Genomic DNA, 57,671 nt, shown 5'->3' with positions numbered 1-57,671 from the left:
CCGCCCGCCGCCACGAAAACGCCCGGCGCCTGCGGAATCGCTCCGACCAGGGGCAGCTGGTCGGCGGTGATCGCCGTGATCCCGGTCCAGCTGCGGATCAGGTTCAGCTCGGCGACGCGCGGGAACACCCGCGCCGCCACGGCCAGATTGCCCCTCAGCGACGAGGCCAGCATCTCCGCGGGCCGGTCGAGATCGAAGCGGCCGGCGGCGTCGAGCCGCATCCGCGACGGCCAGCCGCCGCCGATCAGCACATTCCCCGCATGCGCCTGCTTCATGGACAGCCGCTGCCCGACATGCTGGATCAGCGGATCGAGCAGCGGAGCCGTCCGCTCGGTCGCGCTCATCAGCAGCGCGACGGGGTAGAGCGGCAGGTGCAGGTTGAACAATTCGCCGATCCGCGCGCTCCACGCGCCCGCCGCGATCAGTATCTTCGGCGCCGTAAGATCCTCCGGACCGTCGGGCGTTTCGACGGTGAGCCGATAGCCGCCCCGCACCGGCCGCGCCGCGACGACGCGGCACCGCCGGCGCAGCCGGACGCCCCGCGCGGCGGCGGCGGCGGCGAACGCCAGCGTCAGCGCCTTGGGGTCGGCGTGCCCCTCCGCCTCCAGGTGGCTGGCGGCCACGACCGTTTCCGACAGGCCGGGCGCCAGCGCGCGCGCCGCGTCGCCGTCGATCATCCGCGACGCGAGGCCGCCCTGAACCTCCCGCGCCACCTTGCGTTCGAGAATGGCGACCTCGTCCGCGGTTTCGGCCACCATCAGGCCGCCGCGCATATGGACGCGGATGTCGGGGCCCAGCTCGTCGGCCAGCCCGCGCCATTCCTCGATCGCCAGCAGGTTGAGGCCCAGGATCGAGGCCGCCTGATCGGCGAGCGCCTCGCCATTTTCGAGAAAGCGGCGCTCGAGCTGGAAATGCAGCGAACCGGCGTTGGCGCCCGAGGCGCCGGCGTTGGGACGCGCCGCTTCGAGGATTTCGACCCGCGCCCCCGCCTGGACCAGCCGACAGGCGGCGGCACATCCCACCAGCCCAGCGCCGATCACCAGGACATCGACGCCGTCCATTTCGGCTAGACGCGTCCCAATGCGGTCAAGGTGGCGCGGATGCGATCGAGGTCGGGGGCGGACACGTCGAGCAGCGGACGGCGCACATGACCGCCGGGCAGCCCCTGGATGTTCAGCGCGGCCTTCAGAATCGCGGGCCCCGAACCGAAGCGCCCGACCAGATCCTTGGTATACCATTCGTCCATGATGACCCGGTCCTGCCGTCCGCATGCGCGGGCCGCCTCGAAATCGCCGGCCCACACATGATTGTAGAAGTCGGGTTGCGCGCGGCCAAGCACGCCGCCCGCCCCCATGGTGCCATCGCCGCCCGCGCCCTTCAACAGGGCGAGGCCGCAATCGTCCATGCTGTGGCCGAAGACGTGCACCCGATCGCTGAGCCCGAAATAGGTCTGCACGAAACGGCGCAGGTCGCCGGTCGACTGCTTGATGGCGACGACATTCTCGATATCGGCGAGGCGTTCCAGCAGCGGGATCGACATGTCCACCCCGGTGCCCGGAGGCCAGTTGTAGACGCAGATCGGCAGCGGACTGGCATCCGACACCATCTTGTAAAAGGCATGAATCTCGTCATCCGAAGGACGGATGTAGGGCGGCGGGGTCACGAGAATCCCCTCGAAGCCCGAAACCGCCGCCTCGGCGGCGAATTCCAGCACCTCGGCCGCCGTGAAGGCCGTGCATCCGGCGATCAGCGGCAGCTTGCCCGCCATCTGCGCGCCGACCGCGGCGATCAGCGCCTTGCGTTCCCGGGGGCTGAGGCTGGTCCATTCGCCGGTCGTGCCCGCCACCACCAGCCCATGCATCCCCTCTGCATGAAGCCATTCCACCAACAGGCCGAGACCGCGCGGGTCCATGTCACCCTGGGCATCGAAAGGGGTGGTGATCGCCGGGATATAGCCGCGCCACCCGACGCGCGTTCTCTTGGTTGCCACAAGCACCTCGAAATTAGGCATAGTCGTAAATGGCGCCCCCTGTCCTGCATTTTTCCCTGTCCCGCAAGGCGGGATGATTGGCCGAAATCATTGCGTTCAACGCAAGGATCGATAATGTGGCCGCCATGCACGGAAACGCTCTCTATTATTTTTACGAAGCCGCCAGCCTGGGTTCGATGCGACTGGCCAGCGACAAGATCGGCGTGGCGGTTTCATCGATCAGCCGCCAGATCGCGCAGCTGGAGAAAACGATGGGCGTGGCGCTGATCGAACGCGGCCGGCGCGCCATCCGCATGACCGAGGCCGGGCGCCTGGCCTATGAATATTATCAGGGCTGCATCGCCAACGAAGAAGCCTTCATGAACCGCCTGCACGAGCATCGGCAGTTGAAGGCGGGCAAGGTCAGCATCGCCATCGGCGAGGGATTCCTGGGCGGATTCTTTTCCAAGGTGCTGGAGGATTTCCAGGGTCAGCATCCCGGCATCGCCGTGACCGCGTCGGTCCTGCCGACATCCGAGATCGTGCATGCGGTTCTGGAGGACGACGCCCATTTCGGCCTGATCTTCAACGATTGCACCGAGCCCAAGATCCGGGTCCGCGCGACGGTCGCCCAGCCGCTGATGGTCATCTGTGCGCCCGATCACCCGGCGGCGAAGCGCAAGTCGCTGTCGCTGGAGGACCTGAGCACCTATGACCTGTGCCTGCCCGACGCCAACCTGCGGCTGCACCAGATATTGCGCGAGGCGGAGCGCCGCGAGCAGGTCTGGCTGGAACCGGTGCTCACTACCAGTTCGATCTATGTGATGCGCGAAGCCGCGCGCGCCGGGCGGATGGTGACCATCCTTCCGCGCATCGCCGCAGCCGCCGAACTGGAAGACGGCCGGCTCGTCGCCCGGCCCATCTACGAGGCCGACCTCGAACATACCTCGGTCAGCCTGATCCACCGGCTGGGACGCCAGCTGGACGGCGCCCCGGCCCGCCTGATGGCGGCCTTCGAGGCGCGGCTCAAGGGATGGAGCGAAAGCGACGGTCCCGCCGCGGCGTGATCGCCGTCACGCGGCCGCGGCGACGGCCGGAGAGGCGCGCGTGGTGAGCAGGATCGCGATCACCGCGACGATGAAGTTGACCCCCATCGCCACGAGGCCGATGTCCCAATCCGGCAGGGCCACGGCCCACATGTCCCGCGCCGCCGGCAGCAGCAGGGCCAGATAGCCCGCGCCGATGCCCGTGGCGACGCCGAGCGCATTGGCGCGGGGCCACAGGAAGGCGAGGAACACCCCCGGCGTCAGCATGCCGATCGCCGCATAGGCCGACAGGCCGATCTCCACCAGCGAGGCCGTGGCGCCGAGCGTCAGCCATACCGCGATCACCGCGAAGGCCACCATCGACAGCCGGGACAGCAGCAGGGTCGCGCGGTCGCTCAGGTCCGGTTTCAACGGCATGACGACGTTGCGGCTGAAGATCGAGCCGGCCGTGAGCAGCAGCACCGAGCCGGGCACGAGCGCGAGGAGGCAGGCGGTTCCGGCCAGCAGCCCGATCATCCAGCCCGGATAGGAATCCGACACGAATTGCAGCAGCGCGGCGTTGATGTCGTTGTCCGGCGGGGACACGCCCGCCAGCAGGGCGCCGAAGCCGAGCAGGATGATGAAGAAGAAGGACAGCGAATAGAGCGGCTGCCAGACGGCGTTACGGCGGATCGCCTTGCGGCTGCCGGCCGCGTAGCAGAGCTGGAACATGTGCGGGAATATCCACGTGCCCAGCGCCACGTTCACCGCGGCGGTCATCATCCAGGTGACCGACAGGCCTGCCTCCGGAACCAGCCCCGGAAAGACGCCGATCCCCGGATATTGATCCTGCACGCGGTCGAACACGTCGAGGATCGACGACGCCCCGACCTTGCCGGCGACGGTCGCACTGAGGCCCACCACCAGCACGATCATCAATATGTCCTTCACCCCCGCCGCAAAGGCGGCCGACCGCAGGCCGGCCACATAGACGAAGGCCAGCATGATGACGGCGGCGAGGACCGCCGACATGGTCGGCGACACGCCGGTGCCCAGCGTGAGGCGAAGGATCAGGCTGAGCGCCGTGATCTGGATCTGCACATAGACCACGATGGCCGCGATCCCGGCCAGTCCCACCAGGCAACCGAGCCAGGTCGCATCATAGCGGGCGGCGAAGAAATCCGCCTGCGTGATGAATCCCCCTTCGCGCCCGGCCTGCCAGATGCGCGGCATCAGCCAATAGCCGAGCGTCGCGGCCAGCGACACCGAGGTGAAGGCCAGATAGGCGGGCGCGCCATAGGCCCAGGCATAGCCCGAAATCCCGAGAACGGCGAAGGTCGTGTATATCTCGCCCGCGTTCAGGAACCAGAAGATCAGGGTGCCGAACCGGCGCCCCCCGACCGCCCATTCGGCGACCGTCCGGGCGCGGGTCTTGCGATAGCCGTAGAACAGCGCCCCCAGCATGGTGCCGAGAACGATGGCGATGGTCAGGCCGAGGATCACGAGGGCTTCGCCTCGTCGGAAGGTTCGGGGAAGGAATCCGGCTCGTCATTCGCCTCGATGCGCTCGTCGCGCACGAAGACGAAGCCGATGGTGGCGCTCGCCACCAGAATCCCGCACATCTGCCACAGCATCGGCAGCGGCAGCGAAAAGACGCGAACGGCGGCGGTGTTGACCAGCGGGGTCCCGCCGACCTGCCAGATGAAGGGAATCAGCAGGAGCCAGCGGTGCGCGTAGCGCCGGTGGGTCGGCGACAGCAGGGATCGGAGCGTCATGGAGTCACGCCGCCCGGATCACCGGACCTGGCCCGAAAGGCCATGGTCGTCGCGCACGACCTGTCCGCCCTTCATGACGAAGGCGATCGAGCGCAAGGCGCGGATATCGCGGGTCGGGTCGGCATCGACGAGCACGATGTCGGCATATTTGCCCACGGCGATGCTGCCGATGTCGGTGTCGCGGCGCATCATGCGGGCCGGCTGGATCGTCGCCGCCTGCAGCGCCTGGAGCGGGGTCATCCCCGCGTCGACGTAAAGCTCCGCCTCGCGCACGGTGGCGGTCGTGCCCTCATTGTCCTCGAAGGGAAACTGGTCGGTGCCCAGCGCGATCGGCACGCCGAGGCGGATCGCGGACTGCAGCATCGCCCAATGGTCGCGGCCGACGCTGTCCACCCGCTGCAGATACCAGTCCGGCGACCCGATGCGCTGATAGAAGGTGCGCGCGCCCGGCTGGCTGACCACGATCGTCGGCACCAGCCACACCTTGTCCTTCGCCATGCGGCGCAGCACCGGCTCGGTCAGGTGATAGCCGTGCTCGAAACCGTCGATGCCGTAGGTCAAGGCCTGCATCGCCGCCTCGGGCGAACCGTTGTGCGCGGTGACGCGCACGCCGTTGCGGTGGGCCACGTCGATGAGGACCGACAATTCATCGTTGGTCATCGGGGCGGCGGCGATGGCGCCGTGCGTGTCGGAGATGCCGCCCGAAATGGCGATCTTGATCCACGAGGCACCCTGGCTGATCTGCCGGCGCGCCGCCTGCGCGAAGGCGTAGGGACCGTCGACCTCAAGGAAGCCGTGCCCGCCGGTGGGCACGATCAGTTCGCCGGCCGTTTCGATGCGCGGCCCGACGGCCTCGCCCCGGTCGATGGCGCGGCGAAGCGCGAAATCATTGCCGTGGATCTCGGACACCAGACGAACCGAGGTGACGCCGGCGCGCAGCGACAGGCGCGCGTTGTGCGCCATGCGCAGCGCCTGTTGCGCGTCGGTCTCGTTCTGCAACTCGGCCCCGGCGGTGCCGGGAAGCTTCAGGCCGAAATGCACGTGCATGTTCATGAGGCCGGGGATCAGCCAGCGCCCGTCGACGGGGACGATGCGCGCGCCCGGCGGGGGCTGGAGGCGGCCGCGTGGGCCGAGCTGAACGATCCGCTCGCCCTCGATGACGACGACGGCGTCCTCGATGACGCGGCCGTTTTCGACGTCGACCACCGCGCCGCCGACCAGCGCGACGACATCGGGCGCCGGCGACTGGGCGACGGCGGGAGCCGTGACGAGGACGGCGGCTGCAAGACCGGTCAGATACCGGGCGATACGGCGAAGGGTGTCGATAGGCATAGGGATTCCGCGATCCGTCCGGAACCGCCCGGAACCAGCGAAGTCTAGGGCCTGTCGCGGCCAAGACAATGCCAAGGGCTGATGCATGATGTTGCGCTGAATGCAACGATCCTGATGCAGGCCGCCTTTCGGATCAACAATCGCGACGCCTGCGCGGGCGAACGACGGCGATGCGGCGAAAGCGGTGTTCTAGAGAATCGTGCGTTAAATCTGCATCACCCTTTCTGCCGTTCGTGCTGAGCTTGTCGAAGCACCGTCCTTCTTCTTGCGGCGCCGAAAGAAAGAACGGCCCCCTTCGACTGCCTTGCAGGCGCTCAGGACAGGCTTCGACAAGCTCAGAGCCTGCCCCCGCGAAAGCGGGGGGCAAACGGTTCAGATTTAATGCTCGATGCTCTAAGCCGGGGCGCGGCCGGAGCCGCGGCCGCTTATCCCAGCGCCTTCTTCAGCAGTTCGTTCACCACCTGCGGGTTCGCCTTGCCCTGCATCGCCTTCATCGTCTGGCCGACGAAGAAGCCGAACAGCGCTTCCTTGCCGCCGCGATATTGTTCGAGCTGGTTCGGGTTCTTCGCCAGCACCTCGGCGATCACCGCCTCGATCGCGCCGGTGTCGCTGGTCTGCCGAAGGCCCTTGTCCTCGACGATCTTCGCCGCATCGTCGCCGGTTTCGAGCATGATCTCGAACACCTGCTTGGCGATGCTGCCCGAGATGGTGCCGTCGGCGACGAGGCCGAGCAGTTCCGCCGCCTGCGCCGGGCCGACCGGCGAATCGGCGATCTCCCTGCCCAGCCGGTTGAGCGCGCCGAACAGCTCGCTGGTCATCCAGTTGGCGGCCGCCTTCGGCTCCGCGCCCGCGTCGAGCAGCGCGTCGAACCAGCGCGCGCTCTCGACCTCGGCGGTCAGCACGCCGGCGTTATAGGCCGAAATCCCCGCCGCCTCGTAGCGCGCGCGCTTGGCGTCGGGCAGTTCGGGCAGGCTCGCCCGGCATTCGTCGAGGAACGCATCGTCGAGTTCGAGCGGCAGCAGGTCGGGGTCGGGGAAATAGCGGTAATCATGCGCATCCTCCTTCGACCGCATCGTCCGCGTCGTGCCGCTGTCGGGGTTGAACAGGCGCGTTTCCTGATCGACCGTGCCGCCCGATTCGAGCACCTCGACCTGGCGCTTCGCCTCATATTCGATCGCCTGCATGACGAAGCGGACCGAATTGACGTTCTTCGTCTCGGTGCGCGTGCCCAGCGCTTCGCCGGGCTTGCGGACGCTGACGTTGACGTCGGCGCGCATCGAGCCTTCTTCCATATTGCCGTCGCACGAGCCGACGTAGCGCAGGATCGCGCGCAGCTTGCGCAGATAGGCGCCGGCCTCGGCGGGCGAGCGCATGTCGGGCTTCGACACGATCTCCATCAGCGCGACGCCCGAGCGGTTGAGGTCGACGAACGACATCGTCGGATGCTGGTCGTGCATCAGCTTGCCGGCGTCCTGCTCGACATGGATGCGTTCGATCGCGATGCGCTTCGCTTCCTTGATCCCCGCCTTCTCATCCGCCTCGATCGTCAGCGAACCTTCGCCGACAAGCGGATGATAAAGCTGCGAAATCTGATAGCCCTGCGGCAGGTCGGCATAGAAATAATTCTTGCGGTCGAAGCGCGACCATTTGTTGATCTGCGCGTCGATCGCCATGCCGGTGCGCACCGCCTGCCGGATGCATTCGCGGTTCGGCACCGGCAGCATGCCGGGCATCGCGGCATCGACCAGCGACACCTGCGTGTTCGGCTCGGCCCCGAACGCCGTCGCGGCGCCCGAGAAGAGCTTGGCGTTGGAAGTGACCTGCGCATGGACCTCGAGGCCGATCACGACCTCCCACTCGCCGGTTTCGCCCTTGATGCGATAGTCCGTCATCTTACCACCACCTCTCGGCGCGAGCGGTGAAGCCCGCGCGTTCCTCGATCGCCAGCCCGGCGTTGAGCACGCCCTGCTCGTCGAAGGCCTTGCCGATGATCTGCAGGCCCAGCGGCAGGCCTTCGCGGTTGAGCGCCGCGGGGACCGACATCGCGGGCAGCCCCGCGAGGCTGGCCGGCACGGCGAACACGTCGTTCAGATACATCGACAGCGGGTCGGCGGTCTTTTCGCCGAGCCCGAACGCCGCCGACGGTGCGGTCGGGGCGAGGATCACGTCGCACGTCTCGAACGCCGCCGAAAAATCGCGCGAAATCAGCGTCCGCACCTTCTGCGCCTGCGTGTAATAGGCGTCGTAGAAGCCCGCCGACAGCACATAGGTGCCGATCATGATGCGGCGCTTGACCTCCGGCCCGAAGCCTTCGGCGCGCGTCGCGGCATACATGTCCTGCAACCCCGCACCCTGCGGCAGATCGCGCAGCCCGTAGCGCACCCCGTCGTAGCGCGCGAGGTTCGATGAGGCTTCGGCGGGGGCGATGATATAATAGGCCGGCAGCGCATATTTGGTGTGCGGCAGGCTGATCTCGACGACCTCGGCCCCGGCATCCTTGAGCATCGCGATGCCGGCATCCCACATCGCATCGATGTCGGGATCGATGCCCTCCAGTCGATATTCCCTGGGAATACCGACTTTCTTGCCCTTGAAATCGCTCGACAAAGCGGCTTCCCAATTCGGCACGGGCAGGTCGAGGCTGGTCGCGTCCTTGGGGTCGAAGCCCGCCATATTCTGAAGCATGATCGCGCAGTCGCGCACGTCGCGCGCCATCGGCCCCGCCTGGTCGAGCGAGCTGGCGAAGGCGACGATGCCCCAGCGCGAGCAGCGGCCGTAGGTCGGCTTGATCCCCGAAATGCCCACGAACGCCGCGGGCTGGCGGATCGAGCCGCCGGTGTCGGTGCCCGTCGCCGCGGGGCAGAGCCGCGCCGCGATCGCCGCCGAACTGCCGCCCGACGAGCCGCCGGGCGCCAGCGCCGCGTTCCCGCCGTCGTTCCGCTTCCACGGCGAGATGACGTTGCCGAAAAAGCTCGTCTCGTTCGACGAGCCCATCGCGAACTGGTCGAGGTTGAGCTTGCCGAGCATCCCCGCGCCCGCGTCCCACAATTTCTGCGACACGGTCGATTCGTAGCGCGGCACGAAGCCTTCGAGCATGTGGCTCGCGGCGGTGGTCTGGACGCCTTTGGTCGCGAACAGGTCCTTCATGCCGATCGGCACGCCCGACAGCGGCTTGAGCGTTCCCGCGGCCCGGTCGGCATCGGCCTGCTTCGCCGCGCCGAGCGCCTGTTCGGGCGTCTCGACGATGAAGGCGTTGAGCGCTTTCGCGCCCGCGACATTGGCGTTGAACGCCTCCGCGACCTCGACGGCGCTGAAATCGCCCGCGCGGTGGCCGTCGCGAATCTGCGCGACGGTGAGATTGGTCAAATCAGTCATCATCAAAACCCGTTCGTGCTGAGCTTGTCGAAGCACCGTTCTTTCCCGGCCGCGTCGAAGAAGGACGGTCCTTCGACAAGCTCAGGACAAACGGCTGGAACCATAGCGTCAGTCATCACTCGATCACCTTGGGCACGCCGAAGAAGCCGTGCTGCGGCTCGGGCGCGTTCGCCAGCACGTCGTCGCGGCGGTTGCCGCCGGTCAGCGGGTCGGCGTCGACGATATCGTCGCGCAGCCGCAGCGTGTTCGGGATCACCGCCGTCATCGGCTCGACCCCGCTCACGTCGACCTCGCCGAGTTGCTCGACCCAGCCGAGGATATTGTTGAGTTCGCCTTCCATCGCGGCGGCCTCCGCATCGCTGATCGCGATGCGCGCCAGCGACGCGATCTTCTTCACCGTTGCCTGATCGATTGCCATAGCTTCCTGCCTCGTGCGGGGGACGCCGCGCCGCTAGCACCCTCCCCCCTGCGCATCAAGCGGCGCCTAATCGAAAGGGCCGGTTTCGGGCACGCCGTCGACCGTGATGCGCCGCTGGCGAACCGTTTCGACCTCAACCCGCGCCTTCGACAGGTCGAGCCCCGGCCGCGCCGGACGCGGGCTCGTCGCGTCGCCCTGGACCCACTGGCCCTCGGCATTGCGCGTCACATGGTCGAATTGCAGCGCCTCGCCCGCTTCCTGCTGCCCCAGCACGCCGATCCGGTCGTCGGAAAGCCATATCGCGACGCAGGCTTTGGCGCGGGCGCACATATAGCTCGCCTCGATCCGCGCGAGCGCTTCGGCGGGGAGCGCGCGGTCCGCCGGGACGATGCGCAGCCGCTCCGTGAAGGGTTTCAGCAGCGTCGGCCCACGCGGCCCGGCGAGGTCCCAGCGATTCTTTGCCGCGAGCGCGGCCCTTGCGGCGTCGGCACGCGCCTTCTGCGGCGACCGGGTCATGTCGCGCAGCGCGTTCCGCCCCGCCGGGCCGAAATCGAACGCCATCGCCGCCCAGTCGAACTTTGCCGCCGGGGTCGCGCCGCTGTTCAGCCGCGCCAGCTGGTCGCGCGCCGAAATCGCCCCGAAATCGAGGATCGGCAGCGCCAGAAACAGCGCGAGCAGCATCAATCCGATCGCGAGCTTCTGCTGCAAGGGGCGCAGCCAGTCGTCGAAATCGCGCCGTCCGCGGACCACCGCCCACACCCCGGCGACGCCATAGGCGAGCGCGACCGCCGCCGCGATCACGCCCCACAGGCGTTCGGGGGTCCAGCCATATTGGCCGATGCGCAGACCCATCGAATAACAGGCGATGCCCGCGAGCGGCAGCACCGCGACCGCCAGCACCGGCGCGGCCCAGCGCAGCAGCGGATTGGTCGCGCGGTCCTCGCGCCCGTCGCCGATCACCGCATTGGCGAGCAGCACCGCGAAAGCCGCCGCCGCCATCATCAGCGCGGCGGTCGAAAAGCCCGAATCCCACAGCTTCTGCAATCCGGTTCCGAGCAGAGAGACGAGGAAGAGGACCAGCGCGACCGCGAGCACCGGCGCCAGCACCGCGAGCACGATCATCACCAGCCGCTGGAGCGTCGCGACCAGCCGGTCGCGCTCGCGCAACAGCCCCACCGCGCCGCCGAAGGCCGCCCCCGCGAGCATCCAGCCGAACCATTCGTCATTGAGCAGCCGTTCGATGACGTCGATCCCGATCAGCTTGAACATCTGTCCGATCAGCACGACGAGCAGGAAGGTGACGCCGACGAAGGCAAGGCCGGCCGCGCCGATCACGGCGTCGGTCCACGCATGGCCGTGCAGCCGGTCGTAGGGCATCCGCCACAGCCGCCAGAAGCGGGCATCGGGCGCGACGTCGCGCCGCGTCTGGAACAGGGGCGTCGCGACGAGCACCGCGAGCATCCCCGACCAGAACGGCCATTCGACCGGCGATCCGTGGATATTGTAGCCCGCCGACTGCCAGACGATCAGCCCCATCACCGCGCCCCACAGCAGCGCGAAGCCCAGCGCCCAGTGCCAGCGGCGAAGCTCGACCCCCAGAACGAAGGTGATCGTCCCCACCGCGACCGCGGCGGCGAGCGCGCTGCGCCAGGCGGCGAGCGGGTCCTCGTACAAATGGTCGACGAGCAGGTGAAAGGCGAGCCCCGCGACCGAGCAGACCGCCGCCATGATCCACGGCCGCAGCGGCCACGGCGGATCGCTGCCGTCCAGACGGTGCGACTCGGAGGCGGACGGGCGGGCGGGCGCATCGGTCATGCGCGACATCTGGGCTTGTTTCGGGTACGCGCGCAAGCCAGATAGCATGGCGCCCGTCGACGGGATTTTCTTTTCCCGTTCGCATCGAGCGAAGTCGAGATGCCCATCGGGGCAGCGCCAAACCGATGGGTGTCTCGACTTCGCTCGACACGAACGGGTAAGGATGTTCGCCTCTTCTCTCCCATGGAGCCCGCATTTGGCCCGCAAATTCCTCTATCTGATCGCCGCGATCATCCTGCTGATCCTTGCCGCCGGCGTCGTCTATCAGCTTTTCCCCGGCTGGGTCGCGCGGGTCGCGTTCGTCCCCAGCGCCGAATTCAAGCCGCAGGTCGTTGCCGCGCCCAACGCCTATGACGATCCCGAGATGTGGTTCGCGCGGCCGGGGATGGAGGACGATCCGTCGAAATGGCGCCCCGACCTTGCCGACGATGCGTCGGGGGGCGAAGCCTCCGGCGACGACGAGGCGCAGGCGCGCGGCCAGATCGTGCCGCCCGCCCGCGCCGCCGCGCCGTCCGCCGCATCCGCCGCCGCTGTTCGAGGCGACGCGGAGATCTTCTTCGTCCATCCGACAAGCTATTACAGCAAGTCGAGCTGGAACGCCCCGCTCTCCGACCGCGACGCCGACCACCGCGCCAACCTGTTCGTGCGCGGCATGGCGAGCGCCTTTTCCGACGCGGGCGAGGTGTGGGCGCCGCGCTATCGCCAGGCGACGCTGGGGGCTTTCCTCGCCACCGACCGCGTCACCGCGGGCAAGGCGATCGACGCCGCCTATCGCGATGTCGAGCAGGCGTTCGACGCCTTTCTGGCCGCGATCCCGAAAAACCGGCCGATCATCCTCGCAGGGCACAGCCAGGGCGCGCTGCACCTCGAAACGCTGCTGAAGAACCGCGTCGCCGGCACCCCGCTCGCGAAGCGCGTCGTCGCCGCCTATATCGTCGGCTGGCCGATCTCGGTCGAAACCGACCTGCCCGCGCTCGGCCTTCCGGCCTGCACGACCCCCGACCAGAAGGGCTGCATCCTGTCGTGGGCGAGCTTCGCCGAGCCCGCCGATCCGGCGATGGTGACCGAAGCCTATGACGGCACCATCGGCTTCGACGGCCGCCCGCGCGCCGAAACGCGGATGCTGTGCACCAATCCGATCACCGGGATTCCGGACACCGATGCGCCGGCAGAGGCCAATCTGGGCACGCTGAAACCCGAGGCGAAGTTCACCGAGGGGCGCCTGATCCCCGGCAAGGTCGGCGCGACGTGCGACGATGCGCGCGGCTTCCTGATGATCGGGCAGGCCGACGTCGTGAAGGATTATGTCGTTCCGGGCTATGTGCTGCCGGGCAACAATTATCACGTCTACGACATCACCCTGTTCTGGGCGAACGTCCGCGCCGACGTGCTGCGCCGGCTCGCGGCGTTCGAGGGGAAGCCTTCGCCGGTTCCGCCTGCCGTGGCGCCAGCGGCTGCCGCAACACCCGCATCCGCTCCCTCGTCACCCCGCACTTGATCGGCAATCTTCCCGTTCCCCGGCGAAAGCCCGGGTCCAGACGGCATCGCGCCGCTCCGCGTGGACCCCGGCTTTCGCCGGGGAACGGGTCCTCGATCGGGGGCTATTCGGCGCCCCATTTCGGGCGAGGCGCCGAATGGATGCCGAATCAAGTTCAGCATGACGGAATCCGGCGATAAGGACCGATCGATGATTTCCACCCTCGCCCCCGATTTTGCCGCCGCGCTTCCCGACGGCGGGCGCCTCGCCGGGCTCGATGTCGGGACGAAGACGATCGGGGTCGCGCTGTGCGACGCGGGGTGGAGCTTCGCGACCCCCGACCGGACGATCCGCCGCGGCAAGTTCGCCGCCGATCTCGATGCCCTGCGCGGGCTCGTCGCCGCCCAGTCGGTCGTCGGCCTCGTCGTCGGGCTGCCGCTCAACATGGACGGCAGCGACAGTCCGCGCACCCAGTCGGTGCGCGCCTTCGCGCGCAACCTCGCGCCGCTGGGCCTGCCCGTGCTGCTGTGGGACGAACGCTGGTCGACCGCGGCGGTCGAGCGCGCGATGATCGCCGCCGACGTCAGCCGCGCGAAACGCGCCGAGCGCATCGACAGCGCCGCCGCCGCCTTCATCCTGCAAGGCGCGATCGACGCGCTGGTGCGGGCGTGAGCGCCTGACCCGATCGGCGGATCGCCGTGGACGGGATCAGGCGCCGTCCGACATCTTCGCCAATTCGCGGGCAAAGGCGCGAAAACCCACGGTCAGGATGATCGCCGCCAGCGGCATGGCGACGCCGGTCACCAGCGCTATCGAATAGCGCAGCGCCGCATCGTCGCCGAACAGATGGTCGGTGAGCAGCGCCATCAGCATCGGACCGAAACCCAGCCCGGTCAGGTTGACGATGAAGAAATAGAGCGCGGTCACGCGGGCGCGATATTCGTTCGGGGTGATGAGCTGCAACGCCACCGTTCCGACGCCGTGCATCGTCAGCATCGGAAAGGCGAGCGCCAGCATCGCGAACGCCAGCACCGCATCGGGCATCAGCGCCGCGGCGAGCAGCGGCGGGCCGCCCAGCAGGATCGACAGCCGCATCACGCGCAGATGCGCGTCGGCGACGCCCTTGCCGAACATCCGGTCGGCCAGCGTGCCGCCGAGCACCAGCCCCGCCGCGCCGCCGATCGCCATGATGACGCCGAACCACAGCCCGGCCCGCGACACCTCCATGCCATAGGTGCGGAAGAAGAAGGTCGGAACCCAGGCGATCACGCCGTACATGACGAGCCCGATCAGCGCCATGCCGACGAACAGCGCGCCGAGCGCCGCGCGCTGGCGGACGAGGTGGGCGAGAAAGCCGGGCGCCGGCGGCTCGTCGGCGTGGGCGGCGGCCTGCCGGCGTCCCTGGCGCAGCGGTTCGCGCACCGTGAGGAGCAGCAGGCAGACCAGCAATCCCGGCGCCGCGACCCAGAGGAAGATCGTCCGCCACGCCTCGACCGGGCCGACGAACGGCAGATCGACCATCGGCGCGGCGAGCACGGCCTGGACGACGAAGGCGCCGAGGATCATCGCCACGCCCGAGCCGAGCGGCACCCCGATCGAATAGACCGCCAGCGCGCGCGCCAGGCGGTCGCGCGGAAAGGTGTCGCTGAGCATCGAATAGGCGGCGGGGGACAGCGCCGCCTCTCCCACCCCGACGCCCATGCGCGCGAGGAACAGCGTGGCATAGCTTCCCGCGAAGCCGCAGCCCGCGGTCATCACGCTCCACAGCGCGACGCCGACGAGGATCAGGTTGCGGCGGTTCCAGCGGTCGGCGATCCACGCCAGCGGCAGGCCCAGCAGCGTGTAGAAAAGCGCGAAGGCCAGCCCGATCAGCAGGCTGACCTCGGTATCCGAGATGTCGAGCGCGGCGCGGATCGGCGCGACGAGCAGGCTCAGGATCATCCGGTCGACGAAGGACAATGTATAGGCGAGCAGGAGGACGCCGACGACGTACCAGCCATAGACCGGACGCGGCCATTGCGGGGATTCGGCGCCCGCGTCGGGCGATGGTTCCTGCCGCGATCGAGTCGTTGCGCCGTCGTTCGCCATCATCCCGTCCCTTCGCGCACGGCGCGCCCTTGCGCGCTCGATCATGCTGTTATATATGAAATATTACTTAGAACGCTAAGTAAAAATAAGGCTGAGTCAAGCGGATATGAACCGCGGGCCGGCGGGTCGGGAGATGAGAGATGGCTAGAACGGAAATCAGGATAAGCACGCTGCTGCTCGCGGGCACCGCGGCGATAGCCGTGCCCGCCGCGGCGCAGGACAGCGCGCCGCGCGACAGCGACGACATCATCGTCACCGCGCAGCGCCAGGAACAGCGGCTGCAGGACGTGCCCGTTTCGGTCACCGCCTTCGGCGCCGACCAGCTCCGCGACAACAGCATCGAGACGGTGCAGGACATCGCGATCCGCACCCCCGGCCTGGCGATCAGCGCGGTCGACCCGGTCAACACCAACTTTTCGATGCGCGGCATCGGCAGCGCGCCGGGCATCAGCCAGAATGCCGGCGGCGACCCGTCGGTGGTCGTCTTCGTCGACGGCGTCTATGCCGGGCGCGGCGGCACGCCCGACCTCGACGCGCTCGACCTCGAACGGGTCGAGGTGCTGCGCGGACCGCAAGGGACGTTGTTCGGCAAGAATGCGATCGGCGGCCTCGTCCAGTTCGTCAGCCGCAAGCCGACCGACGAGGAAAGCTTTCATTTCGAGGGCACCTACGGCAATTACGACCGCATCGGCGTGACCGCCCGCGGCAACATGGCGCTGACCGACACCATCTATTTTTCGGCCGGCGTTTCGCACAAGCAGCGCGACGGCTTCGAATATAACGAGACGACGGGCCACCGCGTCAACGACCTGAACCTGACGACGGGCCGCGCGGCGCTGCGCTTCGTCCCGAACGACACGCTCGACATCATCCTGCGCGCCGACATCTCGCACCAGGACCAGAAGGGCAATCCGCGCCACAACAATTGCGACAGCAGCTTTCAGGACGGCATCCACTGCGTCGGCATCAATCCCGACCCGCGCGTCGTGAACGCCTATATCGACGGCGAGATCAAGCGGACGATCCAGACCTATTCGGGCGAGGTCAACATCGACCTGCCGTTCGGGACGCTGACCTCGCTCACCGCGCTGCGCAAGGTCAAGTTCAACTTCGTCACGCCCTTCTTCAGCAACCCCATCAACCCGCCGGCGCAGATCGAATCGACCAGTTTCGGCGAGGAGAACAACAGCCAGTTCAGCCAGGAACTGCGCCTGGCCTTCGACGCGTGGGACGGCCGCCTGAAAGGCCAGACCGGCGTCTATTTCCTCAAGGAGAACAACGACCGCATCGAAGGGCAGATTCAGGATTTCCCGACCCCCGAAGGATCGGGGACCGGCATCTATCCGCAGTCGGTCAACGCGCGCAGCTTCGCGATCTTCGGCCAGGTCGACGTCGAGATCGTCCCGGCGCTGACCGCGACGGTCGGCGCGCGCATGACGTGGGAGCGCAAGAGCGGCCGCTTCGCGGGATACAAGGCCGACGACGGCCCGGGCCTGCCGCCGCCGCTCGGGTCGCTCGACGGCTACGACGTCACGGGCAAGAAGAGCTGGAAGGCCTTCACGCCCCGGTTCGCGCTCAACTGGAAGGCGACCGACGACGTCCTGCTCTATGCCTCGGTCGCGCGCGGCTACAAGAGCGGCGGGTTCCAGGGGCTGTCGGGCACCGCGGCGGGCGCCTCCACCCCCTACGACCCCGAATTCGCCTGGGGCTATGAAATCGGCGCCAAGACCGACTGGCTCGACCGCCGGCTGCGCCTGAACGTCGCGGCCTTCCGGACCGATTATTCGGACCTGCAGATTTCGCAGCTCGTCCCGCTTTGCTGCGTTGTCGTCAGCAATGCCGCCAAGGCGCGGATCAAGGGGATCGAGGTCGAAGCCGTCGTGCGCCCGGTCGACGGGCTCCAGATCGACGGCAGCTATTCGTGGCTCGATACCAAGTTCATCGAATATGCGATCCCCGGCACCGACTATACGGGCAACCAGCTGCCGCGCTCGCCGCGCAACAAATTCAACATCGGCGGCCAGTTCGAGCGCCCGATCGGCGACCTGACGGCAAAGCTGCGGGTCGATTACAGCTGGGTCGACGACGCCTATTTCGAGGCGTCGAACATTCCGCAGCAGCTTTGGCCCGCGCACGAGAATGTCGACGCGCGCCTGTCGCTGTCGAACCCCGACGATGGCTGGGAGCTGTCGCTGTGGGGCAAGAATCTGACGAACGAGCTGACGCCGACCTATGTCACCTGGTTCTCCGCCTATCGCCAGCTTCTGACCCCCTATGCGCCGCCGCGCACCTATGGGGCGACGGTCGCGTTCAGCTTCTGACGCGGCGGGCGGCTCCGCCCGACGGAGCCGCCCTCCCCCTTTTTCGCTTCCCGCTTCTTTTCCGAAAGGATGACCGATGGACGAACCCCGCTTCCGCTACCTCTGTTCCTATCGCGCCGCTTTCACCGAACCCCAGCAGATGATCGGCAAGGCGCATTTCGGACGCCGGATGATCGCGGCGCTGACCGGCGGCGAGGTCGAAGGCGAGCGACTGCGCGGCCGGGTGATGCCGAGCGGCGGCGACTGGGCGACGATCGACGACAACGACACGCTGCGGCTCGACGCCCGCATTACGATGGAAACGCATGACGGCGCCCTGATCTACGTCTCCTATCGCGGCGTGCTGCGGCCGCTTTCGGCCGCGCACAAGCATGCGCGGAACGGCGGCCCGAAGACTCCCGAAGACAAGGCCGAAGTCTATTTTCGCACCACGCCGATGTTCGAAACGGGCGACGAGCGCTATCGCTGGCTGAACGACATCGTCGCGGTCGGCCTTGGCGCCAGCGTCGGCGGCGCGGTCCGTTACGACGTGTTCGAACTGCTGTAGCGCGGGCGGGATCGATCGCCCGATCGGTCACGGCCCCTTTTCGCCAGCCAACCGTTCCCCGGCGAACGCCGGGGCCCATGCCGCGCGGCACCATGGCATCTGGACCCCGGCTTTCGCCCGGGAACGGGCCCTTGCATGTCTGAAGTCCATATATGCCCGCCCGATCCCGGCCGGCGCGGCGCGGGATCGGGGTTGGCAACGCCGTGCATCTGGTCCATCGCCGCCCCCGATGAGCAACAGGACGCAGGAAACGGGCCCGCCCATGACGCAAGCATCCCATCACCCGATGACGATGATCCACCTGTTGCGGGCGGTCTATTGGTATGACGAGGCGCTCCAGTCGAACCTGCGCCGCGACGGCTGGCCGACCCCGACGCGGACCCAGTCGATGCTGTTCGCGAACATCGCCATGGGCGAATCGCGCCCCGCCCGCCTCGCCGCCAACCTGGGGATCACGCGCCAGTCGATGAGCGAGATGATCGCGACGCTGGTCGAACAGAATATCCTGGTGGTCCGGCCCGACCCGCAGGACAGGCGCGCGCACAAGATCAGCTTCCATCCCGATTCATCGCCGCTCCGGCACGCCGCCGAAGCGGTGATGAACGCCTTGCACCAGCATCTGGGCGCCCGCCTGGGGAAGGATCGCCTCGACGCCCTCGACGACGCGATCTCGGCGGACTGGGGTCCCATTCCCGATTTGAGCGCGCCCGAAAGAAAATAGTTAGTATACTATTGACTTTGTCAGGCAGCCTGACAAACTCCCTCCAAAGACATGAGGGAGAGAATGGCCGTGGCCGACATGGAATTACCGCCGACCGTCCAACCCGCGATTCCGGTCGGGGATGATTTCCTGACGCGCGAGCAACTGGCCCAGCTCACGCCCGAAGACCTGGTCCGCCGCACCACCGCGCTCAAGCCGCTGTTGCAACGGCACGCCGCGGCGTGCGAGCGCGAACGGCGCCCGATCGTCGAGGTGTGGAACGCCATCCGCGCGACCGGCTGTTTCTATCACTTCATGCCGCGCAAATATGGCGGGCTGGAATTCGACGTCGACAGCTTCCTCGACGCGATGCTGCCGCTGGCCGAAGGGTGCGCGTCGACCGGCTGGGTCACCGCTTTCTGCGTCGAGCATGTCTGGATGCTGTCGCAATTTCCCGAGCCGTTCCAGGACGAGATTTTCGGCGGCGGCGGAGACCATGTCCCCTATGTGATCGCGCCCGGCGTGACCGCGCCCCCGGGCAAGGCGATTCCGGTCGACGGCGGCTATCGCATCTCGGGCCGCTGGAAATGGGGCACCGGGATCATGAATTCCAACTGGGCGATGGTGGCATGCGCGATCCCCGACGATCCCGAGCGCCGCGCCCTGTTCTGCGCCCTGCCGACGAACGAGGTCAAGGTGCTCGACACCTGGAATATCGACGGGATGGAGGGAACGGGCAGCCACGACCTGCTGATCGAGGACGCCTTCATCCCCGAATATCGCACGATGAACATGAACGACATGCGGGCCGGAACCGGCCACGGCGCGCGCCTGTACGACAATCCGATCTATCGCCAGCCGATGACCCCCTTCCTGGGCGTCACCGCGGCGATCGGCGGCGTCGGGGTCGGGCGCGCGGCGGTCGCCGCCTTTGCCGAACAGCTTCAGCAACGCGTCATCCCGGGAAGCACGACCCGGCAATCGGACAAGCCCGCGGCGCAGATGCGTCTGGCCCATGCCGACGTGCAGATCGCGACCGCGGAGATGTTGCTGCGCGCGGCGGTCAATCGCAACGTCGAACTCGCGGCGGGACCGGTGCCCGCCACCTTCGGGCAGCGCAGCTTCATGCGCCTGCAGATCGCGCACGCGATGGAAATCTGCCGCGAGGCGATCCGCACGCTGGTCGAGGCGGCGGGCGCGGGCGCCCACATGCGGGGCAATCCGCTGCAGCGGCATCTGCGCGACATCAACGTCATGTCGAACCACGTCATCTACGACATCGACGCGGCATCCGAACTGCGCGGCCGCGCCATGCTGGGGATGGAACCCAATTCGATGATCTACTGATCGCTTGCGGCGGGCGAAAGGCGCGCGCCCGCGGCGAAAGGACCGGCGCCGACAACAAATGGGGCCCGCGAAACCCGTCATGGCGACGGGGCGGAGCGCCCGAAAATGGGAGGGAAAAATGAACCGGATTACGCTGTTCCGTTCGATGCTGCTTGCCAGCCTTGCCGTTCCGACATCCGCCTATGCCCAGACCGACGGCGCGTCGGCCGCCCGCGATTCCGAAATCGTCGTCACCGCGACCAAGCGCGAGCAGACGCTGCTCGACGTGCCGCTGTCGGTCGCGGCGGTCAGCGGCGAGGGCATGGAAGCGATGGGCATCCGCCAGTTCAACGACCTCCAGTCGAGCGTCCCCAATCTGCAGATCGACCAGACCAACGGCAATTTCGTCGTGTCGATGCGCGGGCTCGGTTCGGGCGGCGGCAACCTGGCCTTCGAACAGTCGGTCGGCTTCTTCATCGACGGCGTCTATTCGGGCCGGTCGCGGTCGATGCAGACCGCGATGATGGACGTCGCGCGGGTCGAGGTCGTGCGCGGTCCGCAAGGCGCGCTGTTCGGCAAGAACACCAACGCCGGCGCGATCAGCGTGATCAGCCGCGCGCCCACCCGGCAGTTCGAAGCGCAACTGCGCGGCCGCTACGAGTTCGAGAATGACGGCTATGGCGGCGGCGGCTTCGTGTCGGGTCCGTTGACCGACAGCCTCAGCGCCCGGATCAGCTTTCAGGCCGGGCACGAGGGCGGTTACATGTACAACCGCGTCACCCGACGCGACGACAACAGCAACAACAATATGGGTATCCGCGGCCAGTTGCTGTTCGAACCCGCCGGCGGGGGCGGATCGATCCTGTTCAAGGCCGAATATGCCGAGAACAACTACAAGGGCGGCAACCTGACCTACAACGGTCTGGGCAACTGCGTCTTCTGCGACCAGATCCGCGCCGCGTCGGCCGCCGTCGGCGGCCCGCCCGAACGCCCCTCGTTCGAGCGCGCGCAAAGTTCGGCCTATCCCGAATTCTCGCGCACCAACAACCTCAACCTCACCGTCACCGCCAAGCTCGACCTCGGCGGGGGGTTCGAGCTTTCGTCGATCTCGGGCTATCAGCGGCTGCGCGCCCGGACGCAGAACGATATCGACATCAGCCCCATCGCCTTTTCGGATTCGATCCATACCGAAAACAGCTCGCAGCTTTCGCAGGAAATCCGGGTCGCGGGCGCCGTCGGGCCGGTCGACCTGATCGTCGGCGGCTCCTATTTCTATGCGCGGTCGGACATCCTGCAGGAAATCTACTGGAACGGCGCCGACAAGGTGCTGACCCCGCCGATCGGCCCCTTGCTGCAAGGGACGGCGCGGCTGCCGTTCCACCAGACGAGCGAGGCGCTGTCGCCCTTCGCCGCGATCGACTGGCATCTGACCGATGCGCTGACCTTCAGCGGCAGCCTGCGCTACAACCACGAATCGAAGCAGGCGCGCGTCGCCGGGGAAATGAGCGTGCTCGCCTATCCCAGCTACGTCTTCATCCGCTCGCGCAGCGAGGCGCTGTGGGATTATTCGGCGAAGCTCAGCTACAAGTTCGGCCCGTCGGCGCAGGTCTACCTCAGCTATGCGACCGGATCGAAGGGCGGCGGCTATGTGTCGAACGACAGCCGCCTCGGCCTGACCGGGCGCGTCGAGTTCGAGCCCGAGCGGGCGCGGTCGTGGGAGGCCGGCGCCAAGCTGCGCCTGCTCGACAACCGGCTGCACCTGAACATGGCCGCCTTCACGACCGATTTCACGAACCTTCAGGTCTCCTCCTTCACCGGATCGTCCTTCACCACCGGCAACGCCGCCGAAGCGCGGTCGCGCGGGATCGAGGGCGACGCGGCGTTGCGGATCGGCGACATGCTGACGATCGGCGGTTCGCTGGCCTATCTCGACGCCTATTACACCGATTATCCGGGGGCGGCCTGCACCTATGACGCGCCCGCGGGCTGCACGACGATGAACCTCGCCGGCTACCGGCTGACGCGCGCGCCGAAGTGGAAATGGAACAGCTATGCCGAGGTTCGGGTGCCGGTGGCGTCGGACTGGGCGCTGACCGGCCGCGTCGCGGCGGACTATACCGGCGCCTCCATCTATCAGGACGACCGCCATCCCAACAATATCATGCCCGGCTATACCAAGCTCGACGCGCGGCTCGCGCTCGCGTCCGAGGCGAACGACCTCGAGGTCGCGCTGATCGGCCGCAACCTGACCAACAAGGTGTCGTTCAGCCAGTCGTTCGGCGTGCCGCTGGTGGCGGGAAGCTGGGCGGTGTTCGTCAATCCGTCGCGAACCATCGCGCTGGAGGTCACCAAGGGCTTTTGACCCGGCATTGCAGAGGGGCCTGCCATGCGGAACGCTCTGCGGGAAAACGGACCGGATGTGCAAGACGGCGGCGCCGGCGACGGCGGACAGCTGCACGATCTTGCACGTCTGGTCTTCCAGTCCTTCCAGCGGCTGCTGGAGCACCGGACCATGGTGCACGACGTGTCGGCGAGCCAGTGGAGCTTCCTGCGGCAGCTGTGGCGCACCGACGGCATCTGCCAGCGCGAGCTGGCCAACCGGTTGGGAATTTCCGAAGCCACGGCTACCATCGCACTTCGCAGGCTGGAGGAAAAGGGTTTCGTCAGCCGCCGGCGCAATGCCGGCAACCGCCGCGAGATGCTGGTCTTCCCGACCCGGCGCACGCAGGCGCTGGAGGCGGTGCTGATCCCCCTCGCCCGCGACGTCCATGTCCTGGCGACGCAGGATTTCACGGCGGCGGAGGTCGCGACGCTCGAACGGCTGCTGCGCAGCGTGATCGCCAATCTCGCCGCAGCCTGAGGAGACGCACGAGGTGAAGATATTGCATATCGCGGGCAGCCCCAAGGGCGAGCGGTCGGCTTCGCGAAAACTGGCGGACGTCTTCCTGCGCCGCTATCGCGCCCTGCATCCCGACCATGAGATCGGCGACATCGACGTGTTCGACGCCGCAGCGAATCCCGATTTCGGTGCGGTCCACGCCATCCACAAGCTGGCGCCGCTGTTCGGCGAGGAACGGAGCGAAGCGGGGACGGTCGCGTGGGTCGATACCGAGCGGCTGATCGCGGATTTCGACCGCGCCGACAAGATATTGCTGTCGTGCCCGATGTGGAACTATTCGGTGCCGTGGGCGGTGAAGCGCTATCTCGATCACCTGATGCAGCCCGGCCGGACATTCGGGTTCGACCCCGCGACCCGGCAGCACTTCGGCCTGCTCCGCGACCGCCCCGTCCAGTTCATCCTCACCCGTTCCTCGACGGGCGACGACGATCCGGGGGATTTCCAGCTGCCCTATCTGCTGCACATATTCCGGCAGATGGGCCTGCACGATATTCGCGTGATCAACGCCTGCAAGACCACGAAAGCCACCGCGCCGGAGCGGCTCGCCTATCTCGATTCCTTCACCCCGGAGCTGGAGGCGGCCGCCGCCCGTTTTTGAACGCCCTGCCCTCGATACGGCATCACCCTGCTTCTTCGCTTGCGGGATCGGCCCGCGCGTCCTAGACGCTGCGCTTTAATGACAAGCGCAACCACCCGACCCGCCAGCGACTACCCGCCCGGTGGCGATGCCTTTCGCCATCGCGACCTGACCGGCATCGCCCAGCTCGCCCCATGGGAAATTTCCTATATCCTCGACGCCGCCGAACAGTGGGTCGAGCTGAACCGTTCGGGCGCGGCGAAGCATGACGATGCGCTGAAGGGCCTCACCATCATCAACGCCTTCTTCGAGAATTCGACGCGCACCCTGCTGTCGTTCGAAATCGCGGGCAAGCGGCTCGGCGCCGACGTCGTCAACATGCACGCGGCGCAGTCGAGCGTGAAGAAGGGCGAGACGCTGATCGACACCGCGATGACGCTGAACGCGATGCGCGCCGACGCGATCGTCATCCGCCATTCGGCATCGGGCGCGGTGCAACTGATCGCAGACAAGGTCGACTGCCCGGTGCTGAACGCCGGCGACGGGCGGCACGAGCATCCGACGCAGGCGCTGCTCGACGCGCTGACCATCCGCCGCCGCAAGGGCAAGGTCGAGGGGCTGACCGTCGCGATCTGCGGCGACGTGCTGCACAGCCGCGTCGCGCGATCGAACATCCTCGCGCTGACGCTGCTCGGCAACGAGGTGCGCGTCGTCGCGCCGCCGACGCTGATCCCGCCCGCGCTCGACCGCATGCACGCCGTCCCCTTCACCGACATGGACGAGGGGTTGAAGGGCGCCGACGTCGTGATGATGCTGCGCCTCCAGAACGAGCGCATGGACGGCGCCTACCTGCCCAGCGCGCGCGAGTATCACGCGCTCTATGCGCTGACGCCGCAGCGGCTGGAGAAGGCGAAGCCCGACGCGATCGTCATGCATCCCGGCCCGATGAACCGCGGGGTCGAGATCGACAGCAGCATCGCCGACGACCCGGTGCGATCGACGATCACCGAGCAGGTCGAAATGGGGGTCGCGGTGCGCATGGCGTGCCTCGACATATTGACCCGCCGCAAGCGGGGGGTGCCCGGATGGAACTGAAGCCGCTGCTCATCGCCAACGCCCGCCTGCTCGGCGGCAACGTCGGCAGCCTGCTCGCGGTCGGCGGCCGCATCGCCGCGATCGACCCCGCCGAGCGTCCCGAGGGCATCGAGACGGTCGATGCGAAGGGCCAGTGGCTCGCCCCCGGCATCATCGACCTCGGCGTCTTCGCGACCGACAAGCCGGCCTTTCATTTCGGCGGCATCACGCGCGCCGCGCTGATGCCCGACAGCGGCCCGCTCGACGGCGCGGGGCTCGTCGAGCGCGCGGCGAAGGGCGGCAAGCCCGACCTGTGGGTTCATCCGCTCGCCGCCGCGACCAAGGGGCTCACCGGCAGGGAACTGGCGGAAATCGGGCTGATGAAGGGCGCGGGCGCGCGCGCGGTGGCGACGGGCCGGGACCGGATCGCAGACGCCGGCGTGATGCGCCGCGTCCTCTCCTACGCCGCGTCGCTCGGCCTCACCGTCATCGCGCATGCCGAGGACGAAGGGCTGACGCACTGCGCGGTCGCGACCGATGGCGAGATGGCGACGCGCCTCGGCCTCGCCTCCGCGCCCGCGATCGCCGAGGCGATGGCGATCGCGCGCGACCTGCTGCTGGTCGAGGAAACGGAAGCGCCGCTGCATATCCGCCAGGTCACGACGCGGCGCGGGCTCGACCTGATCCGCGCCGCGAAGGCGGCGGGACTGCCCGTCACCTGCGGCATCACGCCCGCGCACCTGTTCCTGTCCGACACCGCGATGGGCGATTTCCGCACCTTCGCGCGCCTGTCGCCGCCGCTGCGGTCGGAGGACGACCGCCGCGCCTGCCTCGCCGCCATCGCCGACGGCACGATCGACGTGCTCGCTTCGGGCCACGACCCGCGCGGGCCCGAGGACAAGCGCCTGCCCTTTGCCGAGGCGCTGCCCGGCATGGCGGGCGCCGAGACGCTGCTCGCGATGGGGCTGCAACTCGTCCGCGACGGCCATGCGACCCCGGCGCGCCTGTTCGACCTGCTCGCCGCAAACCCGGCAAAGCTGCTCGGCCTTAATGCCGGAACGCTGGCGGTCGGCGCCGAGGCCGACCTGATCCTGATCGACGACGGCACGCCGTGGCAGGTCGATGCGAAGAAGATGGCGGCGTGGGCGGGCAACACCCCCTTCGACGGCATGCCGATGCAGGGCCGCGCCACGATGCTGTGGAAAGGCGGCGTGCGGATACGCTGAGGCGCGATGGCTTTGGATTGCCGCGTGGCTTTGTCGCTCGCGGATGACGAGTCCATTCCATGTCATCGGGCCGTAGCGCGTCAAATCCGAACCGTCCGCCCCCCGCTTTCGCGGGGGCAGGCGCTGAGCTTGTCGAAGCCTGTCCTGAGCACCTGCAAGGCCGTCGAAGGGCCGTTCTTTCTTTTGACGCCGCAGGAAGAAAGGCGGTGCTTCGACAGGCTCGGCACGAACGACAGAAAGAGTGATGCAGATTTAATGCACGATTCTCTAAGGTCTGTGGGGATTCAGAGTCTATCGCCGCGATATTGTATAAAGCCGTGTTCCCCCGCCCTTCGACTGCCCGCAGGGCGGGCGCTCAGGATAAACTTCCGCCATAGGCGGAAGGCGGGGGTCCATCTTCGGCCGGTTCCATCTCGAAACCACCGCAGATGGGTCCCCGCCTTCGCGGGGACACACGATAAAGGACAGTCGCAAGATGAACCCCCACACGCCTTAAAATGGTGCCCATCCGAGGCATGGCTCCCTAGCCTGATCATCTTCGGATGAATCGTGCCGTGTCCCCGCGCAGGCGGGGACCCAGAGCGATAGACGCCGACATGGCTCCATCCGCTCTGGGCTCCCGCCTTCGCGGGAGCACTCGGCTTTATAGCCCAAACGATTGTTCTCCGGGGCAGCGCGGAACCAGGATGGTTCCTCGCAATGATAATCCCGCCGAGCAGTCCGGTCCGATACCCGTTTTCCAACCGCGCCCTACCGCCCCCCGGCGGCCAGCCGCGCGCGCAGGTTTTGCAGGTCGCGCTGCGACAGCGGCGCCAGCGCGGCGGCGGGCTTGCCCTTGCGAAGGCGCTCGCGGTCCTTTTCCGACGGTTCGACGCGCCGTACGCGCACCGGGGCGTGGCCCTGCGCCTTCATCCCGAGTTGTTCGGCCGCGCCGCGCGACAGGTCGATGATGCGTCCGCCGCCCGCAAAGGGGCCGCGATCGTTGACGCGCACGACGATCCGCCGCCCGGTGTCGAGCGCCGTCACCTCGACATAGGTCGGCAGCGGCAGCGTCGTGTGCGCGGCCGTGACCCATCCGGGGCGGAATTTCTCGCCATTGGCGGTGCGGTTGCCCGATTCGCTGCCGTACCAGCTCGCATAGCCCACCACGTCATAGGCGGGGGCGGCGGCGGGCACATAGGTCGTGCCGCGGACCGCATAGGGCTTGCCGATCCGCACCGGCGAATCGCTGACCGGACGGAAATTCCCGCCCGCGCAGGCCGAAAGCATCAGGATCGCCGCCGCGGCCCCGGCCAACCGGACGGGGCGGCAATCGGGACGGCCCCGCATCCCTACCCCAGCACCCAGCTTCGCCGCGGATAGCCCTGCGCCCACAGCAGCGCGGTCAGGTCGTGATGGCGGATCGCGGCGTCGGCGGCGTCGGCGGCCGCGGGGTGCGGGTGATAGCCGATGCCCAGCCCGGCCGCGGTGATCATCGGAATATCGTTGGCGCCGTCGCCGATCGCCAGCGTCTCGGCCAGCGGCAGCCCGCGCGCCGCGGCCTCGGACTGGAGCATCGCGAGCTTGGCGCCCGAATCGACGATCGGCTCGCGCACCTGCCCGGTCAGCCGGCCGCCCACGATCTCCAGTTCATTCGCGACCACCTTGTCGAAGCCGACCGCTTCCGCGACCGGCCCGGCGAAGGGCATGAAACCGCCCGACACCAGCACCGACCAGGCGCCGTGCGCCTTCATCGTCTGGACCAGCGTGCGCGCCCCGCGCGTCAGCCGGACCCGCTCCATCCGGCATTCGGCCAGCGTCGTTTCCGCCATGCCGCCCAGCAGCCCGACGCGTTCCGCCAGCGCGCCGCGAAAGTCGATCTCGCCGCGCATCGCCTTTTCGGTGATCGCCGCGATCTGCGCCTTCAGCCCCGCATAGTCGGCGAGTTCGTCAATGCACTCGACGGTGATCATCGTCGAATCCATGTCGGCGATCAGCAGCTTCTTCGTCCGGTCGCCGAGCGGCTGGACCACGATGTCGAGCGCGCCATGGTCCATCTTCGCAAGCTCGCTGCGCGCGCTGACCAGACTGCCCTGAAAGACGATGTCGGCCGCGTCGCCTTCGTCGAGCCAGTGCGGCGCGCCCACGTCGTGCCCGGTCGCGGCGAGGCGGTCGATCGCCTCGCGCACCACCTCGCCCGTCAGCGCTCCGGCTGCTATCAGCGTCGCAACGAACATGGCATCTCCTTCTTCATCCTCGAGCCAGCGGCTTCCTGTGGCGCTTATCGCCGGGCCGACCGCCAGCGGCAAGAGCGCCCTTGCCGTCGCCTTGGCGCAGGCGGTGGGGCGTGCGCAAGTCATCAATGCCGATGCCAGCCAGGTCTATCGCGACCTGACCATCCTGTCGGCGCGCCCGACCGCGGCGGAGATGCAGGGCGTCCCGCACCATCTGTTCGGTCATGTCGACGGGGCGGACGGCGCCTATCACGCGGCGCGCTGGGCCGCCGAAGCGCGCCGTGCGCTGGCCCGCGCGTGGGAGGACGACGATATCCCGATCCTGGTCGGCGGGACCGGTCTCTATCTGCGCACGCTGCTCGACGGCATCGCGCCGGTGCCCGCGATCGCCCCCGATATTCGCGCCGAAGTGCGCGCGATGGCGGTGGCCGACGCCCACGCCGCGCTGACGAAGGCCGATCCCGCCGCGGCGGCGCGCCTGCATCCCGCCGACACGACGCGCGTCGCCCGCGCGCTCGAAGTGGTGCGCGCCACGGGCCGGCCGCTCGCCGACTGGCAGCGCGCGCGCGAGGGCGGCATCGCCGACTCCGTCGCGCTCGTCCCGCTGGTCCTGCTGCCGCCGCGCGACGAACTGCGCGCGCGCTGCGACGCGCGGCTCGCCGAAATGTTCGAGCGTGGCGCGATCGACGAGGTCGCGGCGCTGATCGCCCGCGATCTCGACCCCGACCTTCCCGTCATGCGCGCGATCGGCGTGCCGCAGATCGCCGCCCTGCTGCGCGGCACCCTGTCGCGCGCCGAGGCGCTCGACCGGGCGCAGGCCGCGACCCGCCAATATGCGAAACGCCAGTTCACCTGGCTGCGCCATCAGCCGCCGGCCGGATGGCCCCGACACGAAGCGTCATTATCCGTCGATTCCATAAAGGAAATAGCAATAAAATTACAACATGCACTGTTGACAGGATAGAATCATATACCTATTGCCCGCAGCCTTGTTGCGTCGCACAAGCGCGGGCCTTGCGCGCGGGCGAAATGGAGAAAAGGAGCAGTGTCGTGACGGAAATGAGCGGTGCCGACATGGTGGTTCAGGCGCTGGTCGACCTTGGGGTCGATACAGTGTTCGGCTATCCGGGCGGCGCGGTCCTTCCGATCTATGACGCGCTGTTCAACCACCCGACGATCCGGCACATTCTGGTCCGCCACGAACAGGCGGCGACCCACGCGGCGGAGGGCTATGCCCGCGCCACCGGCAAGCCCGGCGTCGTGCTCGTCACCTCGGGCCCGGGCGCGACCAACGCCGTGACGGGCATCACCGACGCGCTGCTCGATTCGATCCCGATGGTCGTGCTGACCGGGCAGGTGCCGACGACCCTGATCGGAACCGACGCATTCCAGGAATGCGACACGGTCGGCATCACGCGCCACTGCACCAAGCACAATTATCTGGTGATGGACCCCGACCGGCTGGGCCCGATCATCCACGAGGCGTTCCATATCGCGACGCATGGCCGGCCCGGTCCGGTGGTGATCGACATCCCGAAGAATGTGCAGGTGGCGACCGGCACCTACAGCATGCCCGAACTGATCGAGCACCAGAGCTATCGCCCGCAGGTCGAACCCGACGCCGATGCGATCGCCGATGCGATCGCGCTGATCGCGGCGGCCGAGCGCCCGATCTTCTACACCGGCGGCGGCGTCATCAACGCGGGCCCGGACGCGAGCGCGGCGCTGCGCCAGCTCGTCGGGCTGACCGGCGCGCCGATCACCTCGACGCTGATGGGGCTCGGCGCCTTTCCGTCGGACGATCCGAAATGGCTCGGCATGCTCGGCATGCACGGCACCTATGAATCGAACATGGCGATGAATCGCGCCGACCTGATCATCGCGGTCGGCGCGCGCTTCGACGACCGCGTCACGGGCCGCCTCGACGCCTTCGCGCCGCATGCGAAGAAGATCCACATCGATATCGACCGGTCGTCGATCAACAAGATCGTTCCCGTCGACGTCGCGGTGCTCGGCGACGCGGGGCGCGCGCTCGACGCGCTGATCGGCGCGTGGCAGGACAAGGGGCACAAGGCGCGCGACCTCGGCGAATGGTGGCGCCGCATCGACGGCTGGCGCGCGACGCGCTGCCTCGACTTCCCGGAGAAGAAGGACAGCGGGGCGGAGATCATGCCGCAGCGCGCGGTCAAGGCGCTGTTCGAGGCGACGCGCGGCCGCGACCCGATCATCACCACCGAGGTCGGGCAGCACCAGATGTGGGCGGCGCAGCATTTCGGCTTTTCCGCCCCCAATCGCTGGCTGACGTCGGGCGGTCTCGGCACGATGGGCTATGGCTTTCCCGCCGCGGTCGGCGCGCAGGTCGCGCGGCCCGACCGCCTCGTCATCTGCATCGCGGGTGAGGCCTCGCTCCAGATGAACATCCAGGAAATGGGCACGGTCAGCCAGCACCGCCTGCCGGTGAAGATCTTCATCCTCAATAATGAATGGATGGGGATGGTCCGCCAGTGGCAGGAACTGACCTATGAAAGCCGCTATTCGAACAGCTATTCGGACAGCCTGCCCGATTTCGTGAAGCTGGCGGAGGCCTATGGCTGGACGGGGCTGCGCATCGACACGCTGGGCGAACTGGAGGACGGCATCCGCACCATGATCGATACGCCCGGCCCGGTGATCGTCGACTGCCGCGTCGCCAAGCTCGCCAACTGCTTCCCGATGATCCCGTCGGGCGCGGCGCATACCGAAATGATCCTCCAGCCGAGCGACGTCATCGGCACGATGGACGACGAAGCCAAGGCTCTGGTGTAACCGACATGAAAATCACCACCGAAGCGGGCGAGCGCCATGTGCTCGCCATCACCGTCGACAACGAGGCCGGGGTGCTCGCCAAGATCACCGGGCTGTTCACCGCGCGCGGCTATAATATCGAAAGCCTGACGGTGGCGGACATCACCGCCGACCATGCGCTGTCGCGCATCACCATCGTCACCTCCGGCCCGCCGCCGGTGATCGACCAGATCATCGCGCAGCTCGACCGGCTGGTTCCGGTCCACAAGGTCATCGACCTCGCCGACCAGGGCGCGCATGTCGAGCGCGAGATCGCGCTGGTCAAGGTCGCGGGCACCGGCGAGAAGCGCATCGAGGCGCTGCGCCTCGCCGACGTGTTCCGCGCCAAGGTCGTCGACACGACGCTGACCAGCTTCGTCTTCGAGATCACCGGCAACAGCGACAAGGTCGACCGCTTCATCGCGCTGATGCGCGAATGCGGCCTCGTCGAGGTCGGGCGCACCGGCATCGTCGCCATCTCGCGCGGACCGGAGGCGGTTTAGTTCAATTTCGTGCTCCCCCGCGAAGGCGGGGGTCCAGTCAACGTCAGATGGGTCCCCGCCTTCGCGGGGACACACTATTGAGGAAGAAAGACATGCAGGTTTACTACGATCGCGACGCCGACCAGGATCTGATCAAGAACAGGAAGGTCGCCATCCTCGGCTACGGCAGCCAGGGCCACGCCCACGCGCAGAACCTGCGCGACAGCGGAGTCAAGGAGGTCGCGATCGCGCTGCGCCCCGGTTCGGCGACCGCGAAGAAGGCCGAAGGCGCGGGCTTCCGGGTGCTGTCGAACAAGGAAGCCGCCCAGTGGGCCGACGTCATCATGATCGCCGCCCCCGACGAGCATCAGGCGAAAATCTATTATGACGACCTTGCCGACAATCTGAAGCCCGGCGCCGCGCTCGCCTTCGCGCACGGCCTCAACATCCATTTCGGCCTGATCGAGGCGCGCCCCGACATCGACGTCTTCATGGTCGCGCCCAAGGGCCCCGGCCACACGGTGCGCAGCGAATATCAGAAGGGCGGCGGCGTCCCCTGCCTGATCGCGGTCGCGCAGGAAGCCAGCGGCAATGCGGGCAACGGCCACGCCAAGGCGCTCGCGCTCAGCTACGCCTCGGCGGTCGGCGGCGGGCGCAGCGGCATCATCGAGACGACGTTCAAGGAAGAATGCGAAACCGACCTGTTCGGCGAGCAGGCGGTGCTGTGCGGCGGCATCACCCACCTGATCCAGGCGGGGTTCGAAACGCTGGTCGAGGCGGGCTATGCCCCCGAAATGGCCTATTTCGAATGCCTCCACGAAACCAAGCTGATCGTCGACCTCCTCTATGAAGGCGGCATCGCGAACATGCGCTATTCGATCTCGAACACCGCCGAATATGGCGACATCAAGACCGGCCCGCGCATCATCACCGACGAGACCAAGGCCGAGATGAAGCGCGTCCTCGCCGACATCACCTCGGGCCGCTTCGTCAAGGATTTCGTCCTCGACAACCAGGCCGGACAGCCCGAACTGAAGGCCAGCCGCAAGGCCGCCGCCGCGCATCCGATCGAACAGACCGGCGCCGCGCTGCGCGCGATGATGCCGTGGATCGCGAAGAACAAGCTGGTCGACAAGGCGGTCAACTGACCGCGCCGGACAGCGACGGAACCTCGTCATTGCGAGGAGCGTAGCGACGAAGCAATCTCCAGCCATCGACTTCGCACATGGTCGATAGCTGGAGATTGCTTCGCTCCGCTCGCAATGACGAACGGAGGGAAATGATGAGGCAGCCCTTCCACGCCCACCGCGCCGATCTCGCTGCGCTCGCGGCCGAAGACCGCCGCCGCACCCTCGTCCCGCGCGCCGGGATCGATTTCGCCTCGAACGATTATCTCGGTCTCGCCGGCTCCGCCGCGCTGCGCGACGCGCTCTCTCAGGGCATAGCGCGCGGTCTTCCCGCCGGCTCGGGCGGCTCGCGCCTGCTGCGCGGCAATCATGCGGAACATGAAGCGCTCGAAACCCATGCCGCGCGCCACTATGGCAGCGAGGCGGCGCTGTTCTTTCCCACCGGCTTCGCCGCCAACGCCGCGCTGTTCGCGACGCTGCCGCAGCGCGGCGACCTGATCGTCCACGACGAATTGATCCACGCGAGCGCGCACGACGGCATGAAGCTCGGCCGCGCGGACATCCGTGCCGCCGCGCACAATGACGCGCAGGCCTTCGACGACGCCGTCGTCGCGTGGCGCAAGGCGGGCGGCACCGGCACGCCGTGGATCGCGGTCGAAAGCCTCTACAGCATGGACGGCGACACGGCGCCGCTCGCCGACCTCGCGATCGTCGCCGCGCGCCACGACGCGGTGCTGGTGGTCGACGAGGCGCACGCGACCGGCGTCTTCGGTCCTGCCGGACAGGGCCTCGCGCACGGCCTTGCGTCCCGCGAAAGGCTCATCACGCTGCACACCTGCGGCAAGGCGCTCGGCTGCGAGGGGGCGCTGCTTTGCGGGCCGCAGATCGTCCGCGATTTCCTCGTCAACCGGGGCCGCCCCTTCATCTTCTCCACCGCGCCGTCACCGCTGATGGCGTGGCTCGTCCGCCAGGCGCTGGAGATCGTGGCGACCGAGCCCGAGCGGCCCGCGCGCCTTCACGCGCTCGTCCGCCATGCCGAGGCGCGCCTTGCCGCGCTCGGCCTGCCCGCGAGCGGCAGCCAGATCCTTCCCGTCGTGATCGGCGACAACGCCCGCGCGATGCGCGTCGCCGGCGCGTTGCAGGCCGCGGGCTTCGACGTCCGCGGCATCCGCCCGCCGACCGTGCCGCAGGGCACCGCGCGCCTGCGCATCGCGATCACGCTCAACGTCGCCGAAAGCGATATCGACGCGATGACCGGCGCGCTTGCCGACGCGATGGCGGCCGCCTGATGCCGCGCTTCGTCGTGACCGGCACCGACACGGGTATCGGCAAGACCGTCTTCACCGCCGCGCTGGCGGGGGCGCTCGGCACCGCCTATTGGAAACCGATCCAGTCGGGGCTCGAAGACGAAACCGACAGCGAGGTCGTCGCGCGGCTGGCCGGGGTGCCGGTCCGGCCCGAGGCGTATCGCCTCGTCACCCCCGCCTCCCCCCACCTCGCGGCCGAGATCGACGGCGTCGTGATCGATCCGGATGCGCTGACCCCGCCCGCGGGCGACCTGATCGTCGAGGGCGCGGGCGGCGTCCTCGTCCCGGTCACGCGCACGCTTCTCTATGCCGATCTGTTCGCGCGCTGGCGGATTCCGGTCATCGTCTGCGCGCGCACGGGTCTCGGCACGATCAACCACAGCCTGCTGACGATCGAGGCGCTGCGCGCGCGCGGCGTCCCGATCCACGGCATCGCCTTCGTCGGCGACGCCGTCGAGGACAGCGAGGCGATCGTCGCGAAAATTGGCGGCGTCCGCCGTTTGGGCCGCCTTCCCCGCCTCGATCCGCTGACGGACGAGACGCTGGCGCAAGCCTTCGCCGCCAACTTCGATCTCGCCGGCTTCACCTGAAACCAGAAGCCGCTCGCCCTGAGCCTGTCGAAGCCTGTCCTGAGCGCCTGCAAGGCAGTCGAAGGGGGCTGTCCTTTTTTCCATCCGGCGCCAGAAGGAAGAACGGTGCTTCGACAAGCTCAGCACGAGCGATAAGAGAGGTCGCACTTATGTCACCCATCTGGCATCCCTTCACCCAGCACGGGCTCGGTGAGCCGATACCGCTGATCGACCGGGCCGAGGGCGCGCGCCTTTACGACGCGCAGGGCAACAGCTGGATCGACGCCATCTCCTCGTGGTGGGTCACCACCCACGGTCACGCGCATCCGCGCATCATGACCGCGATCCGGGCGCAGAGCGAGAAGCTCGACCAGCTCATCTTCGCAGGCTGGACGCACGAGCCGGCCGAAGCGCTCGCCGCCGAACTGGTCCGCATCACCCCCGATCCGCTGACCCGCGTCTTCTTTTCGGATTCGGGTTCGACCAGCGTCGAGGTCGCGCTGAAAATGGCGCTCGGTTACTGGTTCAACATCGGCGAGGCGCGCAGCCGCATCCTGGTGATGGAGCACAGCTATCACGGCGACACGATCGGCGCGATGTCGGTCGGCGAGCGCGGCGTCTACAACCGGGCGTGGCAGCCTTTGCTCTTCGACGTCGGCACCATTCCCTTCCCCGCCGGGGGACGCGAACAGGCGGCGCTCGACGCGCTCGAAGCCGCCTGCGCCGAAAAGCCCGCCGCCTTCATCGTCGAACCGCTGATCCTCGGCGCCGGCGGCATGCTGATCTACCCCGCATGGGTGCTCGCGGAGATGCGCGCGATCTGCGCCCGTCACGGCGTCCTGTTCATCGCCGACGAGGTGATGACCGGCTGGGGCCGCACCGGCACCCGCTTCGCCTGCGACCAGGCGGGGGTGATCCCCGACATCGTCTGCCTGTCGAAAGGGCTGACCGGCGGCGCGATGCCGCTCGCGGTGACGCTGTGCATCGAACCGATCTTCGAAGCGCATTATTCGACCGACCGCGCGAAGACCTTCTATCATTCGTCGAGCTATACCGCGAACCCGATCGCCTGCGCCGCGGCGGTCGCCAATCTCGCCATCTGGCGCGACGAGCCGGTGCAGGCGCGGATCGATGCGCTCGCCGAGGCGCAGGCGGCGCATTTGGCGCTGCTGGCCAGCGATGCGCGCATCGCGAACCCGCGCCGGCTGGGCACCATCGCCGCGCTCGACGTCCGCGTCCCCGACGGCGGCTATCTGTCGACGCTCGCGCCGCGCCTGATCGCTTTCTATCGCGAACGCGGCGTCCTGCTCCGCCCGCTCGGCAACAGCATCTATGTCATGCCGCCCTATTGCATCGCGCCCGGCGAACTCGCGCAGGTCTGGAACGCGATCGCCGCATCGCTCGATCTCGATCCATCGCCGTAAGTGGTGGAGCGTCCGCTCAAGCATTCTCCAGGAAGGGGGAAGCGCCTCTATGGCGTGTGAGGATTCAGGTTTTGGCGCGCTGCCCCATCCGTTCGTCATGCTGAACTTGTTTCGCAATTATCCCCTTCCGACAGGTGAGCGTTCCCCGGCGAAAGCCGGGGTCCAGATGGCACAGCGCTGCCCCACGTGGACCCCGGCTTTCGCCGGGGATCACCAGCGTCCCTGTCTCAGGGGTATAAACGCCAACTTGTTTCAGCATCCATGGCCGGCCTCCCCCCTTTTGCGCCGCCTTCCATTCGAGGGCAGACCATGGACCCCCGGATCGGGTCCGGGGCAGGCTCTGAAACAGGTTGGCCATTACCCCTTTTCGACAGATAATTGTTCCCCGGCGAAAGCGGGGGTCCATGCGAAGCCGCGCTGCGCCAGTTGGACCCCGGCTTTCGCCGGGGAACAGCGCCTGACTTGCCTGAAGGGTATATGTCCCAACCAAGTTCAGGGTGACGAAGGGAGAATTCAGGGCGATAAAAGCGAGAAACCGTGCCGAACTCCGAATCCACAGGCCGCAGTTCGGCCTGGGTTCATCTGCGGCCGTCCATCGTCGCAGGCCACGACATCGGGAACGCGATCCGGAATGACAGGAAAAGCCGCTCTTCTGACTTGTCTCGCGGCCCTCGCCTCCGCGGTTCCGGCGCTTGCGCAGGAGGAGGAAAGCCTCGCGCAGTCGGCGCAGCCGCCGCAAAAGACCTCGATCCTCTATACCTATGGCGACGAACCCTGTCCCGAGGCGCAGGGCGACGAGATCGTCGTCTGCGCGCAGCAGCCCGAATCCGATCGCTACCGCGTCCCCAAGGAATTGCGCGAGGAGATCAAGGACGACGCCCCGGTCGGCGGCGGCAGCTGGGCATCGCAGGTCGAGGGTTATGAGACGATCGCCCGCGCCACCCGGCCGAACAGCTGTTCGCCGGTCGGCAGCTACGGCTTCACGGGCTGCGCCGCCGCCGCGCTGCGCGAATGGTTCGAGGCGCGGCGCGCGACGCACCCATAGACCCCACAGTCCGGAAACCGTGCGTTTCGCCGCGACGACATTGACGCCGCGCCGCCCTCTCGCCTAGCCTCGCCGCTCTCGGAACAGGAGCCCCCCCATGCGCCATACCCTTCCCTTCGCCGCTCTCGCGCTCGCCGTCGTCGCGGTCCCGGTCGTCCTTGCGCAGGGCGGCCCCGCCGTGCCCGGCGCGCCCGACAGGAGCCGCGTCGCCGCCGGAACCTATGCCGCCGACCCCGGTCACACGATCGTCGTGTGGGAGGTCGATCATTTCGGCTTCAGCAAATATCAGGGGATTTTCGGCGACGTGACCGGCACGCTCGTCCTCGATCCCGCCAACCCGGCGGCCGCGAAGGTCGACGTGACGATCCCGGTGTCGAAGGTGACGACGGCAAGCGCCGGGCTGACCGGCCATCTGCTTCGTGCCGGCAAGGACGGCGCCAAGCCCGATTTCTTCGGCCCCGATCCCGCCGACGCGCGTTTCGTGTCGACCCGCGTCGTCCTCGACGACGATGGCGACGAGGCGAAGGTGACGGGCAACCTCACGCTCAACGGCGTGACCCGGCCGGTGACGCTCGATGTCGATTTCCACGGCGCGGGCACCAATCCCGGCAGCAAGAAGGAAACCGTCGGCTTCGAGGCGGAGGGCGAGATTCGCCGCAGCGACTTTGGCATCCTCTATGGCATCCCGCTGGTCAGCGACCGTGTCGAGCTGAAGATTCACGCGGCGTTCGAGAAGCAGTAGGCGCCTTCCCACCGCACTTTTTGCGGCCGCCCTCTTGCCAAGCCCGCGCTTTTTGGTCATGAGCGCGGGCGATGCGCATGCGCGGCCTCCTTCTTCTGCGACTTACACGCCCTTGGGCGTGACTTTCGGCCTGCGCCTTTCGCGGCGGGCCACGCGCTCAAGGGCCTGACGACACAGCATCCGAATCCACACAAGCAGAAGAAGCCAACCCATGCCCATGCTCCGCGACCCCTCGGCCAAGTACCGACCCTTTCCGCAGGTCCCACTGGAAAACCGCCAGTGGCCCGCCCGCACGATCACCAAGGCCCCGATCTGGCTCTCGACCGATCTGCGCGACGGCAACCAGGCGCTGATCGACCCGATGGACGCCGAAAAGAAGACGCGCTTCTTCGACCTGCTCGTCAAATGCGGGCTCAAGGAGATCGAGGTCGGCTTCCCCGCTTCGGGCGCGACCGATTTCGATTATATCCAGAACCTCGTCCGCTCGGGCCGCATCCCCGACGACGTCACGCCACAGGTGCTGACGCAGGCGCGCGCCGACCTGATCCGCACCAGCTTCGACAGCCTGGCGGGCGCGAAGACCGCGATCGTCCACCTTTACAACGCGGTCAGCCCCGCGTGGCGCCGCATCGTCTTCGGCATGGAGATGCCCGAGATCAAACAGATCGCCATCGACGGCGCGAAGCAGCTGCGCGACAATGCCGCGCGCCTGCCCGGCACCGACTGGCGCTTCGAATACAGCCCCGAGACCTTCTCGACCGCGGAGATCGATTTCAGCATCGAATGCTGCGCCGCGGTGATGGACGTGCTCCAGCCGACGGCGGACAAGCCGATCATCCTCAACCTGCCCGCGACGGTCGAGGCGGCGACGCCGAACATCTACGCCGACCAGATCGAATATTTCTGCAAGCATCTGCCGAACCGCGACCGCGCGCTGATCAGCCTGCACACGCACAACGACCGCGGCACCGGGGTCGCGGCGGCCGAACTCGGCCTGCTCGCGGGCGCCGACCGCGTCGAGGGCTGCCTGTTCGGAAACGGCGAGCGCACCGGCAACACCTGCCTCGTCACCATCGCGCTCAACATGTACACGCAGGGCGTCGACCCCGAACTGGACTTCTCCGACATCGATCAGGTCATCCAGACGGTCGAATATTGCAACCAGTTGCCTGTCCACCCGCGCCACCCCTATGGCGGCGAGCTGGTCTACACCGCCTTTTCGGGCAGCCACCAGGACGCGATCAAGAAGGGGTTCGCGGCGCGCGAGCGGCAGAACGACGACAAGTGGGAAGTCCCTTACCTGCCGATCGACCCCGCCGACCTGGGGCGCAGCTACGAAGCGGTGATCCGCGTCAACAGCCAGTCGGGCAAGGGCGGCGTCGCCTGGGTGCTCGAACAGGACAAGGGGCTGAAGCTGCCGAAGAAGATGCAGACGAGCTTCAGCCACATCGTCCAGGCGGTGGCGGACCAGACGAGCCGCGAGCTGACCGCCGACGACATCTGGACCGCCTTCGAGGGGCATTATCTGGCGGCGGACGGCAAGCGCTTCCAGCTCGTGAGCTGGGCGGAAAGCCAGAGCGGCGCCGACCGCATCTTCGCCGGCAAGCTGACCATCGACGGCGCCGAGCGCAGCATCAGCGGCCGCGGCAACGGCCTGATGTCGAGCGTCGTCGCCGCGCTGGCCGAATCGGGCGGCCCGGCGATGGACATCGTCGATTATTCGGAACATGCGATCGGCCAGGGCAGCAACGTGCAGGCCGCCGCTTATGTCGAATGCCGCACCCCCGACGGCCGCAGCCTGTTCGGCTGCGGTCTCGACACCGATGTCGCGACCGCCAGCGTGCGCGCGATCCTGTCGGCGGCGAACGCGATCTGATCCGGTCGCGGAGGCCGGGGCGGCGCGGGCCGCCCCGGCCTCCGCGCACCCCTTCCCTCTCCCGTCCGCCGCATCCCGGTCACGACTGGCCCGATCGGCGTTTCGCGGTGCGCGCATTTGGTCCTAAGCCGATGCGCGCAGCCGGGGGGCGGCGAAGGAGAAGGACCCGTGAACGCATCCCAGGCCCCGTCCGCCAGCGGCCCGAGCGCGTCCGTCGCGCCCGCCGGGCCGCTCCCCGCCGACGGGGGAAGCAGCGACCTGTTCTGGAGCCTGCAATATTGCCGCGCGAGCGCGCTGTCGCTGACCCGTCTCGAACTGGCGCTCGCCAGCAGCGACCGGCAGCGGATCGTCGAGGCGATCGACCGCCTCCACGCGCTCGACCGCGAAATCGAGCGCAGGGTCGCAAGCCTGCCGCCGCCGCCCGATCCCGACCCCGAGCGCGAGGCGATCGACCGGCACCTCGACCGCGAGAAGATGGCGGTGGCGTTCGAGAAGCTGGCGCTCGCCAGCGGGATCAGCGGCCCCGCCCTCGCATCGCCGCCCGCCTTCGCGGCGCGCACGCGGCCCGAACCCGAGCTTTCTCATGCGGTCGAAGGGCCGCCCTTCGATCGCCGGCGGACCCATATTCTCGCCTCGCACGGCCCGAAGATCGCGCTCCTGCTGGCGATCGCGGCCGCCACCGCCGCGCTGCTGGCGACTGCCTTTTAGGATAGGGGCAATCACCACGCCGCGAAACACATATAAAGATTTCTTTATATAGTGCTTGACAGGATCGTCGCGGCGCCTATTCTGCATGCTGTCGAGGTTCTTCGCGCCGGGCATCCGGGGCGGAGCGAAGATGGGAAGCCGGTGCAAAACCGGCGCTGCCCCCGCAACTGTAAGCGGCGAGCGGCGGTCGATCATGCCACTGGTTCGGCAAGGAACCGGGAAGGCCAGACCGCTGCGGCGACCCGCGAGCCAGGAGACCTGCCTCGTCAGATACGTCCTCCGGCGGGGTGCCCGGTCAGGCCGCATGCATGGCTGCGTCCGACCCTTGCCCTGCGGACGCGGGATATCGTGCGTTCGCGTCTGTCCGTCGCCCTTGCCCCCTGCAAGGTGCTCGAAATGACTGTCAGCGTCGCCACTTTAGGCTTTCCCCGCATCGGCCTTCGCCGCGAACTCAAGGTCGCGCTCGAATCCTACTGGTCGGACAAATCGACCCTCGCCGACCTGCACGCCGCAGCCGCTGGCCTGCGCGTCGCCCATTGGGCGCGGCAGAAGGCGCTGGGGGCCGACATCCTGCCGTCGAACGATTTTTCGCTCTACGACCATGTGCTCGACACCTCGGCGCTGATCGGCGCCGTCCCCGCGCGCTACGACTGGGACGGCGAGACGGTCGATACCGATCTCTATTTCGCGATGGCGCGCGGCGCGCAGGGCGATCCGATGCACGCCGGGTGCGGCCACGCCGCCGATACGACCGCGCAGGAGATGACCAAATGGTTCGACACCAACTATCATTTCCTCGTCCCCGAACTCACCGCCGGCCAGACCTTCCGCATCGCTTCGACGAAGATCTTCGACGAATATGACGAAGCGAAGGCGCTGGGGTATCAGACGCGCCCGGTGCTGCTCGGCCCGGTCAGCTACCTGATGCTCGCCAAGGGCAAGGCGGTCGAACCGCTCGCCCTGCTTCCCGCGCTGCTCGACACCTATGCCGAGATTCTCGCGCGGCTGACGAAACAGGGCGCCGAGTGGGTGCAGATCGACGAGCCCTGCCTCGTCCTCGATCTCGACGATGCGCAGCGCGCCGCGTTCGAGCGCGCCTATGCGCGGCTCGCGACGGCGGGGCCACGCCTGATGCTCACCCCCTATTTCGGCGGTCTCGGCGACAATCTCGATCTCGCTGCCGAACTGCCCGTCCACGGCCTCCACCTCGACCTCGTCCGCGCGCCCGAACAGCTCGGCCCGGCACTCGACAAGGTGCGGTCGCACGTCCTGCTGTCGCTCGGCATCGTCGACGGCCGCAACATCTGGCGCGCCAACCTTTCCGACCTTTACTGGCGGCTCAAGGAACTGGCGGCGACGCGCGACCTGATCCTCGCGCCATCCTGTTCGCTGCTCCACGTCCCGGTCGATCTGGCGCTCGAAACCGCGCTCGATCCCGAAATCGCGCAATGGCTGGCCTTCGCGACGCAAAAGATCGAGGAACTCGCCGCGCTCGCCAGGGCGTTGAACGAAGGCGAGGATGCCGCCTTCGCCGCCTTTTCGGCGTCGCGGATGGCCGCGGTCGCCCGGGCGACCTCGCCCCGCATCCACGATCCCGCCGTCGCCGCGCGCCTGGCCGCGCTCGATGCGGACGCCGCGCGCCGGGCCGCGCCCTTCGCCGCCCGCCGCGAGGCGCAGCGCCGGCGCCTTCCGCTTCCCCGCTATCCGACCACGACGATCGGCTCCTTTCCCCAGACGGCGGAGGTCCGCAAGGCGCGCGCCGCGCATATTCGGGGCGAAATCGACGATGCGGCCTATGACCGCTATCTGAAGGTCGAAACCCGCGCCGCGATCAAGTGGCAGGAGGAGATCGGCCTCGACGTCCTCGTCCACGGCGAGTTCGAGCGCAACGACATGGTGCAATATTTCGGCGAACAGCTTGCCGGTTTCGCCTTCACCCGCAGCGGCTGGGTGCAGAGCTATGGCTCGCGCTGCGTGCGGCCGCCGATCCTCTATGGCGACGTGTCGCGCCCGCGGCCGATGACGGTCGACTGGTGGCGCTATGCCCAGGATCAGACCGACCGGCCGGTGAAGGGCATGCTCACCGGCCCGGTGACGATCCTCAACTGGTCGTTCGTCCGCGACGACCAGCCACGCGAAGCGAGCTGCCGCCAGATCGCGCTGGCGATCCGCGACGAGGTGCTGGACCTGGAGGCCGCGGGCGCCGCGATCGTCCAGATCGACGAGGCGGCGCTGCGCGAAGGGCTGCCGCTGCGCCGCGGCGAATGGCCGCATTATCTGGGCTGGGCGGTCGAATGCTTTCGCATCGCGGCCTCCGGCGTGCGCGACGACACGCAGATCCACACCCACATGTGCTATTCGGAATTCAACGACATCCTTCCCGCGATCGGCGCGATGGACGCCGACGTCATCTCGATCGAAACCGCGCGGTCGCAGATGGAACTGCTCGGGGCCTTCGCAAGCTATGCCTATCCGAACGAGATCGGTCCCGGCGTCTATGACATTCATTCGCCGCGCATTCCGGCCGAGCGCGAGATGACCGACCTGCTGACCCTCGCCGGACGGCACCTGCCGCCCGATCGACTCTGGGTGAATCCCGATTGCGGGCTCAAGACGCGCAAGTGGGACGAGGTGCGACCGGCCCTCGTCTCGATGGTCGCCGCGGCGCAGCGGATGCGGATTCGGGAGGCCTATGATGCATGACGAAACCATGCCCGCGGACCAGCCCACGATCCGCGTCACCGCGATGCCCGCCAACGCCAATGTTTATGGCGATATCTTCGGCGGCTGGCTGATGGCACAGATGGACCTGGCCGCGTCTTCGGTCGCGTCGCTCCACGCGCGCGGCCGGGCGGTCACGGTCTCGGTGGAGGGCATGGCCTTCCACCGCCCCGTGTTCGTCGGCGACGAGGTGTCGGTTTTCGGCCGGCTGGTGAAGATCGGCCGGACCTCCATGCATGTCGAGGTCGAGGCCTGGGCGCGCGATCGCCATGCCGAGGACGGACACAAGGTGACGCAAGCGGTCTTCATCTTCGTCGCCGTCGGCCCCGACCGGCGCCCGCGCGCGCTCGGCCGCACCGCCACCGCGCCCCCACCGTCCTGACCCGTTCGCGCTTGTGACAGGCAGCCGCGATCCCCCTTGCGCAGCCTTCCGTTTACGTTAAGGTCAGCCGAAACCTCTATTCGGAGAGCGACGCCCATGGCCCTTCCCGCGATTTTCGACCGCCTTCGCCTGCCCGTCATCGGTTCGCCGCTGTTCATCGTCTCGGGCCCCGACCTCGTCATCGCGCAGTGCAAGGCGGGGATCGTCGGCAGCTTCCCGGCGCTCAACGCGCGGCCGCAGACGCTGCTCGACGAATGGCTCCACCGCATCACCGAGGAACTGGCGGCGTGGGATCGCGACAATCCCGACCGTCCCTCGGCGCCGTTCGCGGTCAACCAGATCGTCCATCGCTCGAACGACCGGCTCGAAGCCGATATCGCGACCTGCGAGAAGTGGAAGGTGCCGATCACCATCACCTCGCTCGGCGCGCGCGAAGAGCTGAACCAGGCGGTCCATAACTGGGGCGGCATCACGCTTCACGACGTCATCGACGACCGCTTCGCGCGCAAGGCGGTCGAGAAGGGTGCCGACGGCCTGATCCCCGTCGCGGCTGGCGCGGGCGGCCATGCCGGCACCCAGTCGCCCTTCGCGCTGGTGCAGGAAATCCGCGAATGGTTCGACGGGCCGGTCGCGCTGTCGGGCGCGATCGCGCACGGCCGCTCGATCCTTGCCGCGCAGGCCTGCGGCGCCGATCTCGCCTATATCGGCAGCGCCTTCATCGCCTGCGCCGAGGCGAACGCCGACGCCGGATACAAGGCCGGGATCGTCGAGGGGCGCGCCGCCGACATCGTCTATTCGGACCTGTTCACCGGCGTCCACGGCAATTATCTGCGCGGCTCGATCGTCAACGCCGGGCTCGACCCCGATGCGCTGCCGAAGGGCGACCTCAAGACGATGAATTTCGGTTCGGGCGGCAATACCAAGGTCAAGGCGTGGAAGGACATCTGGGGGTCCGGCCAGGGAATCGGGTCGGTGCGCGCGGTGCGCCCCGCCGCCGATTTCGTCGCCGAACTGACCGATCAATATCGCGAGGCGTGGCGCGAACTGCAAGGCAAGGTCATCGGCTGACCCCGCCGCCGAACAGCCGCTCGATCGCGTCGTCCAGATAGGGGCGATCGGCGAAAATCCGCATCGGATCGCGCCGGTTGAGCCAGAAGCCGGCGCCGTGCCGGTCGGTCAGCGCGCGCCGCGCGGTATCCTGCAACAGTCGCAGCCGCATCACCGCGGTCCGCCGCGCCGCGATCGGGTCGCCGGACGCCTGCGCGGCGAAATGGGCGCGGATACGCTCGACCCGCGCGACCATCACGTCGCTATAGCCGGGGTGCGGCCCGCGATGCAGCGCGTGGCCCGACGACAGCGCGCCGCCCTCGCTTGCCGGCAGCATCAGGCCGTTGAGGTCGAACCGCTGGAGCAGGAAGCCCTCGACGCGCAGGCAGTCGAACATCGCCGCCATCTGCGGCCGGCGGAGCAGCAGGACGGGCAGCAGGTGATGGCGCTGGAAACCGGGCCGCGGCGGCGGCGCCCCGCGCCATCGCCGCGAATCGCACCGCAACGCGGCCTCAGCCGCCGCGGTCGAAGGCGACGTCCACCACCGCATGCCCCCGATCGGCATCGAGGCGCGGCGACAGATCGACCCATTCGCCCTGTTGCAGCCCGCGCGCGCGCTGTCTTTCGACGATGGGGCCGTTAACCATGATGTCGAGCGCGAGACGCGCCAGCCGCCGCACCATGTCCGCCACCGTCCAGCCGGCCGGGATCGCGGCGGTGAGTTCCTGCCCGGCAAAGGCGGCGAGCCCGCGCGTCCCGACATGCGCGCCGCCCGCCGTTTCGTGCCGGCGAAAGGCGACGAGGTGCAGGACGGGCGGCATGCCGCTCGTCAGCATCTCGGCAACCGCGGCGCGGAACTGCGGGGCGTCGGACCACAGCCGCGCGGGGGACCAGAAGATGTGGCTGGCGTCGAACAGGTCGATCAGCAGCACCAGCGTCTTGAACAGCTCGCGCATGCGCGTGGCCTGACCGCCCCCGGCGGATGGGGTCGCGCCGCCCGGCGCGACGAACGCCCAGCATCGCCCGGCCTCTCGCCAGTCGGGCGGCAGCCCTGCCGCGAGCTGGCTCGTCGCCGGCGCGTCGGGATCGGCAAAATCGAGCGCCGCCGCGCCCGCCGGTCCGGCGACCAGTTCCGTCGCGCCGAGCCGCAGGTGGAATGTCGGCGCGTCGGGCCCCGTCGCCAGCAGCCCGCCCTGCCCGTCCGCCGCAACGCCTTCCGGTCGCAAGCCCATGTGACGCAGCGCGCGCTCGATCTCGGCCGGCGACCGGCGCCCGAAACCCTGCGCGACGATCAGCGCAAAGGGACCAGCCGCAACCAGCCTCCTCGTCCCTTCATTGCTGTTGTCGTCGCCATCCATCGCCGCGCCGGCCTTCGTCGATCGCACCGGGCATCGCAGGACGGGCGCCCTTGATCAAATGCTAATTGCGATCCTGTCGACAAGTTAATCCGCCGCCGCGCGGCAGGTCATCGTCCCGCAGCATAGCGTCGACCTATACCCCATCGGCATTGTTTCGATTGCCAGCCTTCGCTCGACGGATATTTTCGTTCGCCAGAGAGGTTCCTTCATGTCGCGACGCTGGATTTGGCACGCCACCCTTGGCGCCGCGCTGCTCGGCTCCCTCGGCCTGCCGTCGGCAGCTTTTGCCCAGACGTCGCCGCAAACCGCCTATAACGTCCCGACGGAGCAACTCGCCGGCCTCGCCGATTTCATCGATGGCGTGATGGCCCAGCAGATCGCGACGCGCGAGGTTGCGGGCGCGGTCGTCATCGTCGTTCATCAAGGCCGCGTGCTGCTCGCGCGGGGCTATGGCTTCGCGGACGTCGACCAGGGCGTCCCGGTGGACCCGCAACGGACCCTGTTCCGGCTGGCCTCCGTGTCCAAGCTGTTCACCTGGGCGGCGCTGATGCAGCAGGTCGAGGCCGGCCGCGTCAGCCTCGATGCCGATGTGAACGACTATATCGACTTTCCCATTCCGCCGTTCGAAGGGCAGCCGATCCGGGTGCGCGATCTGATGGCGCATACGCCGGGCATGAGCGATACGGGCAGAATCACCGCACGGTCGGTCGACGAACTCGTCCCCTATGGCGATTGGCTGAAAGCGCATGTCCCGCAACGGCTGTGGCCCGCGGGCACCAAGATATCCTATTCCAACTATGGCGCGGCGCTGGCCGGCTATATCGTCGAGCGGGTTTCGGGCGAACCCTTCGCCGACTATGCCGAACGCCACCTCTTCGCGCCGCTCGGCATGGAATCGGCGAGCTTTCGCGAGCCCCTGCCCGCCCCGCTCGCCCCGCGCGTGGCCAAGGGCTATCGGCTCAGGGACGGGCGTTTTGTCGCAAAGCCGTTCGAGCTGTACAGCCAGATCATGCCCGGCGGTTCGGGAACCGCAAGCGCCCCCGATGTGGCGCGGTTCATGATGGCGATGCTGAACGGCGGCGCGATCGGCGCGGCGCGAATCCTGAAATCCGAATCGGTCGCGCTGCTGATGCGCGATTCGCATGCCAATGCCCCCGGCCTGCCCGGCATGGCGCACGGCTTCTTCGTCATTCGCAACGCCGGACCGCGCCTCGTCGGCCATGGCGGCAATACCGTCGATTTCCATTCGCGCCTGATCCTCGCCCCTGAAGCCGGCCTCGGCATCTTCGTGTCCGAAACCGGCGGGCCGGGCAGTTATGGCGCGCGTACCGAATTGACGGACGCGCTGATCGGCCGGATCTTTCCGCAAAAGCCGGCGCCGCGCGCCGCCGCGCCCGCGGGCGAGGTCGTGCCGGTCGGTGCCTATCGCACCAACCGGCGTAACTATAATGTCCCCGTCAAACCCGACCGCGACCTCTGGATCAGCGCCGCGGGCGCCGATGCGATCACCGTCACGCGCCAGAAATCGACGACCTATTGGGAACGGATCGGCCCGCTGCTGTTCGAACAGGTCACCGGCGCGCGTGCGGGCGGCCCTTATGAACAATTGCGCTTTTATGGCGAGGACGGACGCTGGCGCTTGTCCTTCTCCTCGCAGCCCCACGTCGCCTATCATCGGGTTCAGCCCTGACCGATCGGGGCCGCGCACGTCCAAACAGGACAGAATCTAAATCGCGACCTGGCTGCCCAGTTCGACGACGCGGTTGGTCGGTAGGCGGAAATATTCCATCGCGCTTTCCGAATTGCGCAGCATCCACGCGAACAGTTTCTCGCGCCAGATCGGCATGCCGGGCTTGCTCGCCGCGATCAGCGTCTGGCGCGACAGGAAGAAGCTGGTCTCGATCATCCGGAATTCGCCGCCGCAACTGGTGACGCGCTTCAGCGCCGCGGGCACGTCGACGGGCTGCATGAAGCCATAGTTCAGCACCAGCCGGTGGAAGCCCTTGCCCAGATCCTCGAGCAGGCAGGAATTCTCCTCCTTCACGAAGGGCACGTCGGCGATCTTGACCGTCAGCAGGATGATCCGTTCGTGCAGCACCTTGTTGTGCTTGAGGTTGTGGAGCAGCGCGTGCGGCACCCCGTCGGCGGTGGAGGTCATGAACACCGCGGTGCCGGGGACACGCGTCGCGCTGTCGGCGGCGGACTTCACGAACACCGGGATCGGCATCGCGCCTTCGGCCATCCGCTGCTGCATCAGCTTGCGCCCGCGCGACCAGGTGGTAAGCATGGTGAAGATGCTGAGGCCGATCGCCAGCGGCACCCAGCCGCCGTCGGGAACCTTGATCAGGTTGGCGGCGAAATAGGCGATGTCGACGACGAAGAACAGCACGAGCAGCGGCACCGCCTTCCACGCCGGCCACTTCCACAGCATGAACAGCACGACGCACATCAGACAGGTGTCGATGAACATCGCGCCGGTCACCGCAATGCCATAGGCCGCGGCAAGATTGCTCGACGATCCGAAGAAGAGGACGAGGATGATGACCATCGTCATCAGGAACCAGTTCACGACCGGGATATAGATCTGCCCCGCCGCAGAAGCGCTGGTATGTTCGACGCGCAGGCGCGGGATGAAACCGAGCTGGATCGCCTGCTGGGTCAGGGAGAAGGCGCCGGAGATCACCGCCTGGCTGGCGATGATCGTGGCGGCGATCGCCAGCATCACGACGGGAATGCGCCAGCCTTCGGGCATCATCAGGAAGAAGGGATCCTGGATCAGCCCGAGCCGCTGTCCCAGATCGGCCTCGAGCACCATCGCCCCCTGCCCCATATAGTTGAGCATCAGCGCCGGCAGCACGAAGCAGAGCCACGACAGGCCGATCGGCGCGCGGCCGAAATGGCCCATGTCGGCATAGAGCGCCTCTGCCCCCGTCACCGCGAGGACGACCGCGCCGAGCGCGATGAAGGCGGTGAACCCGTCGTAATAGAAGAATTTCAGCGCATTGATCGGGTTGATCGTGTGCAGGATGATCGACGGATGATCGACGATATGCGTCACGCCCAGCACCGCGAGCATCAGGAAATAGGCGAGCATGATCGGGCCGAACAGCGCCCCGACCTTTGCCGTCCCGCGCGATTGCAGCGCGAAGATGCCGATCAGGATCGCCAGCGCGATCGGCACGATATAAGGCTCGAACCCCTCGTTGACATAGCTCAGCCCCTCGGTCGCCGAGAGCACCGACATAGCGGGGGTGATCATGCTGTCGCCATAGAAGAGCGCGGTCGCGAACACCCCCAGCAGCACGATCGGCCAGGTCCAGCGCGCCTCGCCCGACGAGCGGCTGATCAGCGCCAGCAGCGCGAGGCTGCCGCCCTCGCCCTTGTTGTCGGCCTTCATGATCGTCAGCACATATTTGAAGGTGACGACCAGCATCATCGACCAGAAGACCAGGCTGAGCACGCCATAGATGTGCAGCCGGTCGGCGTCGATCGAATGATGCCCGGCGAAAGTTTCGCGAAACGCGTAGAGCGGGCTGGTGCCGATGTCGCCGAAAACGACGCCGATCGCGCCGACGGCCAGCTTGATCCGGCCGTCGCCGGCGTGCCCGTGCGGCGCGTGGCCGGCACCCGCGTCTCCTTCGACGGCCATGCCGGTCATCCCCGCCGCCTGTTGCGACTCAGCAGTCATGCCGCCGCCTTTAGACGAGCCCGTTGCGGTCGAATAGCATCGAAATCACGGCCCGTTCCCGGCTTCGGACGGCAGCTGCGGCCCCATCGCGCGGCGCAGCTGGTCCAGCCGCATTTCGAGGTCGGCGCGCCACGGCGCATCGGCCGGCGAGCGGGCGAGAAGCCCGCTCCACACCGCATCGGCCCCGCGCAGGTCGCCGCTCTGCGCCATCGCGAGCCCGGCGAAGAAGGGCGGCGCCGGGTGGGTCGGATCGCGCTTCGCCGCCTCGTCGAAGGCAAGCGCGGCGGCGGGCGACATCATCCCGCCGCCGTGCGCGACGAGCGCGTTGCCCAGCCCAACCCACAGGTCGACATTGTCGGGATATTTCTGCAGCCCTTTCTCGAGCGTTTGCGCCGCCAGCGCGGTCTTGCCGGTGCGCGCGAAGCCGTCCGACATCGCGAGCCACTGCGCGGCGGGGCCGAAGCGGTCGGCCATCCCCTGCCGCCGGTCGGTGATCGCCTCGCCGAATCCGTCGGGCTCCTCGGGCGCCGCCACCGGCTTGCCCGGCAGCGCCGGGCTGCCCTGCAACGCATAGCCCGCGAGCCCCAGCATCACCGCCGCCGCCGCGAGCGGCCGCGCCGCGGCGGGCACCCGGCCGAACCAGGCGATTCCCCCGGCCGTCACCGCCGCGACGAGCAGGAGCCACAGCCAGATCACGCCTCGCCCCCCTCTTCATCCGTACCGCGGCGGAAACGGCCGAAGGCCAGCCAGCCGCCGAGCGCGAGGAACAGCAGCGGCCCCAGCCACAACAGCGCGGTCGCGGCGTCGAAGGGCGGGTCATAGCTGACCCAATTGCCGTAGCGCGCGATCAGCCAGGTGCGGATCGCATCGGGGCTTTCGCCCGCGGCGATCTTGCTGCGCACTTCGTGCCGCATGTCGCCGGCCAGCGGCGCGTCGCTGTCGGCGATCGACTGGCCCTGGCAGACGAGGCAGCGCAGCGTTTCCATCAGCGCCTTCGCCTGCGCCTCCTGCGCGGGGTCGGCGAGCTGCTGATAGGCATAGGGCGCGGGCGGCAGGCGGTCCTGCGCCATGGCGGGGAACGCGAAAAGCGCCGCCAGCAGCAGCAGCAGACGGGCGCTCATTTCATCGCCTCCAGCCTGGCGACGATCTCGGGCACATTCTCGGCAAGGATCACGCCCTGAATCTGCTCGCGGATGATGCCCTTGCCGTCGATCAGGAAGGTTTCGGGCACCCCCGACGATCCGAGCGCGATCTGGACGCTGCTCTGCATGTCGGCACCGATGCGGTCGAACGGATTGCCGTTCTCGCGCAGGAAGGCCGCGACATCCTCCGGCCGGTCGCGGATCGCGATGCCGTCGATCGGCACCCCCGCCGCCTTCAGCGCTTCGAGCTGCGGCGCCTCGGCGCGGCAGGGGATGCACCAGCTTGCGAAGACGTTGACCAGCCGCGGCCGCCCGTCGGCGAGCTGGCTGCTCCTCAGCCCCTCGACCCCCGCGGTCGCGGGCGGCAGGTCGAACAGCGGCATCGGCTTGTCGATCCACTGCGACCGGATCAGCGTGTCGTTGGGCGTCACCAGCCGATAGACGAAGGCGCCGAACAGCAGCCCCATGATCGCCAGCGGAACGAACAGCACCCAGCGCGACCTCATGCGAACCGCTCCTGTTTCCTGCGCGCGCGCCGGGCGCGCCATAGCGCGAGCAACTGCGCGCGGCCGAGCAGCGCCAGCGTCCCGCCGACGGCGATCAGCCCTCCGCCCAGCCATATCCACCACACCAGCGGTTTCCACCACAGCCGAAGCTGGTAGCGGTCGGCGCGGCCGTCGGCATCGGTCACCGGCTGCCCCAGCACCGCATAAAGCTGCCCCCCCGGCCGCGTCAGCAACGCCGCCTCGTTCGTCTCGGTCGGCGGCGTGCCCATCAGCCCGGGAAAGGTCCGCGCCGCCGGGCGCATCGTGAAGCTGTCGCCCGAAGACGTCGTGGCGACGAGCGTGCCCTCGATCGCGGTGTAATTCGGCCCGGCGACCGGCTGCACGCCGACGAATTTCACCGCGAAATCACCGACTTTGACCGTCTCGCCCGGCGCCGCCGCGACGAGCCGTTCCTTGATGAAGGCGCTTTCGGCGGCCATTCCCGCCAGCGCGACCGCGACGCCGAAATGCGCGATCACCATTCCCCAGGTCGGCAACGGCGTGCGGCGCAGGTTGCGGCCCCACAGCGGGGCGAGGCTCGCCACGCCGACGACCGCCGCGACCGTCATGCCGAGCAGCGGCAGCACGCCGACATGGCCGCCGAACAGGACGAGCCCGAACAGCACCGCCGCCCCGGCCAGCACCGCCGCGGGCAAGCGCGACCACAGCTTCCGGCCGTCGTCGCGGCGCCAGTTGAGCAGCGGCCCCGCCACCATGACGAGGCAGAGGATCAGCGCCAGCGGCCCGGCGACGCGATTGTAATAGGGCGGCCCGATCGAAATCTTCTCCCCCATCGCCTCTGCGACGATCGGGTAGAGCGTGCCGAGCAGCACCAGCGCGAGGATGGTGGTGAGCAGCAGATTGTTGATGACGAGCGAGCCTTCACGGCTGAGCAGCGCGAATTTCTTGCCCTCGGCGACCGCCCCGGCGCGAAAGGCGAAAAGCGTCAGCGCGCCGCCGATGTAGAGCGCCATCAGCACGAGCAGGAAGGTGCCGCGTTCGGGATCGACGGCGAAGCTGTGGACGCTGGTGAGCAGGCCGGAGCGCACGATGAAGGTGCCGACCATCGACATGGAGAAGGCGATCACCGCGAGCATCACCGTCCAGGCGCGCAGCGCGTTGCGCGTCGCGGTGACGCTGACCGAATGGAGCAGCGCCGCGCCCGCGAGCCACGGGATCAGCGACACATTTTCGACCGGATCCCAGAACCACCAGCCGCCCCAGCCGAGTTCGTAATAGGCCCAATAGCTGCCCGCGGTGATTCCCAGCGTCAGGAAGATCCAGCTCCCCAACACCCATGGCCGCATCGCGCGCGCGAAGGCCGGCCCGATCTCGCGCGTCACCAGCGCGCCGACCGCGAAGCTGAACGCGACCGACAGGCCGACATAGCCGATGTAGAGCGTCGGCGGGTGGAAGGCGAGGCCGGGATCCTGGAGCAGCGGATTGAGCCCCTGCCCATCGGGCGGCGCGACGGGCAGCCGCTTGAACGGGTTCGACGAAAACAGCAGGAAGGCGAAGAAGCCGAGGCTGAGCGCCGCCTGCGCCGCGAGCGTCGCGATCAGCGTATCCTCGCGCAGCCGCTTCTCGAACAGCGCGACAAGCGCGCCCGACAGGCCGAGGATCGTCAGCCACAGCAGCATCGATCCTTCGTGATTGCCCCACGCGCCCGCGACCTTGAACAGCATCGGTTTCAGGCTGTGGCTGTTGCGCGCGACCAGTTCGACCGACATGTCGGACCGCACGAACAGCGCGATCAGCACGCCGAAGGCCGCGGCGGTCAGCGCACCCTGCGCGACGCTGGCCGGGCGCACCAGCGCCGCGAGTTCGCCCTTGCCGCTGCGCAGATAGACGATCGCCGCGACCAGCGACAGGCAGGCCAGCGCCGCCGCGATCCACAACAGGGCCAGGCCGAGTTCGGCGATCATCGCGCCGGCCCGCCTGTCCGAAGCTCGTCGTTGCGAGGAGTGCAGCGACGAAGCGATCTCCCGCCATCGCCATGGCAGGCCGCATGCCGGAGATTGCTTCGCTCCGCTCGCAATGACGGGATTCGAGAGACCCTCATGCCGCCGGCGCCGCTTTCCCGGTCTTGGGCGGGTGGCTCATCTGCGGCGGGACATAGCGCTCGTCATGCTTGGCGAGGATGCGGTCGGCGACGAAGACGCCGTCGGCGCGCATCCGGCCGTCGGCAATCATCCCCGAATCCTCGGCGAACAGGTCGGGGACGATGCCCTTGTATTCGACCGGCACCGACGCTTCGCCATCGGTGGCGACGAAACGGATCGTCAGCCCGTCGGGCTGCCGCCGGAGACTGCCCGACGCGACCATGCCGCCGAGCCGCATCGCCTCGCCGGTGGCGGCGGCGCCCGCCGCAACCTCCGTCGGCGTGCGGAAATAGGCCGCCTCGTCGCGCAGCGCGCTCGCGGCGAGCACCCCGGCCCCCGCGACGCCGACCAGCGCGACCAGCGCCAGGATCAATCGTTGATGCTTCGCTTTCATGTCCGATCCCTGCGTAGCGCGTCGCTGCGGCGTTCGGCCTTGCGCATCGCGCGCCAGCTATGCCCCAGCACCGCCGCGATCAACAGCGCGGTCAGCGCATAGGCGGCGACGACATAGGCCCATTGGCCGCTTCCGCTGATGACCCCGGTCACACCCCGCTCCCTTCGTCGTCGGCGAGCCGCCGCAGCCGCGCCGCGACGCGGTTGTCGGCGATGATCCGCCGCATCCGCATCAGCACGATCGCCCCGAACAGGAACGAAAAACCCAGCAAGGTCAAGCCCAGCGGCCACAGCAGCGCACCGTCGATGCTCGATCCGCGCACCGTGATGCTCGGTCCCTGGTGCAGGCTGTTCCACCACACGACGCTGCGGTTGATGATCGGGATGTTGATCGCCCCGACCAGCGCATAGACGGCGGCGCCGCGCGACAGCGATCCGCCCTGCCGCTGGCCCCCATTCCCACCGGCATCGCCCATCGTCAGCGCGATGAAGCCCGCATAGAGAAAGAGGAGGACGAGCATCGAGGTCATCCGCCCGTCCCATTCCCACCAGGTTCCCCACGTCGGCTTGCCCCAGATCGACCCGGTCGCGAGGCAGAGCGCGGTGAACAGCATCCCCGGCACCGCGATGGCGCGCGCCGCGATCCCCGCGAGCGGGTGGCGCCAGACGAGCTGCACGAGCCCGCTGACCGCGAGCGCGGTCCACCCCCCCATGCCGAGCCATGCGGCGGGGACATGAACATAGAGAATCCGCGCGGTTTCACCCTGCTTCGCCTCGCCGGGAACCACCGCCAGCCCAGCCCAGGCCCCGGCAAGCAACAGCACGACGCCAAGCCCCAGCAGCCACGGCGTCAGCGGACGCGCGATCGCCAGAAAACGGGTCGGATTGGCATAGGCGTGCATGGCGCGCGAAGCCTTAGGCGAGCCGGCAACGCCGGTCCAGCCTGTAGGTGGCCGCGGCGGCCGATTTGCTCGCTATGCGCGCCGCTTTCGCTGCCGCGCCGAAGCCGTTCCGGTCCGGCCATGAAGATCAAGGCGCGGGCCACCTGTGTCAAATTTGCAACAATTCCGACAAAAGCACGGAAAATCAGCCCGATTCTTCAAACCATGGGTGGAAACCGCCCGCCTCCCTCCCAATCTGGCAGCGGATCGGGCCCGACGGACCCGCAACGACAGGGGAAAACCATGCGTACCACTCAGCTCTCCACCTTCGCCCTCGCCGCCGCGCTCGTCGCGGGCGGCTGGACCACGCCCGGCTTCGCGCAAGAGGGGGCCGACGAAGCCGCCGACAGCGCGACGATCATCGTCACCGGCACGCGCCGCACCGACCGCACCATCGCCGACAGCACGGTGCCGATCGACGTCATTTCGAGCGATTCGCTCCAGAACAGCGGTTCGACCGAAACCAACCGCCTGCTGGGCCAACTCGTCCCCTCGTTCAACTTCCCGCAGCCGTCGCTGACCGACGGCACCGACTCGCTGCGCCCGGCGACGCTGCGCGGTCTTGCGCCCGACCAGGTGCTCGTGCTGGTCAACGGCAAGCGCCGCCACCTGTCGTCGCTGCTCAACCTCAACGGTTCGGTCGGCCGCGGTTCGGCGGGTGTCGACATGAACACGATTCCGCCGCTCGCGATCGAGCGGATCGAGGTGCTGCGCGACGGCGCCGCCTCGCAATATGGCTCCGACGCGATCGCGGGCGTCATCAACGTCCAGCTCAAGAAGAGCGTCGGCGGCCGCGCGCAGATCAGCTACGGCAAATATATCACGACGATGGAGGATGTGGAGCAGGTCGCGAACGTGCTGCCGACCACCGGCGCGTCGGACAATCCGGCGATCAGCTTCACCGGCAAGGACCGCAAGCGCCGCGACGGCGAAACCTATACCATGGCGACCAACATCGGCCTGCCGGTCGGCGACAGCGGCTATCTGAACTTCACCGCCGAATATAAGGACCGCTCGCCGACGAACCGCTCGGGCGCCGACCTGCGCCGCAACTATGCGGCGGCCGGCGATCCGCGCGAAGTGACGATCGACCGTTACTGGCACCGTTTCGGCGACGGCGAATCGAAGGACATGAACTTCTTCTACAACGCCGGCATGGACGTGGGCGCCGATTGGGAGCTCTACAGCTTCGGCAGCTATGGCGTGCGCGACGGCAATGGCGCGGGCTTCTATCGCCGCGCGCTCGACCCGCGCAACGCCGACTGGGACAATGGCGGCGCGCCGATCTACGCCGACGGCTATCTGCCCTATATCACCAGCGAAATCCGCGACATCGCCTTCACCGGCGGGCTGCGCGGCATGGCGGGCGGCTGGAACCTCGACCTGTCGTTCGGCTATGGCTCGAACCGCCTCGACTATGGCGTGGAGAACACCGTCAACGTCTCGCTCGGCGGCAATCACAGCCCGCGCAAGTTCGACGCGGGCGGCATGCGCTATGGCCAGATGGCGGTGAACTTCGACGCCCAGCGCGACCTCGACCTCGGCTTCGGCGATACGTCGCTGGCGCTTGGCGCCGAGTGGCGGAACGAGAATTACAAGATCGTCGCGGGCGAACCGGCCAGCTATGCAGTCGGCCCCTATTTCTACACCAACGGCGCCGGTGTCGGGTCGCAGGTGTTCGGCGGCTTCATGCCCAGCTCGGCGGTCGACAAGTCGCGCGACAGCTTCGCGGGATATGTCGAGCTCGACGCCGACCTCAGCGACATGTTCAACGTGCAGGCTGCTGGCCGCTATGAGCATTTCTCCGATTTCGGCGATACGGTGAACGGCAAGCTGGCGGCGCGCTTCGAGCCCGTCGACGGCCTCGCCCTGCGCGGATCGGTCTCGACCGGCTTCCGTGCCCCGGGCATGGCGCAGCAGTATTTCTCGACCACCTCGACGATCAGCCAGGGCGGAACGCTGGTCGAAGTCGGCACCTTCCCCGTCTCGTCGCCGATCGCGATCGCGCTCGGCGCGCAGCCGCTCAAGCCCGAAAAGTCGGTCAACTTCGGCGGCGGCCTGGTGTTCGACATGGTGCCGGGGCTGAACGTGACGGTCGATTACTACCGGATCAAGATCAAGGACCGCATCACGCTGACCGAGACGCTGTCGGGAGCGGACGTCCTGGCGCTTCTGCAGGCCGCCAATGTTCCGGGAACGTCGGCGCGCTTCTTCGTCAACGGCGTCGACACGCGTACGCAGGGTCTCGACATCGTCGGCAGCTATCGCGTTCCCGATTTCGGTCTCGGCACGCTGCGCCTGAACGTCGGCTATAATCTGAACGACACCAAGATCACCGATCGCCGCGTCTTCAGCGCCTTCACCGCGCAGCGCCTGTTCGCGCGGCAGGAATCGCTGCGTCTGACCGACGGTCAGCCGAGCAACAAGTTCAACGCCGGACTGACGTGGGACATCGGCAAGTTCGGCATGACGCTGAACGCCAATCGCTACGGCAAGGTGTTCCTGCCCGACAGCGTGACGGCCGTGGCGGCCGACGGCAACCCCGTCACGCTCAACAATCCCGCGATCCGCGACGACATCCGCATCGCGGCGGGCGACGCGCCGGGCGACATCACGCTGTCGCCGAAGTGGGTGGTCGATCTGGAAGTCCGCTTCCGCCCGGTCCAGCCGGTGCAGATCGCGGTCGGCGCGAACAACCTGCTCGACGAATATCCCGACCGCCTGCCCTTCGGGCTGGTGAACGGGGTCGATTATGGCGCGAACAACAGCTTCCTGCCCTATTCGTCCTTCTCGCCGTTCGGGTTCAGCGGGCGCTTCGTCTATGGGCGCGTGTCGGTCGATTTCTGACCGCGCGGCCGGATGGAAAATCGGCGAGGCCGGGAGCTATGCTTCCGGCCTCGTCCATATCCAGCTTCCGGTGACGGCGGCGGCGATCACCGGTGCCATCACCCACGGCCATGGCGAAAAGATCGCCGCCAGCACGATGCTGAACGCAAAGGCCGCGGTCGCGGCGAGCTTGCCCCGGCGGCTGATCGCGCCCTTTTCGCGCCACGCGACGATGTGATGGCCGAAGCGCGGATGCGTGATCAGCC

The 57,671-nt window shown here is 67.9% G+C and carries 51 protein-coding genes and 1 riboswitch (2 of these 52 running past the window's edge); of the genes, 28 read left to right on the top strand and 23 right to left on the bottom strand.

Translation table 11 applies throughout. The features are described from left to right. Positions 1–1,061, bottom strand: the 5' portion of a protein-coding gene (locus tag C3E99_RS05965; RefSeq protein ID WP_104959538.1) for an NAD(P)/FAD-dependent oxidoreductase. The gene continues 139 nt to the left of window position 1, outside the view; 1,061 of the gene's 1,200 nt are visible here — the first part of the coding sequence; its start codon is at positions 1,059–1,061; the stop codon falls past the left edge of the window. Between the two features lie 5 nt (positions 1,062–1,066). Further along, complete coding sequence (locus C3E99_RS05960) at positions 1,067–1,990, bottom strand: dihydrodipicolinate synthase family protein (protein WP_234002619.1); 924 nt, start codon at positions 1,988–1,990, stop codon at positions 1,067–1,069. 125 nt (positions 1,991–2,115) lie between these two features. Between C3E99_RS05960 and C3E99_RS05955 the strand changes: the two genes are divergently transcribed. After that, entirely contained in the window at positions 2,116–3,036 is a 921-nt protein-coding gene (locus tag C3E99_RS05955; RefSeq protein WP_067107519.1) for a LysR family transcriptional regulator, read from the top strand. Positions 3,037–3,042: 6 nt separating this feature from the next. Here C3E99_RS05955 and C3E99_RS05950 read toward each other — a convergent pair whose 3' ends face one another. The 7 genes from C3E99_RS05950 to C3E99_RS05920 form a co-directional block, all read right to left on the bottom strand. Next, positions 3,043–4,497: a sodium:solute symporter family protein gene (locus tag C3E99_RS05950; protein WP_067107427.1), complete on the bottom strand. Its 1,455-nt coding sequence runs from the start codon at positions 4,495–4,497 to the stop codon at positions 3,043–3,045. Then, positions 4,494–4,769, bottom strand: coding sequence for a DUF3311 domain-containing protein (locus tag C3E99_RS05945; protein WP_076075728.1), 276 nt, complete (start codon positions 4,767–4,769; stop codon positions 4,494–4,496). Before C3E99_RS05945 ends, C3E99_RS05950 begins: the two co-directional genes overlap by 4 nt. 18 nt (positions 4,770–4,787) lie before the next feature. Then, complete coding sequence (locus tag C3E99_RS05940) at positions 4,788–6,101, bottom strand: amidohydrolase family protein (protein WP_083675099.1); 1,314 nt, start codon at positions 6,099–6,101, stop codon at positions 4,788–4,790. A 425-nt stretch (positions 6,102–6,526) separates the two neighbouring features. Continuing rightward, on the bottom strand, positions 6,527–7,993 hold the full coding sequence (gene gatB, locus C3E99_RS05935) for an Asp-tRNA(Asn)/Glu-tRNA(Gln) amidotransferase subunit GatB (RefSeq protein ID WP_104959536.1): 1,467 nt from the start codon (positions 7,991–7,993) through the stop codon (positions 6,527–6,529). 1 nt (position 7,994) lies between these two features. Next, a complete protein-coding gene (gatA, locus tag C3E99_RS05930; RefSeq protein ID WP_104960329.1) occupies positions 7,995–9,476 on the bottom strand; it encodes an Asp-tRNA(Asn)/Glu-tRNA(Gln) amidotransferase subunit GatA in 1,482 nt (493 codons plus the stop codon). Positions 9,477–9,591: 115 nt separating this feature from the next. Continuing rightward, entirely contained in the window at positions 9,592–9,894 is a 303-nt protein-coding gene (gene gatC, locus C3E99_RS05925) for an Asp-tRNA(Asn)/Glu-tRNA(Gln) amidotransferase subunit GatC (protein WP_067109613.1), read from the bottom strand. Positions 9,895–9,960: 66 nt separating this feature from the next. Then, complete coding sequence (locus C3E99_RS05920; RefSeq protein ID WP_104959535.1) at positions 9,961–11,718, bottom strand: DUF4153 domain-containing protein; 1,758 nt, start codon at positions 11,716–11,718, stop codon at positions 9,961–9,963. A gap of 187 nt (positions 11,719–11,905) precedes the next feature. Here C3E99_RS05920 and C3E99_RS05915 point away from each other — a divergent pair, with 187 nt between their 5' ends. Next, positions 11,906–13,207, top strand: a complete 1,302-nt coding sequence (locus C3E99_RS05915) for a DUF3089 domain-containing protein (RefSeq protein WP_076075736.1) — start codon at positions 11,906–11,908, stop codon at positions 13,205–13,207. A 189-nt stretch (positions 13,208–13,396) separates the two neighbouring features. Further along, a complete protein-coding gene (gene ruvX, locus C3E99_RS05910) occupies positions 13,397–13,858 on the top strand; it encodes a Holliday junction resolvase RuvX (protein WP_104960328.1) in 462 nt (153 codons plus the stop codon). A 36-nt stretch (positions 13,859–13,894) separates the two neighbouring features. Here ruvX and C3E99_RS05905 read toward each other — a convergent pair whose 3' ends face one another. Next, complete coding sequence (locus C3E99_RS05905; protein ID WP_076075738.1) at positions 13,895–15,274, bottom strand: spinster family MFS transporter; 1,380 nt, start codon at positions 15,272–15,274, stop codon at positions 13,895–13,897. A 140-nt stretch (positions 15,275–15,414) separates the two neighbouring features. On the opposite strand from C3E99_RS05905, the gene C3E99_RS05900 reads away from it, so the two are divergent. The 9 genes from C3E99_RS05900 (at position 15,415) to C3E99_RS05860 (ending at position 25,944) form a co-directional block, all read left to right on the top strand. Further along, entirely contained in the window at positions 15,415–17,595 is a 2,181-nt protein-coding gene (locus C3E99_RS05900) for a TonB-dependent receptor (RefSeq protein ID WP_076075741.1), read from the top strand. A 76-nt stretch (positions 17,596–17,671) separates the two neighbouring features. Continuing rightward, positions 17,672–18,142 carry a DUF3237 domain-containing protein gene (locus C3E99_RS05895; RefSeq protein WP_067109625.1) on the top strand — a complete coding sequence of 157 codons (471 nt, stop codon included), beginning with the start codon at positions 17,672–17,674 and terminating at the stop codon, positions 18,140–18,142. A gap of 262 nt (positions 18,143–18,404) precedes the next feature. After that, positions 18,405–18,863: a MarR family winged helix-turn-helix transcriptional regulator gene (locus C3E99_RS05890; RefSeq protein ID WP_158682148.1), complete on the top strand. Its 459-nt coding sequence runs from the start codon at positions 18,405–18,407 to the stop codon at positions 18,861–18,863. 63 nt (positions 18,864–18,926) lie between these two features. Next, positions 18,927–20,189 (top strand): acyl-CoA dehydrogenase family protein, encoded by a 1,263-nt coding sequence (locus tag C3E99_RS05885; RefSeq protein ID WP_076075744.1) that lies wholly within the window; start codon positions 18,927–18,929, stop codon positions 20,187–20,189. A 118-nt stretch (positions 20,190–20,307) separates the two neighbouring features. Then, positions 20,308–22,530 (top strand): TonB-dependent receptor, encoded by a 2,223-nt coding sequence (locus C3E99_RS05880; RefSeq protein ID WP_076075746.1) that lies wholly within the window; start codon positions 20,308–20,310, stop codon positions 22,528–22,530. Positions 22,531–22,554: 24 nt separating this feature from the next. Next, a complete protein-coding gene (locus tag C3E99_RS05875) occupies positions 22,555–23,028 on the top strand; it encodes a MarR family winged helix-turn-helix transcriptional regulator (RefSeq protein WP_076075749.1) in 474 nt (157 codons plus the stop codon). A 13-nt stretch (positions 23,029–23,041) separates the two neighbouring features. Then, on the top strand, positions 23,042–23,665 hold the full coding sequence (locus C3E99_RS05870; protein WP_076075751.1) for an FMN-dependent NADH-azoreductase: 624 nt from the start codon (positions 23,042–23,044) through the stop codon (positions 23,663–23,665). A gap of 78 nt (positions 23,666–23,743) precedes the next feature. Further along, positions 23,744–24,739, top strand: a complete 996-nt coding sequence (locus tag C3E99_RS05865; RefSeq protein WP_076075754.1) for an aspartate carbamoyltransferase catalytic subunit — start codon at positions 23,744–23,746, stop codon at positions 24,737–24,739. Then, positions 24,730–25,944: a dihydroorotase gene (locus C3E99_RS05860; protein ID WP_076075756.1), complete on the top strand. Its 1,215-nt coding sequence runs from the start codon at positions 24,730–24,732 to the stop codon at positions 25,942–25,944. The genes C3E99_RS05865 and C3E99_RS05860 overlap by 10 nt, the downstream gene beginning before the upstream one ends. A gap of 750 nt (positions 25,945–26,694) precedes the next feature. Here C3E99_RS05860 and C3E99_RS05855 read toward each other — a convergent pair. After that, complete coding sequence (locus tag C3E99_RS05855) at positions 26,695–27,273, bottom strand: septal ring lytic transglycosylase RlpA family protein (RefSeq protein ID WP_076075759.1); 579 nt, start codon at positions 27,271–27,273, stop codon at positions 26,695–26,697. Positions 27,274–27,275: 2 nt separating this feature from the next. After that, a complete protein-coding gene (serB, locus tag C3E99_RS05850) occupies positions 27,276–28,160 on the bottom strand; it encodes a phosphoserine phosphatase SerB (protein WP_067109660.1) in 885 nt (294 codons plus the stop codon). Between serB and miaA the strand changes: the two genes are divergently transcribed. The 14 genes from miaA to C3E99_RS05780 all read left to right on the top strand — a co-directional run bounded on the left by miaA (position 28,159) and on the right by C3E99_RS05780 (position 44,431). After that, a complete protein-coding gene (gene miaA, locus C3E99_RS05845; RefSeq protein WP_076075761.1) occupies positions 28,159–29,121 on the top strand; it encodes a tRNA (adenosine(37)-N6)-dimethylallyltransferase MiaA in 963 nt (320 codons plus the stop codon). The two genes, serB and miaA, sit on opposite strands and share 2 nt — an antisense overlap. 86 nt (positions 29,122–29,207) lie before the next feature. Further along, positions 29,208–30,962 (top strand): biosynthetic-type acetolactate synthase large subunit, encoded by a 1,755-nt coding sequence (gene ilvB, locus C3E99_RS05840; protein WP_076075764.1) that lies wholly within the window; start codon positions 29,208–29,210, stop codon positions 30,960–30,962. Positions 30,963–30,967: 5 nt separating this feature from the next. Next, positions 30,968–31,483 (top strand): acetolactate synthase small subunit, encoded by a 516-nt coding sequence (gene ilvN, locus C3E99_RS05835; protein ID WP_067109669.1) that lies wholly within the window; start codon positions 30,968–30,970, stop codon positions 31,481–31,483. Between the two features lie 92 nt (positions 31,484–31,575). After that, positions 31,576–32,610 carry a ketol-acid reductoisomerase gene (ilvC, locus tag C3E99_RS05830; protein ID WP_076075767.1) on the top strand — a complete coding sequence of 345 codons (1,035 nt, stop codon included), beginning with the start codon at positions 31,576–31,578 and terminating at the stop codon, positions 32,608–32,610. A 131-nt stretch (positions 32,611–32,741) separates the two neighbouring features. Further along, positions 32,742–33,878 (top strand): 8-amino-7-oxononanoate synthase, encoded by a 1,137-nt coding sequence (locus tag C3E99_RS05825; RefSeq protein ID WP_442800479.1) that lies wholly within the window; start codon positions 32,742–32,744, stop codon positions 33,876–33,878. Then, positions 33,878–34,486 carry a dethiobiotin synthase gene (gene bioD, locus C3E99_RS05820; protein WP_076075771.1) on the top strand — a complete coding sequence of 203 codons (609 nt, stop codon included), beginning with the start codon at positions 33,878–33,880 and terminating at the stop codon, positions 34,484–34,486. Before C3E99_RS05825 ends, bioD begins: the two co-directional genes overlap by 1 nt. Positions 34,487–34,635: 149 nt before the next feature. Then, positions 34,636–35,889: an adenosylmethionine--8-amino-7-oxononanoate transaminase gene (locus C3E99_RS05815; RefSeq protein ID WP_076075774.1), complete on the top strand. Its 1,254-nt coding sequence runs from the start codon at positions 34,636–34,638 to the stop codon at positions 35,887–35,889. Between the two features lie 631 nt (positions 35,890–36,520). Continuing rightward, complete coding sequence (locus C3E99_RS05810; RefSeq protein WP_104959533.1) at positions 36,521–36,934, top strand: hypothetical protein; 414 nt, start codon at positions 36,521–36,523, stop codon at positions 36,932–36,934. A 97-nt stretch (positions 36,935–37,031) separates the two neighbouring features. Beyond that, positions 37,032–37,676 carry a YceI family protein gene (locus tag C3E99_RS05805; protein WP_076075779.1) on the top strand — a complete coding sequence of 215 codons (645 nt, stop codon included), beginning with the start codon at positions 37,032–37,034 and terminating at the stop codon, positions 37,674–37,676. Between the two features lie 211 nt (positions 37,677–37,887). Continuing rightward, positions 37,888–39,552, top strand: a complete 1,665-nt coding sequence (gene leuA / locus C3E99_RS05800) for a 2-isopropylmalate synthase (RefSeq protein WP_083675105.1) — start codon at positions 37,888–37,890, stop codon at positions 39,550–39,552. Positions 39,553–39,720: 168 nt separating this feature from the next. Further along, on the top strand, positions 39,721–40,260 hold the full coding sequence (locus C3E99_RS05795; RefSeq protein ID WP_076075782.1) for a hypothetical protein: 540 nt from the start codon (positions 39,721–39,723) through the stop codon (positions 40,258–40,260). Between the two features lie 77 nt (positions 40,261–40,337). Beyond that, positions 40,338–40,540, top strand: a riboswitch (cobalamin riboswitch). 116 nt (positions 40,541–40,656) lie between these two features. Further along, on the top strand, positions 40,657–42,963 hold the full coding sequence (gene metE / locus C3E99_RS05790) for a 5-methyltetrahydropteroyltriglutamate--homocysteine S-methyltransferase (RefSeq protein ID WP_104960326.1): 2,307 nt from the start codon (positions 40,657–40,659) through the stop codon (positions 42,961–42,963). Next, positions 42,953–43,363, top strand: coding sequence for an acyl-CoA thioesterase (locus tag C3E99_RS05785; protein WP_076075784.1), 411 nt, complete (start codon positions 42,953–42,955; stop codon positions 43,361–43,363). Before metE ends, C3E99_RS05785 begins: the two co-directional genes overlap by 11 nt. Positions 43,364–43,459: 96 nt before the next feature. Further along, positions 43,460–44,431, top strand: a complete 972-nt coding sequence (locus C3E99_RS05780; protein ID WP_067110106.1) for an NAD(P)H-dependent flavin oxidoreductase — start codon at positions 43,460–43,462, stop codon at positions 44,429–44,431. Here C3E99_RS05780 and C3E99_RS05775 read toward each other — a convergent pair. Continuing rightward, positions 44,421–44,960, bottom strand: a complete 540-nt coding sequence (locus C3E99_RS05775; protein WP_158682146.1) for an AHH domain-containing protein — start codon at positions 44,958–44,960, stop codon at positions 44,421–44,423. The genes C3E99_RS05780 and C3E99_RS05775 overlap by 11 nt on opposite strands. After that, positions 44,923–45,795 carry a hypothetical protein gene (locus C3E99_RS19660; protein WP_076075790.1) on the bottom strand — a complete coding sequence of 291 codons (873 nt, stop codon included), beginning with the start codon at positions 45,793–45,795 and terminating at the stop codon, positions 44,923–44,925. Before C3E99_RS19660 ends, C3E99_RS05775 begins: the two co-directional genes overlap by 38 nt. A gap of 181 nt (positions 45,796–45,976) precedes the next feature. On the opposite strand from C3E99_RS19660, the gene C3E99_RS05765 reads away from it, so the two are divergent. Then, complete coding sequence (locus tag C3E99_RS05765) at positions 45,977–47,458, top strand: serine hydrolase domain-containing protein (RefSeq protein ID WP_104959530.1); 1,482 nt, start codon at positions 45,977–45,979, stop codon at positions 47,456–47,458. A 36-nt stretch (positions 47,459–47,494) separates the two neighbouring features. Here C3E99_RS05765 and C3E99_RS05760 read toward each other — a convergent pair whose 3' ends face one another. The 8 genes from C3E99_RS05760 to ccmC form a co-directional block, all read right to left on the bottom strand. After that, complete coding sequence (locus C3E99_RS05760) at positions 47,495–49,426, bottom strand: potassium transporter Kup (protein ID WP_067110093.1); 1,932 nt, start codon at positions 49,424–49,426, stop codon at positions 47,495–47,497. 75 nt (positions 49,427–49,501) lie between these two features. Further along, positions 49,502–50,152, bottom strand: coding sequence for a tetratricopeptide repeat protein (locus C3E99_RS05755; protein ID WP_076075795.1), 651 nt, complete (start codon positions 50,150–50,152; stop codon positions 49,502–49,504). After that, positions 50,149–50,577 carry a cytochrome c-type biogenesis protein gene (locus tag C3E99_RS05750; RefSeq protein WP_076075797.1) on the bottom strand — a complete coding sequence of 143 codons (429 nt, stop codon included), beginning with the start codon at positions 50,575–50,577 and terminating at the stop codon, positions 50,149–50,151. Before C3E99_RS05750 ends, C3E99_RS05755 begins: the two co-directional genes overlap by 4 nt. Next, positions 50,574–51,104 (bottom strand): DsbE family thiol:disulfide interchange protein, encoded by a 531-nt coding sequence (locus C3E99_RS05745; protein ID WP_076077927.1) that lies wholly within the window; start codon positions 51,102–51,104, stop codon positions 50,574–50,576. The genes C3E99_RS05750 and C3E99_RS05745 overlap by 4 nt, the downstream gene beginning before the upstream one ends. Further along, on the bottom strand, positions 51,101–53,068 hold the full coding sequence (locus C3E99_RS05740) for a heme lyase CcmF/NrfE family subunit (RefSeq protein WP_076075800.1): 1,968 nt from the start codon (positions 53,066–53,068) through the stop codon (positions 51,101–51,103). Before C3E99_RS05740 ends, C3E99_RS05745 begins: the two co-directional genes overlap by 4 nt. 133 nt (positions 53,069–53,201) lie before the next feature. Further along, positions 53,202–53,639: a cytochrome c maturation protein CcmE gene (gene ccmE, locus C3E99_RS05735; RefSeq protein ID WP_076075802.1), complete on the bottom strand. Its 438-nt coding sequence runs from the start codon at positions 53,637–53,639 to the stop codon at positions 53,202–53,204. Next, positions 53,636–53,791, bottom strand: coding sequence for a heme exporter protein CcmD (gene ccmD, locus C3E99_RS05730; protein ID WP_076075805.1), 156 nt, complete (start codon positions 53,789–53,791; stop codon positions 53,636–53,638). Before ccmD ends, ccmE begins: the two co-directional genes overlap by 4 nt. Then, positions 53,788–54,540: a heme ABC transporter permease CcmC gene (gene ccmC, locus C3E99_RS05725; RefSeq protein WP_076075807.1), complete on the bottom strand. Its 753-nt coding sequence runs from the start codon at positions 54,538–54,540 to the stop codon at positions 53,788–53,790. Before ccmC ends, ccmD begins: the two co-directional genes overlap by 4 nt. A gap of 282 nt (positions 54,541–54,822) precedes the next feature. On the opposite strand from ccmC, the gene C3E99_RS05720 reads away from it, so the two are divergent. Next, positions 54,823–57,426 (top strand): TonB-dependent receptor plug domain-containing protein, encoded by a 2,604-nt coding sequence (locus C3E99_RS05720; RefSeq protein WP_067110071.1) that lies wholly within the window; start codon positions 54,823–54,825, stop codon positions 57,424–57,426. A 36-nt stretch (positions 57,427–57,462) separates the two neighbouring features. On the opposite strand, the gene C3E99_RS05715 is transcribed toward C3E99_RS05720, so the two are convergent. Further along, positions 57,463–57,671: the 3' portion of a YbaN family protein gene (locus tag C3E99_RS05715; RefSeq protein WP_067110067.1), read on the bottom strand. 145 nt of this gene lie beyond the right edge of the window; 209 of the gene's 354 nt are visible here — the last part of the coding sequence; the start codon falls outside the window, past its right edge; the stop codon is at positions 57,463–57,465.

Origin of the sequence: Sphingopyxis sp. MG (assembly GCF_002953155.1) — a bacterium.
Classification (GTDB): Bacteria; Pseudomonadota; Alphaproteobacteria; order Sphingomonadales; family Sphingomonadaceae; genus Sphingopyxis; species Sphingopyxis granuli.
The sequence above is the reverse complement of the archived record's forward strand: the minus strand, read 5'-3'. Positions and strand labels throughout refer to the sequence as shown.

Bases quoted from the DNA above. Each gene is read 5' to 3' on its own strand.
- C3E99_RS05860 (WP_076075756.1), top strand. From the start codon at position 24,730: ATGGAACTGAAGCCGCTGCTCATCGCCAACGCCCGCCTGCTCGGCGGC.
- ruvX (WP_104960328.1), top strand. From the start codon at position 13,397: ATGATTTCCACCCTCGCCCCCGATTTTGCCGCCGCGCTTCCCGACGGC.
- ilvC (WP_076075767.1), top strand. From the start codon at position 31,576: ATGCAGGTTTACTACGATCGCGACGCCGACCAGGATCTGATCAAGAAC.
- gatC (WP_067109613.1), bottom strand. From the start codon at position 9,894: ATGGCAATCGATCAGGCAACGGTGAAGAAGATCGCGTCGCTGGCGCGC.
- C3E99_RS05945 (WP_076075728.1), bottom strand. From the start codon at position 4,769: ATGACGCTCCGATCCCTGCTGTCGCCGACCCACCGGCGCTACGCGCAC.
- C3E99_RS05740 (WP_076075800.1), bottom strand. From the start codon at position 53,068: ATGATCGCCGAACTCGGCCTGGCCCTGTTGTGGATCGCGGCGGCGCTG.
- ccmC (WP_076075807.1), bottom strand. From the start codon at position 54,540: ATGCACGCCTATGCCAATCCGACCCGTTTTCTGGCGATCGCGCGTCCG.
- C3E99_RS05890 (WP_158682148.1), top strand. From the start codon at position 18,405: ATGACGCAAGCATCCCATCACCCGATGACGATGATCCACCTGTTGCGG.
- ilvN (WP_067109669.1), top strand. From the start codon at position 30,968: ATGAAAATCACCACCGAAGCGGGCGAGCGCCATGTGCTCGCCATCACC.
- gatA (WP_104960329.1), bottom strand. From the start codon at position 9,476: ATGACTGATTTGACCAATCTCACCGTCGCGCAGATTCGCGACGGCCAC.
- C3E99_RS05895 (WP_067109625.1), top strand. From the start codon at position 17,672: ATGGACGAACCCCGCTTCCGCTACCTCTGTTCCTATCGCGCCGCTTTC.
- C3E99_RS05780 (WP_067110106.1), top strand. From the start codon at position 43,460: ATGGCCCTTCCCGCGATTTTCGACCGCCTTCGCCTGCCCGTCATCGGT.
- C3E99_RS05775 (WP_158682146.1), bottom strand. From the start codon at position 44,960: ATGCGGTGGTGGACGTCGCCTTCGACCGCGGCGGCTGAGGCCGCGTTG.
- ccmE (WP_076075802.1), bottom strand. From the start codon at position 53,639: ATGAAAGCGAAGCATCAACGATTGATCCTGGCGCTGGTCGCGCTGGTC.
- metE (WP_104960326.1), top strand. From the start codon at position 40,657: ATGACTGTCAGCGTCGCCACTTTAGGCTTTCCCCGCATCGGCCTTCGC.
- C3E99_RS05815 (WP_076075774.1), top strand. From the start codon at position 34,636: ATGTCACCCATCTGGCATCCCTTCACCCAGCACGGGCTCGGTGAGCCG.
- C3E99_RS05745 (WP_076077927.1), bottom strand. From the start codon at position 51,104: ATGAGGTCGCGCTGGGTGCTGTTCGTTCCGCTGGCGATCATGGGGCTG.
- C3E99_RS05720 (WP_067110071.1), top strand. From the start codon at position 54,823: ATGCGTACCACTCAGCTCTCCACCTTCGCCCTCGCCGCCGCGCTCGTC.
- C3E99_RS05900 (WP_076075741.1), top strand. From the start codon at position 15,415: ATGGCTAGAACGGAAATCAGGATAAGCACGCTGCTGCTCGCGGGCACC.
- C3E99_RS05905 (WP_076075738.1), bottom strand. From the start codon at position 15,274: ATGGCGAACGACGGCGCAACGACTCGATCGCGGCAGGAACCATCGCCC.
- C3E99_RS05810 (WP_104959533.1), top strand. From the start codon at position 36,521: ATGACAGGAAAAGCCGCTCTTCTGACTTGTCTCGCGGCCCTCGCCTCC.
- C3E99_RS05880 (WP_076075746.1), top strand. From the start codon at position 20,308: ATGAACCGGATTACGCTGTTCCGTTCGATGCTGCTTGCCAGCCTTGCC.
- leuA (WP_083675105.1), top strand. From the start codon at position 37,888: ATGCCCATGCTCCGCGACCCCTCGGCCAAGTACCGACCCTTTCCGCAG.
- C3E99_RS05920 (WP_104959535.1), bottom strand. From the start codon at position 11,718: ATGTCGCGCATGACCGATGCGCCCGCCCGCCCGTCCGCCTCCGAGTCG.
- C3E99_RS05885 (WP_076075744.1), top strand. From the start codon at position 18,927: ATGGCCGTGGCCGACATGGAATTACCGCCGACCGTCCAACCCGCGATT.
- C3E99_RS05825 (WP_442800479.1), top strand. From the start codon at position 32,742: ATGATGAGGCAGCCCTTCCACGCCCACCGCGCCGATCTCGCTGCGCTC.
- C3E99_RS05750 (WP_076075797.1), bottom strand. From the start codon at position 50,577: ATGAGCGCCCGTCTGCTGCTGCTGCTGGCGGCGCTTTTCGCGTTCCCC.
- serB (WP_067109660.1), bottom strand. From the start codon at position 28,160: ATGTTCGTTGCGACGCTGATAGCAGCCGGAGCGCTGACGGGCGAGGTG.
- C3E99_RS05805 (WP_076075779.1), top strand. From the start codon at position 37,032: ATGCGCCATACCCTTCCCTTCGCCGCTCTCGCGCTCGCCGTCGTCGCG.
- C3E99_RS05855 (WP_076075759.1), bottom strand. From the start codon at position 27,273: ATGCGGGGCCGTCCCGATTGCCGCCCCGTCCGGTTGGCCGGGGCCGCG.
- C3E99_RS05865 (WP_076075754.1), top strand. From the start codon at position 23,744: ATGACAAGCGCAACCACCCGACCCGCCAGCGACTACCCGCCCGGTGGC.
- C3E99_RS05785 (WP_076075784.1), top strand. From the start codon at position 42,953: ATGATGCATGACGAAACCATGCCCGCGGACCAGCCCACGATCCGCGTC.
- bioD (WP_076075771.1), top strand. From the start codon at position 33,878: ATGCCGCGCTTCGTCGTGACCGGCACCGACACGGGTATCGGCAAGACC.
- C3E99_RS05940 (WP_083675099.1), bottom strand. From the start codon at position 6,101: ATGCCTATCGACACCCTTCGCCGTATCGCCCGGTATCTGACCGGTCTT.
- C3E99_RS05955 (WP_067107519.1), top strand. From the start codon at position 2,116: ATGCACGGAAACGCTCTCTATTATTTTTACGAAGCCGCCAGCCTGGGT.
- C3E99_RS05760 (WP_067110093.1), bottom strand. From the start codon at position 49,426: ATGACCGGCATGGCCGTCGAAGGAGACGCGGGTGCCGGCCACGCGCCG.
- gatB (WP_104959536.1), bottom strand. From the start codon at position 7,993: ATGACGGACTATCGCATCAAGGGCGAAACCGGCGAGTGGGAGGTCGTG.
- miaA (WP_076075761.1), top strand. From the start codon at position 28,159: ATGGCATCTCCTTCTTCATCCTCGAGCCAGCGGCTTCCTGTGGCGCTT.
- C3E99_RS05875 (WP_076075749.1), top strand. From the start codon at position 22,555: ATGCGGAACGCTCTGCGGGAAAACGGACCGGATGTGCAAGACGGCGGC.
- C3E99_RS05765 (WP_104959530.1), top strand. From the start codon at position 45,977: ATGTCGCGACGCTGGATTTGGCACGCCACCCTTGGCGCCGCGCTGCTC.